The organism is Arthrobacter sp. BPSS-3, from assembly GCF_044628475.1.
In the GTDB taxonomy this organism is placed as follows: domain Bacteria; phylum Actinomycetota; class Actinomycetes; order Actinomycetales; family Micrococcaceae; genus Arthrobacter.
Map to the genome: position 1 here is coordinate 165,393 of NZ_JBIMMV010000006.1, position 44,549 is coordinate 209,941.

The following is a 44,549-nucleotide window of genomic DNA, read 5'->3' on the forward strand; positions in this document are numbered from 1 at the left end:
TGGGCGCTGCGCCTGGGCCGCCCCGCCGCGGAGGCCGCCGTCTCGGTTCTGACCCGGCTCGGCGTGGACCGCGGCGAAATCACCCTGCTCGAGGAACAGGTCCGGCACGTCCTGGCCGAGGCCGGTACCCCGCTGGACCCGCGGCAGCTCAAGGAGGAACTCGGCGACGCGGTCCAAAGCCTGGGTGAGGAAGGGAAGAAGAAGGGTGCCGCCACCACGCTGCCGGCGGCGCTGGGCATCCTGCAGGCGGAGGGCCGCATCCGCAGGGTGCCTGCCGACGGCCGCCTGGACCGGCAGCGCTACGCCTACGAGGCCTGGGACCTGCCCACCAGCGATCTCACCGACGAGGAGGTCCGCGCCCTGCTGATGCGCCGCTACCTCGGCTGGACCGGCGGCGCCACCGCTAAACAGTCCCAGTGGTTCACGGGCTTCACCGTGGCGCAGACCCGCGCGGCACTGGCGGAAGCCGGCGCCGTCGACGTCCCGCTCCCCGGGGACGCGGGCAAGGACAGTGCCGTGCTGTGGATCCTGCCCGACGACGTCGACCGCCTCGCCGCCTTCACCGCCCCCGCGGAGGAACAGATCCAGCTGCTCGCCGGGACCGATTCGCTGGTGCTGCTGCGGCGGAACGCGGCCGAGCTGCTGGACGAGGCGGACCACCGCAAGGCCGGGCTCAGCTCGCTGGCACTGCAGGCAGACCTGCCGGACCACCCGATCCTGGACCGTGGCCGGATCATCGGACTCTGGCAGTACGACCCGGAGACCGGGAAGATCGCCGCCTGGGTGTTCGGCTACCTGACGCCCGCGGTGAGCCGGCGGATCGCGGAGGTGGAGGTTTGGATCCGGGAGGATCTGGGCGACTTCCGGGCCTTCAGCCTCGATTCCCCGGCCTCCCGCCGGAAGCGCATCGACGCGCTGCGGGCGTCGACGACGGCCACCGCCGAACGCTAAGCAGGATCAGGGGAGGGGCCGGGACGAAGAACCGGAATCAGGCGCCGCGGTGCTCGGCGAAGAAGTCCCGCAGCAGGTCCCCGCACTCGTCCTCCCGCACGCCGCCGTAGACCTCCACCCAGTGGTTTAGCCGGCGCTCGCGGAGAATGTCGAAGACGGACCCCGCGGCGCCCGCCTTCTCGTCCCAGGCGCCGAACACCACGCGGGGAATGCGGGCCAGCACCACGGCGCCGGCGCACATCGCACACGGCTCCAGCGTCACCACCAGGGTGCAGTCCGCCAGCCGCCAGCCGTCGTCGCGCGCCCCCTCGTCGGCACGGCGCTCGCGAAGCCGCGCGGCCGCTTCCCGGATGGCGACCATCTCGGCGTGCGCCGTCGGGTCCCCGAGAGCCTCCCGCTCGTTCCGGCCGGTGCCCAGCACCGTGCCGTCCGGGCCGATCACCACGGCCCCGATCGGCACGTCCGCGGTGGCGAGGGCCTGCCGCGCCTCGCTCAGGGCGAGGCCCATCCACTCGGCATGGCGGGGCTCGGGCGATGTCATGGCTCAATGGTAGTTTCGATCCTAAGCAAGCTGTGCACCGTGGGTGCACCGGACGTCGGGAGAACGCAGTGAGCACCAGGACTGAGAGCTGGCTGATGCGGCGCTGGGGCAAATGGGTGGTGCCCTACGCCGCGCTCTGGATCACCATGCTGCTGGGCGGCATCGCGGTGGTGGCGCTGGCCCTGACCAGCGCCGAGGTTTACGACAACGTAGTGGACGACGCCGGCCTGGCCAACCTGGACAAGCCCATGCTCGCCGCCATGGAACGGCTCCGCAGCCCCGGTCTGGATGCGTTCGTTACTGGGTTCACCAACATTGGCGGTGGCATCGGCATGCCGATCCTGGCCAGCATCCTCACCGCGCTGTTGATCTGGCGGACCCGGACCTGGCGCCCGCTGATCCTGATCGGCGGGGCGGCCGCAGTCTCCGTCACCGCTACCTCCCTGGGCAAGAAGCTCATCGGACGCACCCGCCCCGACCACGCCGATGCCGTCCCGCCCTACGAAAACTCGCCGTCGTTCCCCAGCGGCCACACCCTGAACACCACCGTGGTGATCTCACTGGTGGTCTACCTCACCTGCCTGCAGGTCCAGCGCACTATCGCCCGGGTGGGATTGATCACGGCCGGGGCGCTCTTCATCATCGCGATGGGCATGAGCCGGGTGTTCCTGGGCCATCACTGGATGACCGACGTGATCTTCGGCTGGGCGCTGGGCCTGGGCTGGGTGGGGATCGTGATCCTGGCGCATCGGCTGTTCCACGTGATCAGGCACCGGGAACGGACCGGCCCGGCACCCACCTTCGACAACGGCCAGCGCCTGCGCGAGAAGGCGCCGGACGGGCACCACGACGCCGAAACGGCGCATGGTCGCGGGGTGGCCGACGACGCCGGGACCCCCGGCGGGCGGGGTCGGTCCGAAGCGTCCGGATGATAGTTTTGACCCATGCGCACTCTCGTTGTCGACCACCCGCTGGTGGCCCATAAGCTCACCGTTCTGCGGGACAAGAACACCCCGTCACCCGTCTTCCGCCAGCTCACCGAAGAGCTGGTCACGCTGCTGGCGTACGAGGCAACCCGCGACGTCCGTACCGAACCGGTCACCATCGAGACGCCGGTCAGCACCACCATCGGCACGGCCTTCACCAAGCCCACCCCGCTGGTGGTCCCGATCCTCCGCGCCGGCCTTGGCATGCTCGAGGGCATGACCAAGCTGGTCCCCACCGCGGAGGTCGGCTTCCTGGGCATGGCCCGCGACGAGGAAACCCTGGACATCATCACCTACGCCGAGCGGCTCCCCGAGGACCTGACCGACCGTCAGATCTTCGTCCTGGACCCGATGCTGGCCACCGGCGGCACCCTGCGCGAGGCGATCAAGTTCCTCTTCAAGCGCGGCGCCTCCGACGTCACCTGCATCTGCCTGCTGGCCGCCCCCGAGGGCCTGGCCAAGCTGGAGGAAGAGCTCTCCGACGCCAACGTCACGATCGTGCTGGCCTCCATCGACGAGAAGCTGAACGAGAAGTCCTACATCGTCCCCGGCCTGGGCGACGCCGGCGACCGGCTCTACGGCATCGCCGGGTAGCGCGTCCGCTTTCCCTCGGGCCGCTGAACGGGCCGCCCGGGGATACAGCAAAGGCACCGGATCTGAGAAGATCCGGTGCCTTTGTTGTCTCTGCGCGGGGTGGCGTCAGCCTTGGCGGCTTAGTACCAGTTGTTCGCGTAGTGGAAGTTCAGGGCGCCGCAGGGGGAGCCGTACCGCTCCTGCACGTACTGCAGGCCCCAGTTGATCTGGGTGCGGTAGTTGGTCATGTAGTCCGCGCCGGCGCTGGCCATCTTCTCGGCCGGGAGGGACTGGACCACGCCGTAGGCACCGCTGGACGGGTTGGTGGCCGTGGTCTTCCAGTCCGATTCGCGGGTCCAGAGCTTCATCAGGCACTGCATCTCGCTCGGGGCCCAGCCGTGGGCCGGCAGCTGCGAGGCGGCGTAGGCCTGGGCACCGGCGGGATCGTCGACCGCCACCGGCTGCGGGGCCGGGGCGGGTGCCGCCGCGGGAGCCGGAGCAGCCGGTGCGGGGGCCGGGGTGGACGGCGCCGGGGTCTCGGGCATGACCTTGGAGGCCTGGGCTTCGACGCTGGCCGGTGCCGTGGCCGGGGTGTAGCTGCCGAGCCGTTCCAGGTCGGAGAGCTGCAGGGCCGGTGCCTGGGTGGCGGTCGCGGCCGGGGCAGTAGTGCCGGTGGCCTGGCCTGCGGCGCCGGCGCCCAGCAGTACTGCGGCCGCGGTCAGTGCGACGGCGGTGAGCTTGCCCTTGGAGCCAAAGCTGGCGCGGCCTCGGGTGGCCGAGCCCTGGGCCGGGTCGGCGCGGTGGCGCGCGACGTCGGCCGAGGAGGTGCGTTTAGCGCCTTTTAGGCGCACGGGTGCCTTGTGTTCAGTCATGTTCGCCTCTCAACGCCTACGGAGTTAGCTGTCGGGTTCGGATGAGAAATCCGGCCGCTCGGATGATCAACGAGTCGGCTTTACCCCAAGGGGTGCATGGATGCAGGTGCCCGGGAACTCTGGGTTCCCCGTCTCTGCCTCAATCCATGGAATCCGGGAAGCGGCAGAGTTTGGCGTCAGACCCGGATATGCGGCCAGATCGATGGCCGCACCATAAAAACGGTACCGGACTTTCTCCCTCATGTCACATTTAGGTAACGCCGCGGTGTGGCTGGTTGCCGATTCGCGGTGGGCTGGCCCCGCTTTTCGGGCCGTTTCGACGGTTCCCCGCACGCCCGACGCTTGGAGACGTCTATTCGGCAGGGAACCGTCGAAACGGCGGACCGTCCGGAGCGGCTACTTCGCCAGCAGGTACACCGTGGTGCCGCCGACGCTCTGGGCGGGGTAGGTGGCCGCCACCCAGTCGGCGATCCTGGCGGCGTCGTCGGATCCGCTTTCGCCCTGCATGGTGCGGCCGGCGATGAAGTAGTGGATCCGGCCGTCGGCGACGTACTGCTGGAACTGCTCGAGCGTGGGTGCGGGGTCGGTGCCGTTGAACCCGCCCACGGCCATCACGGGCAGCTGCGTGGCGAGCTGGTAACCGGCGGCGTTGTTGGACCCGACGACGGCGGCCGCCCAGGTGTAGCGGCCGGCGTCCGTTTCGAGGGCATCCACCAGGGCAGACGACGGGGTGGTCGCGCCGAGGAGCCCGCCCATACCCCCGCCCATGCCCCCGCCCTGGCTGCGGACGGTGCCGTTGGTCCCGTTGCTGTTGGCCCCGGCGCCGTTGGTCGGGCCGAAGGGATTGCCCTGCGCGGTGCCCATGGTTCCGCCCGTGCCGCCGAACATGGCCGGCAGGCCCGCCCGGCCGCCCACCGCAGGCCCCGCGCTGACGATCGAGCCGGAATGCGCGGTGGCGGCGGTGGACAGCGAGTACGCCAAGGGACCGGCGAGGGCCGCGACGACGGCGAGCCCCGCCGTCGTACGTCCCAACAGCGCCGCCGTCGTACCGCCCGGGGACAGTGGCCCAATGGTCCCGGCGGCTACAGCGCCGGCGGCCCGGGCCCGAATGGCCGGAACCATCACGCCGACGGCCGCGGCCAGCGCCACGGCGAGAACCAGCCAGCGCAGCCACGGAACGAACGCGGGCGTGCGGCCCAGCAGCTCGAAAGCCATGAAACCGGCCGCGGCCACCGCGGCGGCGAGCGTCCCGGCGGCAACGGGTTGATCCCGCCGCTGCCACAGCAGCACCGACCCCAGACCGGCCAGCCCGGCGACCCCCGGGGCCAGCGCCACCATGTAATACGGATGGATGATGCCGGCCATCAGGCTGAACGTCAGCCCGGTGACCAGCACCCAGCCGCCCCAGACCACCACGGAGGCGCGGACGGCGTCGGTCCGTGGTGCCCGCCGGCCCAGCCACAGCAGCCCGGCCGCCAGCAGCAGCACCGACGGCAGCAGCCACGCGATCTGCCCGCCGAACTCGCTGTTGAAAAGCCGGAGCAGGCCGGGGGTGCCCCAGCCGTTGCCGCCGCCGACGCTCCCGGTCTCGTCCCCGCTGAGCCGGCCCAGGCCGTTGTAGCCCAAGGTAAGTTCCAGGATGGAGTTGCCCTGCGAGCCGCCGATGTAGGGCCGGTCCGCCGCAGGGGTGAGCTCGACGGCGGCCAGCCACCAGCCGGCCGCCACCACCATCGCCGCGCCCGTCGCCAGCAGGTGCAGCAGCCGCCGGCCCAGGCCGGCGCGCCCGGCGAGCAGGTAGGCCGCGGCGAAGCCCGGGACCACCAGCAGCACCTGCAGCTGCTTGGTCAGGAACCCGAAGCCCAGCAGCACCCCGGCCAGCAGCAGCCAGCGCAGCCGGCCGTCCTGGATGGCGCGCAGCACCGCGTAGGCTGCAGCCGTCATCAGCAGGACCAGCAGGGCATCCGGGTTGTTGAAGCGGAACATCAGCACGGCCACCGGGGTCAGGGCCATCACGGCACCGGCGATCAGTCCGGCGCGGTGGGCCAGCCGAGCGTCTTCCGTCGCGGGGGCGGCGGCCCGGCGGACGGCCAGGTAGACCAGCCAGACCGTCGCGACGCCCATCAGAGCCTCGGGCACCAGGACGCTCCAGGAGCTCAGCCCGAAAAGCCGCACGGACAGGCCCATCACCCAGAGCGACGCCGGCGGCTTGTCCACCGTGATGGCGTTTGCCGCGTCGGACGAGCCAAAGAACCAGGCCGTCCAGTCCTGCGAGCCGGCCTGCGCCGCCGCGGAGTAGAAGGCGTTCGCCCAGCCGGAGGAACCGAGGTTCCAGAGGTAGAGCATCGCGGTTCCGATCAGCAGGACGGCCAGTTCCGCCCGCTGCGCCATGGCCCGGCGCCGGGGCAGCGCAGTGTGCGGGAGTCCGGACGCCTGCGGCCGGAGGTGCCGACGGCGGCCGCCGCGCCACCCTGGGTGGCGCCGGCCGGAGCCGGCAGCCTCAGTCGCCGGGCTTGCTCCGGGCCCGGGCCCGGCGGGCGAAGTGACGGCGGACCCGGTGCTTGTGAGCTCGGTGGAAGCAGTCATGGCCTAGCCCGCCAGCTTGTAGACGGTGGTGGAGCCGACGGTCTGTGCCTGGTAGTTGGCGGCAACCCAGGCCGCGACCTCGGAGTTTCCGCTCCGGCCGCCGCCCATACCGCCCATGCCGCCGCCGGCGATGAAGTAGCCGATCTCCCCGCGGTCCACCATGGCCTGGAAGTGGGCCAGGGTGGGATAGGGGTCGCCGCCGTTCCAGCCGCCGAGGGCAATCACGTTGGTGCCGGTGGCGAGCTCCAGGTCAGCGGCGGAGGTGGCGCCGGAGACGACTCCCGACCATTTCGCCGTCGAGGTTTTCAACAGTGCGGCGAGCTCAGCTGAGGCGGTGGCGCCTCCCGGGCCGCCAGCGCCTCCCGCGGTGAGGCCAGCCGCGTTCTGTGCCGCCGTGTCCTGGCCGCCGGGGAAGCCGGTGCCGTCGGTGGCTCCCGTCCCGGTGCCGCGCGTCCGGCCGGCCGCCCCGAAGCCGCCCGTCGCGGAGCCCGTGGGCCCGGCGGTCGGGATCGAACCCGAGTGCGGCTGGGCCGCCGTCGCGAACGTCCACGCCGCCGTGCCCAGGCCGCCGGCCAGCAGGGTGAGGATGACGACGCCGGCGGTGGCCGCCTTGCGGAGCGCGGCGGGAATGGCCCGCAGCCGGTCAAGCTGCAACATCAGCGCCGCCGCGGCGAGGACACCGAGGATCACCACGGCCACCCGCAGCCCGGGCAGCCACGACGGATCCCGGCCCAGCAGCACCGCGGACCAGATCGAGGTCGCCAGCACCGTGACCGCCAGGACCAGCCGCGCCGGCCAGAAGGCCCGGCCGCGCCACAGCTGCACGCCGCCCAGGCCCACAAGGGCCGCGACCGCGGGGGCCAGCGCCACCGCGTAATACGGGTGCACGATGCCGCTCATGAAGCTGAAGATGCCCGCGGTGACCACCAGCCAGCCGCCCCAGAGCAGCAGGGCCGCGCGGGTCGCGGAGGTCCGGGCCTCGCGCCGGGTGAACCACAGACCGGCCAGCAGGAGAATCAGCGCCGCGGGCAACAGCCAGGACACCTCGCCGCCGAAACTGGTGCCGAACATCCGGGCGATCCCGGCGGCCCCGCCGAAGCTGGCGTTCCCGCCAAAGCCACCCGCGCCGGCGCCGCCGGCTGCCCCGGCGGCGCCGGCCGCGCTGCCAAGGTCAGATGCCCCGCCAAAGACCGCAGACCCGCCCGGCCTGCCCTCGCCAGACCCGGTGATCCGGCCCAGGCCGTTGTAGCCAAAGGTCAGTTCGAGGAAGCTGTTGGTCGTGGAGCCGGCCATGTACGGACGGGCCGACGCCGGGGTCAACTGGAAGAGCGCCACGTAGCTGCCGGCCACCACCAGGATTCCGGCGGCCGCGCCCAGCAGGTGCAGGAGCCGGCGCCGAAGGCTGACCGGGGCGGCCCAAAGGTAGGCCAGGCCCAGGCCCGGAACGATCAGGAAGCCCTGCAGCATCTTGGTCAGGAACGCCAGGCCGATCACCGCGCCGGCCGCGGCGAGCCAGCCCCAGCCGGCCTTCTCGATCGCCCGGGTGGTGAGGTACGCCGCGAGCACCAGGCAGAGGGTCAGCATGGCGTCGGGGTTGTTGAAGCGGAACATCAGGGCGGCCACCGGCGTGAGCGCCAAGGCCCCGCCGGCCAGCAGGCCCGCGGCCGGACCGGAGACCCGCTTCAGGGTCAGGTACAGGAGTCCGACGGCGGCCACGCCCATGAGGGCCTGCGGCACCAGCATGCTGAGCGGGGAGAAGCCAAAGATTCGTCCGGCCAGGGCCGGGATCCAGAGCGCGGCCGGGGGCTTGTCCACGGTGATGGCGTTGCCGGCGTCAAGGGAGCCGAACAGCAGGGCGGTCCAGTCCTTGGTGCCGGCCTGGATAGCCGCGGCGTAGAAGGTGTTGCCGTAGCCGGTGGCCGCGAGGTTCCACAGGTAGAGCACGGCGGTCCCGATGAGCAGCAGGGCGGCCGAGGGCCGGACCCAGCGCGGCTGGTCACCGAACAGCGGGCGCCGGCGGCGCGAAGCGGAGGAATCGGACGAGGCGGCCGGCATCGGCGAGTCGGTGCGGGGGAGCGGGCCGGAGGGCCGGGTCCCGTCGGCGGGGCTGAGGGTGGCGGTCATTTATCGGGCCGTTTCTGTGGGGAGGGATGCTGTGGCGGCGGACTGCGCCGGGGTGCCATGCGCGGGGACCGGGGTGCCGGGCGCGGGCGGGGCTGCGGTTCCGGGGCGGGCCCGGAACACCACCAGCCGGAAGAGCAGGAATTTCACGGCGGTGGCCGCGAGGTTGGCCGCGGTGACCGTGGCCAGTTCCACCCAGCGGTCGGGGGTACCGCCGGAGGCGCCGTGCACCAGCAGCAGCGCCCCGGACGTCAGGCCGAGCCCCAGCCCGAAGACCAGCAGGCCCTCGAAGTGGTGGCGCGCCGCATAACTGCTGCCTTGGATGCCGAAGGTGAAGCGCCGGTTGGCCGCGGTGTTGGCCACGGCGGTGATCAGCAGCGCCAGGAAGTTCGCCAGCTGCGGGTCCATGACGCCGCGGCAGGCCAGGAAGATCAGCAGGTAGGCCAGCGTGGAGGCGACGCCGATGCTGCCGAACCGGACCAGTTGCCCGAAGAGGCTGCCGCCGGGGCTTTGTTCCGGTCCGCGGGAGGACGCGGGCAGCGGGCCGCGGGCCAGCGCGGCGCGCAGTTCCGGGACGGGGATCTTGCCGGACACCAGGTCGCGGCTGAGGCGGGCCATGCCGCGCAGGTCCGCGGCCGCCGTCTGGACGATGTCGACGCTGGAGTCCGGATCGTCGGTCCAGTCCACCGGGACCTCATGCACCCGGAGCCCGCAGCGTTCGGCGAGCACCAGCAGTTCGGTGTCGAAGAACCAGGCGTTGTCCAGGGTGTGCGGCAGCAGTTCCCGGGCGATGTCGGCCCGGATGGCCTTGAACCCGCACTGGGCATCGCTGAAATGCGCGCCGAGGAGCGAGTGCAGCAGGAAGTTGTAGCTGCGCGAGATGAATTCCCGCTTCGGGCCCCGGATGACGCGGGAGTTGCGGGTCAGGCGCGTGCCGATCGCCAGGTCCGAGTGGCCGGAGATCAGCGGGGCAAGCAGTGGTCCCAGCGCGGCCAGGTCCGTTGAGAGGTCCACGTCCATGTACGCCAGGACGGGCGACGGCGACGCGAGCCAGACCCGGCGCAGCGCATTGCCGCGGCCCTTTTCGGCCATGTGCACGACGGCGACCTCCGGCAATTCGCGGGCCACGCGCTCGGCGGTCTGCAGCGTCGAATCGGTGCTGGCGTTGTCCGCCACGGTGATCCGGAACGTGTGCGGGAAGGAGCCCAGCAGGTAGGCGTGGAGCCGGCGCAGGCAGGCTTCGAGGTCGCGTTCCTCGTTGAAGACGGGGATGGTGACGTCCAGTACCGGCACCGCTGACCGGGTGTCGATCGGCGATCGGCGGCGGCCGACGCCGGTCAGCGCCGCCGGGAGCGGCGCTGCCGTGGCCAAAGCTGCCGGGCCGACGCTGGTGATGGATGCCGGCGCGTCAGACTGGGTGCCGGCGGGGGCGGGCCCGGAACGGGACAGGGTACCTGGTGCCTGGTCTGTGGAAGTCATGCCTCCACTGTCCCGGCCCCCGGTATGAGGGGATTGGGGGAATGCTGTGTGCCTGCTGTGGAAGTCCGCGCGCGGGCGGCCGAGGTGTCAGGCGGACGGTGCCGCCGGCAGCCGGACCGCGAATTCGGTCCGGCCCGGACGCGAGCTGACCTCCACGGTCCCGCCGTGCGCCGCCACGATAGACTGCACGATCGACAGGCCCAGCCCGCTAGTGCCCTGCACCGCCGTCGCGGTCGCGATTGCCCCCGGCGCCGCACCCGCGCCCGCCGAGCCCCGAGCCCCCGCACGTTCGGCGGGGTTGGCGCGGGAGGCATCGGCGCGGGCGAACCGGGCGAAGACCTTGCCCAGGAATTCGGGGGCGATCCCTGCGCCGTCGTCGGTCACGGACACCACGGCGCTGCCGTCGGCGGACCGCATCACCCGGGTGACCACGGTGGTGCCGGGATCAGTGTGTTTGCGGGCGTTGGAGAGCAGGTTCGCGAGGACCTGGTGCAGGGCCGTGGTGTCGCCGCGCACCACCACGGGCTCCTCCGGCAGGTCCAGCTTCCAGCTCCGGTCCGGGGCCATGACCTTCTCGTCGCTGACCGTTTCGACGGCCAGCTGGGTGAGGTCGACGTCGGCCATCTTCAGCGGCTGCCCCTCGTCCAGCCGGGCCAGCAGCAGCAGGTCCTCCACCAGGGCGGTCATCCGCTCCGACTGGCTCTGCACCCGGGCCAGCGACTTCTCGCCGTCGGGGGTGAAGTGCTCGGTCATCCGCATCAGCTCCGTGTAGCCGCGGATGGCGGTCAGCGGGGTGCGCAGCTCGTGCGAGGCATCCGCGACGAACTGGCGCACCTTCATCTCGCTCTCCTGCCGGGCCTGCAGCGCGTTCGAGACGTTGTCCAGCATCTGGTTCAGCGCGTGGCCCACGCTGCCCACCTCGGTACCCGGGTGCGCGGCCGACGCCGGGACGCGCACGCCCAGCGCCACCTCGCCGGCGTCGAGCGGCAGGCGCGAAACCTTCGTTGCCACTTCGGAGAGCTTCTCCAGCGGCTCCATGGTGCGCCGGATCAGCGCGGTGCCAATCAGGCCGATCAGCACCAGGCCGCCGGCGGACACCGCGGCGAGGGTGCCGACGAGGGACCCGAGCGTGTTCTGCTTTTCCTCCAAGGGCAGGCCGGTGACGATGATGTCCCCGTACTGCGTCTGGGTGGCGATCAGCCGGTAGGCTCCGGCGGAGAGCGTGCGGTCGACCGGCGCGGAGTTGGGGGTGAGGCCCAGCAGCACCGCGTTGTCGTCCGCGGAGAGGCTCTTGCGGGTGGCATCGCCGGCGAGGAACCCGGCGCTGGCAATCCTGCCGTTCTGCTCCCGGGCATTCAATGTGCCGATGCCCTGCCCCTTTGCCTCCAGCGGGTCCGGACGCCCGCCCGGGCTGCCGGAGTCCGGGCGGCCGAATTCGTTGGAACGGTGGGCGGCAGCGCCGAGTTGTTCGTCCAGCTGATGGGTCAGGAACGAGTCCATGGACACGTAGCTGAAGACGCCTACCGCGCCGCAGATGGTCACCAGCAGGGCCATGGCCACCAGCACCAAACGGGTGCGCAGGTGCCAGGTGGAGGGGTTGCGCCAGTCACGCCCGGGGGCCGGCGTGACACCGGAGAGAGTGGGCACGGATCAGTCCGCCGGTTTCAGGACGTAGCCCGCGCCGCGGACGGTGTGGATCATCGGGGCGTGGTTGGCGTCGATCTTCTTGCGCAGGTAGGAGATGTAAAGCTCCACGATGTTGGCCTGACCGCCGAAGTCGTAGTCCCAGACGCGGTCCAGGATCTGGGCCTTGCTGATGACCCGCTTCGGGTTCTCCATCAGGTAGCGCAGCAGCTCGAACTGGGTGCCCGTCAGGTGCAGTTCCTCGCCGGCGCGGGTCACGTCCCGGGTGTCCACGTTCAGGACCAGGTCCCCGACGACGAGCTCCGCGGTGTCCATGGCGGCCACGCCGGAGCGCTGGACCAGGCGGTGCAGGCGCAGCAGGACTTCCTCCATGCTGAAGGGCTTGGTGACGTAGTCGTCCCCGCCGGCGGCGAGGCCGGTGATGCGGTCCTGCACGGCGTCTTTGGCGGTGAGGAACAGCGCCGGGACCTCGGGCGCGAAGGTGCGGATCCGGCTCAGGAGTTCGACGCCGTCGAATCCGGGGAGCATGACGTCCAGTACCAGCACGTCGGGCCGGAAGTCCTTGGCCAGCTTGACCGCCTCCGGGCCGTCCGCGGCCACCGCCACGGACCAGCCGGCCATCCGCAGGCCCATGCTCATCAGCTCGGAGAGGCTGGGTTCGTCATCCACCACCAGGGCGCGGATGGGGGAGCCGTCCGGGTGGGTCAGCTGCGGAAGGTTATTGGTCATGGAGTGCGACGAGGCCATGGTTCGACTCTCCGTTCTGCCGGTTAGGTGCGGCTTTGGGGATCCTGTGCGGCACCTGTGAATCCCAGCCTACCCAGCTGGGCGCTGCCGGGGCAGGCCGGGGCTTCGAGCGGATCACAGGCGGGGCTGGAAGACCTCACAGCCCCGGCACAGCCTGCCTGCCCACGCTGGTGGAAACAGCCCCACCTTCCGAGCCAGGAGAACAGCATGAACCACCAGCAGCCCGAAGAGATCCCGCAGCCTGCCGACGGCGCCGGCCACAACCCGGCCACCACCCCGCTGCCGGGGACCACGCCGCGTCCGGTCTCGGCCCCGCAGCCGGTGACGGCGCCGGAGCAGGAATCTGCGCCCCGGCAGTCCGCGCCGCAGCCGGAAGCCGCGCCGGGGTGGGGCGCGCCGTCGTACCCCGACACAGCCGCCCATTCCGGAGCAGCGCATCCCGGCCAACCGGACCAGCCTGCCCAGCCGGGTCCTGCGGGGTACCCGGCCCAGGCGGCTCCGGCCCAGTCGGCCCCCGGCTGGGGCGCGCCTGCCGGCCGGGCCGCGGGCTCGCAGCCGGATAAGCCCTGGACCGTCCGGCGCGGCCTCGCCGCCGGCGGGGTGGCTGCCGTTATCGCCGTCGGCGTCGGCGCCGGTGTCTACGCGCTGACGTCCAGCTCGGCCGCGGCCAGCGGGGACGGCGCAGCGGCGGGCGGCCCGCAGTTCAACGGCCAGGGGATGCCCGGCGGCCAGCAGGGCGGCCAAACCGGGGGCTCGGCGTCGGGCCGCGGCGGCTTCGGCCCGGACGGGTTGGGCGGAATGGCCGGGGGCCTCTCCGCGGCCGTGCACGCCGAATACGTCGTCCTCGACGGCACCACCTACACCACCATGGCCGAACAGCTGGGCACGGTGACCGAGGTCAGCTCGACGTCGGTCACGGTCAAGAGCGCCGACGGCTTCACCCGCAGCTATGTCCTGGGGGACGGGGTGACGGTGAGCAATATGCAGCAGCGCCGCCAGCAGTCCGGCGGTACCGGTTCAACCGGGACCCAGCTCAGTGTGGCGGACATCGTCTCCGGGGCGACCGTGAGGCTGACCGCCACCAAGGACGGGTCCGGCTACTCGGCGAAGTCCGTGATGCTGGTGGCGGCGACGGCCACCGGCACGGGGCAGCCGGGGGACGGCCAAGCAGGCGGCGGCCAGCCGGGAGGCCAGGACGGCGGCCAAGCCGACTCCGGACAGTCGAACTAGGAGGTCCGGCCCGCAGAAGAGCCCCTTCGAGGGTGACCACTCTGTGGACATTTCGACCGGAGGGCCTGCCGTGGGCGGAATTCCATCCGCGGCCATCAACCCGAACGCAATCACTGAATGAGAGCCTGTATTCGAAGAATATTCGAATGCAGGCTCTCATTTAGTTCATCGAGGGCTCAGGAGTCGCGAATTCGTCGCCCCGTAGAATTGTGATATGCGCGACAATGGCCGCATTCGTCTCACTATGCGGACTTTCAGGTCCATTGTTACTTGCTAGTTCGCTTTGTTACGTTGCACACTTCAACTGTGAACAAGAACTCAACAGCACCTGCAGCCGCAGTTTCCGGGATCAGCGCACCAGCTGGTACTGAGATGCGCTGTTGTCGAATGCACGCCTAACTTCTCCACCCCAGAACGTTTATAGGCATTCGCCCCCAGCCCAGAGTCGGGCGCCCTCCCCAGTTTCATTGCGGGGACCCAGCATTCGAGCCGCGATGACGGCCATTCACATTGAGGTAAGCATTCCATGTCAGTTGCATCCGGATACGTCCACATCTCCGTTCGAAACGCCGCCAAGGCCGGCCAGGCCTCCGGTATCCGCCAGGGCTTCGGCGGCCGCCCCAGCTTCGGCCCGGCGGGATCCGGCACCAGCTACCCCGCCCCCGGCTACGCGGCGCAGGGCTACAACCCCACCTCGTACGGACAGCTGCGAGCTGTCCCCGCGGCCGACTCCGCACCCGCCACCGCCCCCACCCCGGTCATCGCCGCCGGTGAGGCCCCCGTCCGCCCGGTGCCCTCCGACAACGTCGCCCGCGGATTCGTCCTCTACATGGGCATCGACGAGGAGACCGCCGCCGCCGCCGGGACCTCCATCGCCAAGCTGGCCCAGGAAATCCGCGCCTACGCCCAGTCCTTGGTGGCCGGCGCGGAGAGCTACGCCGCCGTCGCCGTCGCCCCGGCCTCCGCTCCGGGGTCCGCGCTCGACGTCGTCCGCTCCACTTTCGGTGACCCCACCGCCGGTGCCGCCCGCCAGCGCGCCGAAACCGCCCGCCTGCAGCAGGCCCAGGAACCGCGCCCGTCCGGCGTCCTGATCGACCTGGCCCGCCGCGAGGTGGCGCTCGACGGTGAATCGCTGAACCTGACGTTCAAGGAATTCGAACTGCTGAACTACCTGGTGGAAAACGGCACCCGCACCGTCGGCCGCGACGAACTCCTCGAGGGCCTGTGGCGGAACGCCGAAGAGGTCCCCAACGAGCGCACCATCGACGTGCACATCCGCCGTCTCCGCTCGAAGCTCGGCCGCCTGGCGAACACGGTCCGCACGGTCCGCGGCCAGGGCTACCGCTTCTACGAGCACCCCGAGGTCGTCGTCTGGGCCGCTCCGGAATACTCCATCTAGTGCCCCGGAGGCACCGCCGCGGCGGTGCCTCCGGCTAGGCTTGGCCCATGAGCCAGCACCACCTCCGACGCCTCGTGATCATGCGCCACGCCAAGGCCGACTGGCCGGGCGGCGTGGCGGACCACGACCGGCCGCTGGAAGAGCGCGGCCACCGGGACGCGCCCGTGGCCGGCGCCTGGTTGCTGAAGCACGGCGTCGTCCCCGACTTCATCCTCTGCTCCAGTGCCCTGCGTACCCGGCAGACCTGCACCTGGGTGTGCAGCGAACTGGGCGACAAGGCCCCCACCCCCAAACTCGAACCGGGCCTGTATGGGGCATCCGCTCTGGCCATGCTCTCGGTGATCAACCACGTCCCGGACACCGTTTCCACGCTGATGGTCATCTCCCACATGCCCGGCGTGCAGGACCTGGCCATGCACCTGGCCTCCCGCGACTCGAACCACGACGCCTACATGGACGCGGCCACCCGCTACCCCACCAGCGGCCTGACGGTGCTGGAGACCGAGAAGCCCTGGGCCGAACTGGACGGCCAGGACGCCCGGCTGACCCACTTCACGGTGCCGCGCGCCCGCTGACTGTCGGTGCGCCGTGCCATAGTCAGGCATCAGGTGGTGGTGTTTACTGGGCCTGTCGGGGCAGTCGCACTGCGGCCGGCAGGCAAGGCAACCGAGGAAAGGTGGATCAACGTGGATTCAGGACAGCTCGTGGGGATTATCGTCGGCATTGTTGTCGTGCTGGCGATCATTGCGGTGGCGGTCAGCATCAGCCGGAAGCGCCGGACGGAAGCGGACCGCAACCGTGCGGCAGAGATGCGCGAGAAGGCGGAAGCGGATCAGCTCGCCGCGAAGGAACATGAGGCCATGGCCGCACGCGCGGAGGCGGATGCCAAGGCCGCCGAGGTCGAGGCAGAGCGCCTCCGCCAGCAGGCGCGCGGCACCCAGGAACAGGCCGCGTCCGTGCGTGCCGACGCCGAGGAGCAGCTGCGCAAGGCGGACGAGGTGGACCCCGACGTCGACTCCTCCCGCCGCGGGCACGAGCCTGCCCCGGACACCGGCCAACTCCGCCGGGACCGGAGCCACCGCGGGACCGCCGATGACCGGCACGAAGCCGGTACGCACCCGAACGGCGCGCACGCGGCTGCCGAACGTGCCGCGGGGGAGCGGGCCACGGGGGAGCGCACGGTCGGGGAGCGCCTCGACGGCGACGCCGCCGGGGTCGACGCCGCGCGCGCTCCAGCGCCCGATGTCCGTCACGACGCCGGTCCGGCGCACGGCGAGCGGCCACGCAATCTCTGAGGCCACCCCGGGCGCCACCGTCATCAAGGCGGCCCGATGAGCCCCCGGCACTCGGCCCTTGCCCTGCTGGTGGCCCTTCTCTGGGGAGTCAACTTCGTCGCCATCGACCTCGGGCTGCACCCGCCCGGGGGAACCATGCCGCCGCTGCTCTTCGTCGCGATGCGCTTCGCCCTGGTGGTGTTCCCCTGCATCTTCTTCATCCGGAAACCCGACGTCAGCTGGCGGGTGATCATCGTTGTCGGGCTGCTGATGAGCGCCGGCCAGTTCGGCCTGCTCTACCTGGGGATGGCCCTCGGCATGCCCGCCGGCCTGGCCTCCCTGGTCATCCAGGCACAGGTCCTGATGACCGTTTTGCTGGCCGCCGGCATTCTGTCCGAGCGGCCCACCCGGCGGCAGCTCGCCGGCGTGATCCTGGGCATCGTGGGCCTGGCGGTGGTGGCGGTGGGCCGCAGCCTGGTGGCCCCGCTGCTGCCCCTGCTGATCGTGCTCGCGGCCGCGCTCTCCTGGGCCGGCGGCAACGTGGTGGTGCGGCGGGCGAAGGCCGCCTCCGGCCTGGGCCTGGTGGTCTGGTCCGGGGCGGTGGTGCCGCTGCCGCTGGCCGGCCTTTCGCTCCTCCTGGACGGCCCGGCCGCCGTGTCCGACTCGCTGCTCCAGGTCCAGCCGGTCACCCTGATCACTGCTCTGTACACCGCGGTCTTCGGCTCGCTGATCGGGTACGGCATCTGGAACCGGCTGCTGGGTCTCTATCCCTCCTCCGCGGTGGTGCCCTTCACCCTGCTGGTACCGGTGGTGGGAATGACCGCCGCCTGGCTGGTGCTGTCGGAGCGACCGTCAGCCGCGGAGATCGCCGGCGGGCTGCTGCTGCTGGCCGGGGTGGCGACGGCGGTGCTGCGCGGACGGAACGGTCCGGCTCAGCGCCGGGTGGCGGACCGGCCCGGAGCGGACGCTGACCCCGGGCGCGGGGCTGCCGTGCCGGCGCCTTTCGCCGCGGAGGGCGCCTTGGCCCCGGCCTTGGCTCCCGAAGCCCTGGGTACCGACGCTGGGGAACCGGACGATGTGGAACGTGAGGACGTGGAGCCGGAGGACTTGGACCCGGCAGACTTCTGCGCCGACGGTTTGGCGGCGGGACGGGCAGCGGGCCGGGCGGTCGACTGACGGGAGGACGTCGCCTGGCGTGCGGCGGGCTGCCGGGCCGGTTGCCGTGCGCCGCCTTGTCCCGCCGACGCCGGACGCGCCGTACCCTGGCGGGCGGGTGCCTGCCGCGGAACCGCCGTCGAAGGCCGTGACGGACGCGCCGCGGGCCGGCGCTGGGCCGTTCCCGCACGGCCGCCGGTCCCTGAAGCATTCCGCGCGGCGGGCCGGCCGCCGGCCCGGATTCCCGGAGCCGGGCGCCGCCCGGGCAGCACCGTGCCGGCGATCAGCAGCAGCAGCGTCACCGCTCCGGAGAGGGCCGAGAGGTAGAAATACAGGTCCGGGTGGTCGGCGTCGACCTTCGTGGAGATGGCCTCCGGGTCCGGGTTGAACGCGAGCCCCCATTGGCGCAGGAAGGCGATGCCGAACGCGATGAAGAGTACACTGCCCACGCCGCTGGCCAGCAGAGTCTTGTGCCGGCGCCGGACCAGCACCTCGGTCACGCATGCCACGTAGGCCAGCGCTGCGGCCGCAAGGAACCACAGCGCCACCGTCCCGTTGAGGGTGGATCCGGCCAGCACCAGCAGGGCCAGCGCCGCGAGGGCGGCTCCGATGGCGGTCTTCCCGCTTCTCCCCATGTGGCGCATGGAATCCATCATCCCCGAGCGGGGCTACTTCAGGACGTAGCCACGCATGCTGGCCATGATCGCGGCGACGCTCTGTTCCCGGGTCCGCTCCGGGTTGTAGGTCTGCCGGTCCAGCCCTACGACGAAGCAGGCGCCGAAGATCGCGGTCTCCAGGCTGCCGCGGGAGATGTCCGGATCGACGGGGTAGCGGGCGGCCACGGCCTCGATCGAGGCCCGGATCACGCCCAGGAGGCGGCCGCGGAGCTCGGCGAAGGTGTCCTGCCACTCGCTGGGGGTGCGCCAGTTCTCACTGACCCAGAGGCGGGCGAAGGAGGGGTAATCGGCCATGAAGTCCATCGCCTGGCCGATCATCGCGTCCATCGCCAGCAGCGGGTCGTCGGCCTCGTCCTTGACGCTGAGCAGCCGCGTCATGAGGATGTCCACGCCGTACCGCAGCAGCTGCGCGATCAGGTCCGACTTGCTGCCGAAGTTGTAGTACACCGTGCCCTTGGACACCCCCGCGGCGGCGGCGATCTCATCCACCGTCACGCCGGCCGCTCCGCGTTCGCCGATCAGCTCCATGGAGGCCTCGAACAGCTTCTGCTTGGTGGCCCCGGTGCGACCGGGCCGGAGCTTCTTGTCCCCGGCCTCGGTGGCATTGCTGGTCATACCGCGATCTCCGGTTTCAGGGTCTTGAGCGTCCAGAACTTGTGTTTGTGGACGGCGACGGCGGACATCGCCAGTCCCAGCACAGTGTAGCCAACCAGCCCCAGCATCACGGGCACGATCCCGGCCAGGTCGGCGCCGTAGATCAAGTGGCGCATGCCGCCCACCACGTAGCCCATCGGCAGGACCTGGTGCACCACGTGCAGCGGCTCGGGGGTGGTCTGCCACGGGAACGTGCCGCCGGAGGAGACCAGTTGCAGGACCAGCAGGATCAGGACCACCAGCTTGCCGGGGGTGCCCAGCAGCGCCACGATGCCCTGGATGATGGCGCTGAAGGCCATCGCCGCGGCCAGCATCAGCACCCACATCAGCACCGGGTGGACCGGGTTCAGGCCCAGTCCCACGTCCACCACCAGGGTGAGCAGGCTGGCCTGGACGGCCGCGACCGTCAGGAACGGCAGCCAGCCGCCGGCGGCGATCTTCCACGACGGCGCGTTGGAGGCCAGGGCGCGCTGCGTGATCGGGCGCATGGCCTGGACCAGCATGAAGATGCCGATCCAGAGGGCCAGGGTGAGGAAGAACGGGGCGAGCCCTGCACCGTAGGAGCCGGCCTTGGCCTGGGAGACGTTGCTGACGGCTACGGGATCGGCGATGACCTTGGCCAGGCTGTTCTTCTGGGAGTCGTCCGGGTTCGGGACCTGCCCCGCGCCCTTGGCGATTTCCCCGGCCAGGGTGCCGGCGCCGTCGGCCGCCTGGGCGGAGCCGCTGTCCAGCTGCGCAGCGCCGTCGTCGAGCTGTGCCGCGCCCTCGGAGAGCTTGTCCGCTCCGGCCGCGGCGTTCTGTTCCCCGCTGGCCAGGGCGGCGGAGCCGCTGGCGAGCTGGTCGGCGCCGGCGGATGCCTTCCCGACGGCGCCGGTGAGGGCCGGCGTCGCCCCGGCCAGCTTTGCGGCGCCCGCACTGACGGCGGCCGAACCATCGGCAAGCTGCTGGATCTGCCCGGCGGCGCCCTTCAGGGCGGCGGCCGCGCCGGAAGGGGCCCGGGTGTTATGGGCGTCGTAGTCGGCCATCAGCGCGTCGGCCTGGGGCTGGAGCATCAACCCGGAGGCCACCATGCGGGCCGTCGACTCCGCCACCTTGGCGCGCTCGGCCTGGGCGGCGGCCTGGTCGGCGGCGGCCATCTGCCCGGCCAGGCCCTGGACCTTGGCGTTGAGCGCTGCGTTTCCGGCGGCCACCTGGGCGGCACCGTCGGCCAGTTGCCGCGAGTCCTGCGGCAGGGTGGCGGTCTTGTCTTTGAGCTGCCCCAGCCCGGAGGAGAGCTGCCCGGCGCCGCTGTTGAGGGCGTTCGCACCGTCGAGCAGCTTGTGCTGCCCGGCCGCCAGTTCGGCGGCCCCGCTCCGGAGGGATCCGGTGCCCTCGTGCAGGGAGGCCGCGCCGGTGTGCAGCGAGGAGACACCGTCGGCGAGGCTGTGCGCGCCGTCGGAGGCCTTGAGCATCTGCGAGTGGATGGTGCCGAAACCGGTCAGCAGCTTGTTGGCGGTCTCCTCACCCACCTCCTTGGCGACCGTGCTGTGAACCGCCGTCGTCAGCTTGTCGACGATGGTGCTGAGCAGGTAGTTGTTCGCGTCGTTGGTGGTGACGTTCAGCATGGCCTGGTTCGCCGCGTCGAAGCTGCCGGGGGAAGCCAGATTGGCCGAGAAGTCGCGGGGAATCTTCAGGGCGAACGCGTACTTGCCGCTGCTGACACCCTCGTCCGCGTCCGCCGAGCTGGAGACCTGCTGCCAGTTGAAATTGTGGGCCTCCAGCAGGCTGTCCGCCACCTTGTGCCCGGCGTCCAGGCGGGAGCCGTCGGAGGTGGCGGCGCCGGTGTCCTCGACCACCAGGGCGGCGTCGATCTGGTTCAGCTTCCCGTAGGGGTCCCAGTTTGCGTAGAGGTACACCGCGCCGTAGAGCAGCGGCACCAGGGTGAGGGCCAGGATGGTCAGCTTGGGGAGCAGGCCACCGGTCATGCGCTTGAGTTCGGAGCGGGCCAGCCGCAAGACGGTCATCGGATGTCCTCGGTTTCAACGATGTGTTCGGCGGGGGCCGGCGCTGCGGCGGGGTCCCCGGCGGGGAAAGGTGTCTGGGGGTCTTCGGGTTGTTCGGCACCCTCTGCGGCTTCGACGGCGGGAGCGACGTTGCCGATCGCGCTGACTGGACCGGTCCAGCCGGCGGGGACGGCGGCGACGGTGGCGACGACGGCGAGCGGCCGGCCGGCGTCGTACGCCAGCTCCTCGAGCCGGGGCAGCCAGTCCGCGGGATCGCCGCTGTGGCGGTCGGGGGAGTCCACCACCAGCAGGTCCGTCCGCGGGTTAGCCAGCGCCAGCGCGGTCAGCAGCTCCAGCCGGCGGTCGGCGGCCAGGTCATCGGCCCAGGCGCCGGCGATGTCCTCGAACCGGTTGACCTTGAGCCACGGCGTGCTGAGCAGCGCTCCGCGGTACCGGCGGGGGATCAGGGCAAGGTCCTCGGTCACCAGGTCGCGGACGCTCAGGTGCGGCTCGGGTTCGTTCACGCCCGGGGCGTCGACGACGGCGGCACGCTGCCGCAGCTGCTTGATCCGGCCGTGGCGGTCCCACTCGACGGTGCCCGCTGAGGGCTTCATCCGCCCGGAGAGGGTCAGGGCCAAGGCGGTGCGCTGGTCCTGGCGGTCGCCCGTGACGAGCAGCAGCTCGCCGCGGGAGGCCTGCAGTGAGGTGGGCGGGAGCAGCGGGACGCGCCGGCCCTTGACGGAGAGCTGGTGAACGCTGAGCACGGAAAGGAGCCTTTCGCAGAAGTTGTCTGCTTCAAGGCTAACTAAACTGACCGGTCAGTTCAAATAGATGTGGGGAACGGAACAGGCCCGGTTCCCCAGGCGGCTACAGCCCGTAACTCTCAAGCAGCCGCAGCCACACCTCACTGACGGTCGGGTAGGAGGGGACGGCGTGCCACAGCCGGTCCAGCGGCACCTCGCCCACGACGGCGATCGTGGCGGCGTGCAGCAGCTCCGCCACGTCCGGCCCGGCGAAGGTGGCTCCGAGGAGGACGCGGCGGTCCTCGTCCACCACCAGCTGCGCCCAGCCTTTGTAGTGTTCCGAGTGCAGGGAGGAACCCGCCACCTCGATCGGCAGCTCCACCGAGGTCGCCGTGTAGCCGTCCTTCTTCGCCTGCGCCAGGCTCCGGCCAACGCTGGCCAGTTCCGGGTCGGTGAAGACCACGTTGGGAACGGCATGCTCGTCGGCGGTCTGGGCGTAGCGGCTCCACGGGGCCGGGGCACCGGTCAGGGAGCCGTCGGCGCGGGCGGCGATCGCGTCGCCGGTGGCGCGGGCCTCGTACTTGCCCTGGTGGGTCAGCATCACCTTGCCGGCGGCGTCGCCCACGGCGTAAAGCCAGGGTCCGGCGGCGTTGCCCTGCGCGTCGTGCACCAGGCCGGTTGCGTCGGTGCGCAGTGTCAGGTCCTTGCCGTCTTCGGCGGCCAGGCCCACGCTCTCCAGGCCGAGCCCCTCCAATGCGGGGTGGCGGCCGGTGGCCACGAGGAGCTTGTCCACGGTGACGGTGCCGCCGCCGGTCTCCAGGGTGAGGGAGCCGTCGTCGTTGGTGGCGACGCTCTTGGTAGCTGTGTTGACGTGGATCTCGACGCCGTCGGCCCGTAGGCCGGCCTTGACCAGGTCCGCCGCCTCCTCCGGGTAGGTCCCGAGCAGGGCGCCGCGGGCCACCACGGTCACGGAGGAGCCAAGCCGGGCGAAGGCCTGCGCCAGTTCGGTGCCGGCCACGCCGCCGCCCAGGACGCCCAGGCGGTCGGGGATCTCGTGGGTGGAGGTGGCCTCCCGCGTGGTCCAGAAGTCGACGTCGTCCAGGCCCTCGATCGGCGGAATGCTGGGCCGTGACCCGGTGGCGATGACGACGGCGCGGGTGGCGGACAGGGCGTAGCTGTTGCCGTCGAGGCCGGCCACCTCCACCCGGCGCTCGCCGGTGAGCCAGCCGTGGCCGCGGATCAGCTCGATGCCGGTGTTCTCCACCCACTCGACCTGGCTGTCGTCCTGCCAGTTGGAGGTGAAGTAGTCGCGGCGTTTCAGGACGGCGTCGGTGTCCAGGACCCGGGTGACCGCCTCTTCGGCGCCGGGGACGCTCTGGGCTCCGTGCAGTGCGGTGCCCGGCCGCAGCAGGGCCTTTGACGGCATGCAGGCCCAGTAAGAGCACTCGCCGCCCACCAGTTCCGCCTCGATCAGGACCGCGGTGAGGCCGCCCTTGACCACCCGCTCCGCTACGTTCTCGCCCACGGCGCCAGCGCCGATCACGATGACATCGAATTCCCGTTCAATCTGCGCCGTCATGGCAACAGCCTAGCCCCGCGCCAGCCCCGTGCGGTCCGCGCTACGGTTCCGGACTGGCGCGCCGCGGGCCCGGGGTGCGCCGGTCCGAATCCGCCGCGGATTTCCGGAACCCCGGCGCCCGGTACTGCGCCCGCCCCGTCCGGAACTCTGCGCCCGGCCCTGTGGAGGCCCAGCGGTCCGCGGGCATAAAAAAATCCGCACCGGCGGACCGGTGCGGATTTTTTCTCTGTGCGCCCAAAGGGATTCGAACCCCTGACCTTCTGTTCCGTAGACAGACGCTCTATCCAGCTGAGCTATGGGCGCATCTTCGGCTCTTCGGAGTTTCTCGCTCCCCCGAACCTCGAATTACTTTACGCGAGGTGGGCCGCGAGAACCAAATCGAAGGCGCTGTAATCTCCGCGACTAGACCGGTCTATGTGACCTTGATCACAAATAAACCATCGCTTGGACTTACTATTCCGCGGAATGTCGCGGATTTTGCTTTTGCCCGGCGCCGTCAAGACGCAATAAGTCCCGAATCTGAATCTACGCCGACCCCTAGCATTTAGGACACACCACTGAACCCGAAGAAGGGAACCGTAATGGGCGATCTGGCGAACATGCCGCTGCTTGAGAAAGCACCCACCACGCATGCCGGTCTACTGGCGTGGGTTGAAGAGGTAGCCGAACTGACCCAGCCGGATCGGATCCACTGGGTTGATGGTTCGGAAGAGGAGAACACGCGGCTCACCGACGAGCTCGTTGCCGCCGGCACCCTGACCCGGCTGAACGAAAAGCTGTTCCCCAACTCCTTCGCGGCATTCTCCGATCCCGCCGACGTTGCCCGGGTCGAGGAACAGACCTTCATCTGCTCGGAGAACGAGCGCGACGCCGGCTTCACCAATAACTGGATGGAACCGTCGCAGATGAAGGAGAAGCTGCGCGGCCTGTTCAGCGGCTCCATGCGCGGCCGCACCATGTACGTCATTCCCTTCGTGATGGGACACCTCGACGCCGAGGATCCCAAGTTCGGCGTCGAGATCACCGACAGCGCCTACGTCGTCGCCTCCATGCGGATCATGGCGACCATCGGCACCAAGGTACTGGACAAGATCACCGCCACCAACGCCTTCTACGTCCCCGCCCTGCACTCCCTGGGCGCGCCGCTGGAAGAGGGCGAGGCCGACGTCGCCTGGCCGTGCAACCCGGAAAAGTGGATCGTGCACTTCCCCGAGGAGCGCTCCATCTGGTCCTACGGCTCCGGCTACGGCGGCAACGCCCTGCTGGGCAAGAAGTGCTACGCCCTGCGCATTGCCTCGGTGATGGCCCGGGACGAGGACTGGCTGGCCGAGCACATGCTCATCCTCAAGCTCACCTCCCCGGAGAAGAAGTCGTACTACGTCTCCGCGGCGTTCCCGTCCGCCTGCGGCAAGACCAACCTCGCCCTCCTCGACCCCACCATCGAGGGGTGGGAGGTCGAGACCCTCGGCGACGACATCACCTGGATGCGGATCGGCAAGGAGGGTGAGCTGCGCGCCACCAACCCGGAGGCCGGGCTCTTCGGCGTCGCCCCCGGCACCGGCTGGGGCACCAATCCGAACGCCATGCGCGCCATCGCCAAGGGCCACAGCATCTTCACCAACGTTGCGCTCACCGACGACGGCGGTGTGTGGTGGGAGGGCATGACCGACGAGGTGCCCGCGCACCTGACCGACTGGCAGGGCAACGACTGGACCCCGGACTCGGACAAGCCGGCCGCACACCCGAATTCGCGCTTCTGCACCCCGATCTCCCAGGTCGACATGCTCGCCGAGGAGTACTACAACCCCGAGGGTGTCGAAATCTCCGCGATCCTCTTCGGCGGCCGCCGCAAGACCACGGTGCCGCTGGTGACCGAGGCCCGCGACTGGACCAATGGCATCTTCATGGGGTCAACCCTTTCCTCCGAGACCACGGCGGCCGCCTCCGGCCAGGTGGGCGTGCTGCGCCGCGACCCGATGGCCATGCTGCCGTTCATGGGCTACGACGCCGGTGACTACCTCAAGCACTGGATCAGCGTCTCGGGCAAGGCCAACCCGGAGCGACTGCCGCACATCTTCTTGGTGAACTGGTTCCGCCGCACCGCCGACGGCGGCTTCGCCTGGCCCGGCTTCGGCGACAACGCCCGTGTCCTCAAGTGGGCCATCGAGCGGATCGAGGGCAAGGCCGACGCCGTCGAGACCCCCATCGGCTACGTCCCCACCGGCGATGCCCTGGACCTGACTGGCCTGGACCTGACCCACGCCCACGTCGAAGACGCCGTCCGCGTGGACCGCGAGGAATGGGACACCGAGCTGGCCTCGATCGAGGAATGGTACGCCCGCTTCGGCGACTCGCTGCCGGACGCCCTGCGCGCCGAACTCGAGTCGCTCAAGGCCCGGATGGCTTCGCACTCCTAGCCCTACCGCACCACGACGGCGGCCCGCACCTTTACGGGTGCGGGGCCGCCGTCTGTTTAACGTTGGGCTGCCGGTACGGCCGGGCCCTAATTGGCGAGCCAGATGTCCGGGCCGAAGACCTCGTAGTGGATCTTCGTGGCGGGGATCCCGGCATTGATTGCCTCGTTGCGGATGTTCTTCATGAAGGGAAGCGGACCGCACAGGTACAGGGATGCGTCCGCGGGCAGGTCCACCTCGCGCAGGCTCATGAATCCTTCGCGGGCAGGGGTTCCCGCCGCCGGACGTTCGAGCCAGAGCTGCAGTTCGGCGCCGTCGAGGCGCTCGACGTCGTCGGTCATCTGGGAGCGCAGCGCCCAGCTCTCCAGGGTGCTTTCGGCGTGCAGCACCAGCACCCGGCGGTCCGAGCCGGCGGCGGCGAGCGAGCGCAGGATCGAGGCCGACGGCGTGCAGCCGATGCCGGCCGAGGCCAGCACCACCGGGCCGTCGCCCTCCTTGAGGGTGATCTCGCCGTAAGGGTTCGAGATCTCGAGGATGTCGCCGACCTGGACGTGCCCGTGCAGGACGGGGGAGACCTCACCGCCGTCGTCGATCTTGGTGGTGAAGGTGCGGCTGGTCCCGGCGTCGCCGGAGAGGGAGTACTGCCGGACCTGGCGCAGGCCGTCCGGAAGGGTGACCTTGACGCTGACGTATTGGCCGGGCAGCGCGGCCGTGACCGGGGTGCTGTCCGCGGGTTCCAGGACAAAGGTCATGGAGCCGGTGCCGGCGGGGCGCTTGGCTGCTACCCGCCACGGGGTCCACATCGCGTCGTTGGCCTGCGCGGCGTAGAGGCCCTTCTCCAGCTTGATCAGCGCGTCGGCCATCAGCCAGTACACCTCGGTCCATGCCTCCGCGATCTCGGGGGTGATGACCCCGGCCAGGTCCTCGGCGATGGCGGCGAAGAGGTGCTCGTAGATCACCTGGTATTGCGGTTCGGTGATGCCGAGGGATGCGTGCCGGTGGGCGATGCGGGAGAGGACGGTTTCCGGCAGGGTGCCCGGGTGGGCCACCAAGTGGCTGGCGAAGGCGGCGATGCTCCCGGCGAGGGCCTGCTGCTGGTTGCCGTTGCTCTGGTTGGACCGGCTGAAGAGGCCGTCGAGCAGCTCCGGGTGTGCGCCGAAGAGCCGGGCGTAGAACTTGGGGGTGATCTCTCCGATGCGGGATCCGACCAGCGGCAGGGTGGCCTCGATGACGGGGAAGGACTTGTCCGAGAGCATGTGCTGACTCCTGAAGTAGTGGTCCGGCGTCTTCAGACGGACCCTGTGCGTCGATACTTGCATTTCAAATACAAGTATTTACATGTTCTTTTCTACATCTCGTAGAAGTTCGGTGCAAATCGTGACCGGGCGGCGGGTCATTCGGCGTTTGGGGTGCGGGCGAAGGCCGCCGAGTTCGGGCGGCGGGAGCGCGTGAAAAGAGCGGTGGGCGCGGCGCCGGGCGATGCTCCTCGGTGCTCGGGGGCGCGGGGCTTTGCCGCTTAGAGGTCGGGGCGCAGGCCGATCGAAGCGAAGACGGGGTTCATCTGCCGTTCGGTGGGCAGCGAGGCGATGACGATGTCGTCGAGTTCGCGGTAGAAGGCCTCGCGGGCACGGTGCAGGGCGCCCCGGAGGTGGCATTCGGCGATCAGTGGACAGGTCCCGCCGGGAACCTCGCAGTCGGCGGGGTCCTGACGGGTGTCGAGGGCGCGCAGCAGCTCACCCACGGTGGCGCGGCGGCCGGCGGCGCTGAGCCGGGATCCGCCGTGTCTGCCGCGTTCGACGTCAATCAGCCCCATCACCCGCAGGTTGGCCATGGCCTTGCTGACGTGGTTGTACGGGGTGCCGACGGCATCGGCGACGGCCTGCGTGGTGAGCAGGCCGCCGCCGGGGGCTGCCGCCAGGACCATCATGGCGCGCAGGCTGACGTCGGCGAATGCGTTGATCCTCATGATCTGCTGTTGGTCTAGTCCACCCAGACGGTGGGTTCGTTGGAGTCCGCCGCGAGATCCCCGAAGTGGAGGTCCCCGCTGTCGTCGCCCGAGTAGGGCAGGACGGCGGCGAAGACGCTGCCGTCGCGGTGTTCGGCCGCGACGTGGATGGCGTCGGAGTCTTCCTCCACCAGCGTGATGTCGCAGACGATCGCGGCGGCGCGGAACTCGTCCCGGTGCTGGCGGAGGAGTTCCGTCAGGTCGGCGATCATGGCGTCGGCGTCGAAGTCACCGTCCGTGCCGTCGGCGGCGTCGGCCGGTGTGACCGCCACCAGCCGCACCTCGTCGTCGTTCTGGACCACCAGGGCGAAGGGCAGGAATCCGCCGTTGCGCTCAAGCTGCTCCTGGGCCGCGCCGACGCCGGTGCCCAGCAGGTTTTCCAGGTCGGTGGCGCTGGCCTCGGGCACGGAGCTGCGCCAGGAACCGGTGGCCGGGCTGCTCACCCGGTTAGCCCCGGACCACGGACAGCACCCGGTCGCGGATGCGTTCCATGGTTTCCTGGTCTGTGGCCTCGACGTTCAGGCGGAGGAAGGGCTCGGTGTTGGACGGGCGCAGGTTGAACCAGTAGCTGCCGTCGGCGGCGACGAAGGTGCTGCCGTCCAGGTAGTCGATCTCGACATCCTCGGTGTGGAAGTCCTGCCGGACCCGCTCCACGGCGGCGGCCTTGTCCTCGATCTCGGAGTTGATCTCGCCGGAGGACCGGTACGGCTCGTATTCGCGGCCCAGGTCGGAGAGCGGGCCGTCCTGTTCGCCCAGCGCGGCCAGGACGTGCATGGCGGCCAGCATGCCGGTGTCAGCGTTCCAGAAGTCGCGGAAGTAGAAGTGCGCGGAGTGTTCGCCGCCGAAGATGGCGCCCTCCGCGGCCATCACGGCCTTGATGAAGGAATGGCCCACCCGGGTGCGGACGGCGCGGCCGCCGTCGGTGGCGACGAGTTCCGGAACCGCGCGGGAGGTCAGGAGGTTGTGGATGATCGTCGGGTTGTCCTCGCCGTTGGCCTTGGCGCGGGCGATCTCGCGGCGGGCCACCATGCCCGTGACGGCCGAGGGGGAGACCGGTTCGCCCTTCTCGTCGATCACGAAGCAGCGGTCGGCGTCGCCGTCGAACGCCAGGCCGATGTCGGCGCCGTGCTCCACGACGGCGGCCTGCAGGTCGCGCAGGTTTTCCGGTTCCAGCGGGTTGGCCGGGTGGTTCGGGAACGAGCCGTCCAGTTCGAAGTACAGCGGCACGATCTCCAGCGGCAGCTTGGGAAGCAGCGTGTCGCCGAGGACTGCGGGGGTGGTCATGCCTGCCATGCCGTTGCCGGCGTCGACCACGACCTTCAGCGGGCGGGAGCCGCTGAGGTCCACGAGGCTGCGCAGGTACTCGGAGTAGTCCTTGAGGACATCGCGGACGCTGATCAGGCCCCGGGTGCCCTGGGCGGGGATGGTGCCGGCGTTGAGGTATTCCTCGGCGCGGGCCTGGATCTCCTTGAGTCCGGTCTCGGAGGAGATCGGGACGGCGCCGGCCTTGGCCATTTTGATGCCGTTGTATTCGGCGGGGTTGTGGCTGGCGGTGAAGGTGGCGCCAGCGGCGTTGAGCTTGCCGCAGGCGAAGTAGAGCTCGTCGGTGGAGATGAGATCCAGCAGCTGGACGTTGGCCCCGCGGGTGGCGGCGCCGTTGGCGAAGGCGCGGCTGAACTCGGGGGAGGAGGGGCGCATGTCGCCGCCGACCAGGACCGTTTGTCCGCTCAGTTCGAGGACGTCGACGAAGGCGGCACCAACCGCCTCGACGATCTCGACGGTGATCGAGTCGCCGACGATGCCGCGCACGTCGTAGGCCTTGAAGGAGGCCGAGAGGTCATAGGTCCTGGTCTGTTCGCTAGTCACGGGCACCATCTTACGGTGAAGGGTCCGCCGCGCAGCCGAAACGGGTCCGCTTATGTGGATTTCCCGGGAGACGTTGTCCACATAGGTGCGGGCGGGCTTCGTCGCTGTCGGAGGGGGCTGGGATACTGAAGCAATGGCTACTCCCCAGAACGCACCAGTCATGACCCCTGACCCGATGACCCCTGACTCGACGACCCCTGAATCTACGACGCGGGTCCAGGCGCAGGACGTGCTGCGCGAGCTCGTCGGAAACTCGGGAGCGGACTTCCACGAGGGACAGTTCGAAGCCATCGAGGCGTTGGTCGACGGCGGCCGGCGGGCCCTCGTGGTCCAGCGCACCGGTTGGGGCAAGTCCGCGGTGTACTTCGTCGCCTCCCTGCTGCTGCGCCGCCGCGGTGCCGGCCCCACCCTGATCGTGTCGCCTCTGCTGGCCCTCATGCGGGACCAGGTCGCCGCCGCAGCCCGGGCCGGGGTCCGGGCCGTGGCCATCAACTCGGCCAACCAGCTCGAATGGGACACCGTCCGGGAGCAGCTCGCGGCCGACGAGGTGGACGTCCTCCTCGTGTCCCCGGAACGGCTCACCAACCCCTCTTTCCGCGAGAACCAGCTCCCCGAACTGGTCCGGCGGACCGGGCTCCTGGTCATCGATGAGGCGCACTGCATCTCCGACTGGGGCCACGACTTCCGGCCTGATTACCGCCGCATCGCCGACCTGATCACCCAGCTGCCGGACAGCGTTCCCGTCCTGGCCACCACGGCCACCGCCAATTCCCGCGTGGTCCACGATATTGAGGAACAGCTCGGCGAGGGTGTCCTGACCATCCGCGGTGCCCTGGGCCGGGACTCCCTCCGGCTGGGCGTCCTTCGGCTGCCGGATTCCCGCGAGCGGTTGGGCTGGCTGCTGACCCACCTGCGGGACCTGCCCGGCAGCGGCATCATCTACACCCTGACCGTCTCCGCGGCCGAGGACACCGCCCGGCTGCTGGCCGAGGCCGGGCATAACGTGCTCTCCTACACCGGCAGGACCGACCCGGCGGACCGGGAACGGGCGGAGCAGTTGCTCAAGGACAACGAGGTGAAGGCGCTGGTGGCCACCTCGGCCCTCGGGATGGGCTTCGACAAGCCCGACCTCGGCTTCGTGGTGCACCTGGGCGCCCCGTCCTCGCCCGTGGCGTACTACCAGCAGGTGGGTCGTGCGGGCCGCGGCGCCGCGAACGCTGACGTCCTGCTGCTGCCCGGCTCAGAGGACCGGGACATCTGGCAGTACTTCGCCACGGCGTCCATGCCATCGGAGGAGAAGGCTGCGGCGGTGCTGACCGCCCTGGCCGAGGCCGGAACCGCCGTCTCCACCGTCGCCCTGGAAGCACGCGTGGATCTGCGCCGGACGCCGCTGGAACTGCTCCTCAAGGTCCTGGCCGTCGACGGGGCCGTGGAGCGGGTCGGCGGCGGCTGGCGCTCCACCGGCATGCCCTGGGCCTACGACGCCGAACGGTACCGCCGGATCGCCGAGGCCCGCGTGGACGAGCAGGATTCGATGGTGATCTATCAGGACACCGCCGGGTGCCGGATGGAGTACATCACCTCCGTCCTCGACGACGAGACCGCCCACCCCTGCGGGCGGTGCGACAACTGCGCCGGCCGGTGGTTCCCGGCCGACATCGCCGCCGACGCCACCCAGACCGCCGACGCCACGCTGAGCCGCGCCGGGATCGTCCTGGAACCCCGTCTGCAGTGGCCCAGCGGCATGGACCGCCTGGGCGTGGCCGTCAAGGGCAAGATCAAGCCCGAGGAGAGTGTGGCCAACGGCCGGGCACTCGCACGCCTGACCGACCTCGGCTGGGGCGGCGCGCTGCGCGAGACGTTCGCCGCCGGCGCCCCGGACCGTGCCGTGGACCCGGCGATGCTGCGGGCCTGCGTCCAGGTGCTGCGCGAGTGGGGCCAGGGCGATTCGCGGACCCCCGGCTGGAGCGGGGCAGGCCGGCCGGCGGGAATCGTCAGCGTCCCGTCCCGGAGCAAGCCGGAACTGGTGGACTCGCTGGCCCGCGGCATCTCGGAGATCGGCCGCATTCCATACCTCGGCGCGCTGCAGCTGGCCCACGGCGGACCCACGGGCGGCCGCGGCGGCAACAGCGCGTACCGGCTCGCGGGGGTCTGGGAGCGCCTGGTGGTGGGCCCGGAATTGGAGGCTGCCCTCGCCGGGATTCAGGGCCAGAGCGTGATGCTGATCGATGACCTGGTGGACAGCCGCTGGAGCGTCACTGTGGCGGGCCGGGCCCTGCGCCAGGCCGGCGCGGGAGCCGTGCTGCCCCTGGTGCTGGGCCAGGCCGGCTAGGCACGGGGCACGGCCGGGCCGGCCAGCCCCCGGGTATGCAAAAGGCCCCGGTCCAGGACCGGGGCCAAACGCGGAGACGGGGGGATTTGAACCCCCGGTGGAGTTGTGCCCCACACTTCATTAGCAGTGAAGCCCATTCGGCCGCTCTGGCACGTCTCCATCCGCTATCACTAGCCCACCAAGGATACGCAGAAGCGGCCATGCAGCGCAAAACGGTTGGCGGGCCGCCGGGTCAGGCGCCGCTGCCCGCCAGCGCCCGCCAGAGGAAGTGCTGGCTGCGGCTCTGCAGCGCCGCGGCCTGCCGGTTGTCCGAGGCGCCGGCGTGGCCGCCCTCGAGCGCCTCGTGGAACCACACGTTCGGGATCCCCATCGCCTGCATCCGCGCCGCCATCTTGCGCGCCTGCACCGGCCCCACCCGGTCGTCCGAGGTGGCGGTCCAGATCAGCGTCTCCGGGTACTCAACCCCGTCCCGGAGCAGGTGGTAGGGCGAGAACGTCCGGATGAACTCCCACTGGCCGGCGTCGTCCGGGTCGCCGTACTCGCCGATCCAGGAGTAGCCGGCCGAGAGTTTGCTGTACCGGCGCATGTCCAGCAGCGGCACACCGCAGGAGACGGCGCCGAAAAGCTCCGGGTACTGGGTGAGCATGTTGCCCACCAGCAGGCCGCCGTTGGAGCCGCCCACGCAGCCCAGCCGCTCCCGCGAGGTCACGCCGCGGGAGATCAGGTCCCTGGCCACCGCGGCGAAGTCCTCGTAGGCGCGGTGCCGGTTTTCCTGCAGGGCGGCGCGGTGCCAGGCGGGCCCGTATTCGCCGCCGCCGCGGATGTTGGCCACCACGTAGACGCCGCCGCGGCTGTGCGGGGCGCCGCCGTCGGCCCCGGCCATCTCCTCGGTCCGGCGTTCCAGCCAGGCACGGCCCACCACGCCGCTGTAGGCGGGGGTGCGGGAGACCTCGAATCCGCCGTAGCCGGAAAGCTGGGTGGGGTTCTGGCCGTCGAGAACCAGGCCGCGCGCCGCGATCTGGAAGTAGGGGACGCGGGTCCCGTCCTGCGAGACGGCGAAGTGCTGCTGCACCTCGTACGCGTCCTCCTCGAAGAACGACGGCGCGGTGCGCACCACCTCGTGGTTGCTGACCACCCCGTCGACGCCGGCGCGGGTGAGCGTGCCGCGGGTGAGGGCGGTGGGCGTGGTGAAGCCGGTAGCCACCAGCCAGAAGTCGTTGCCCCCGGCGGCACCGGCGTCCACGGAACCGTCCGCGCCCTCGACGGAGTCCTCGTCGTCGACGGCGTAGGCGTTCACGTCGTGCAGCGGCGGGCAGGCGTCCAGGACCTTGACCGCCCAGGCCGAGTCGGTGCCGGGCCGCTGCGGGTCCAGCACCCGGATCTCGGAGGACACGTCGCGCAGCAGGTTCAGCAGCAGGAAGTCCCGGGTCCAGCTCCAGGACTGCAGCGAGGTGTGCTCATCCGGGGTGAACAGCACGGCCAGGTCGCGGCCGCCGGCCAGGAAGGACTCGAAGTTCACGGCCAGCAGGGAGCCCGCGGGGTAGCTGGTGCCCTCCAGTGTCCAGTCTTTCTGCGGCCGGAACAGCAGCCAGTCCCGGTGCGAGCTGACGTTCACCTCCGCGGGCACATCGATCTCCACCCACTGGCCGTCCACCAGCACCGAGGTGCGGGTCTCGAAGAAGCTGACCCAGTCCACGGCGAAGGTCCGCTCGTAGCCGGGCGTCGAATCGTGCACCACCAGGGCCATCATGTGCTCTTCGGGGATCTCGAACAGCGTCTCGGCGTCGGCCAGGGTCCCGCCGCGGCGCAGCACGACGCCGGTACGGGCGTAGGAGGACGTGGTCCGCGGCAGCCCCCCGGCGGTGCTGGAGACCAGCAGCGTGTCCTCGTCCAGCCAGGACGCGTTGCCCTTGGCGGTGGGCAGGTCGAAGCCGCCCTCGGCCGGGTCAACGAAGGCGCGGCGTTCGACGTCGAACTCGCGGTACCGGTTGGCGTCGCCGCCGTCGGGGGAGAGTGCCAGCAGCGCCCGGCGGTGGTCGCCGCCGTCGGCCGGACGGAGGAAGTTGGCTCCGTGGAAGACCCATTCCTGGCCCTCCTCCGCGGCCAGGGCGTCAACGTCCAGCAGGACCTCCCACGCGGGCGATCCCGCCCGGTAGCTGTCCCAGTCGGTGCGCCGCCACAGGCCCTTGGGGTTGGTGCCGTCCTTCCAGAAGTTGTAGTACCAGCGGCCGTGCTTGCCGACCATGGCGATCCGGTCGGTGGAGTCCAGGACTTCCAGGATGCGCTCCTGCAGTTCCGCGTACTCCGCGTCCTCTAGCAGTTCCTCGGTGCGGGCGTTCTGCTCGCGGACCCAGGCCAGCTGTTCCTCGCCGTAGATCTCCTCCAGCCAGATGTTCTCGTCAACGGGTTCGGGCGCGGATCCCGGGGCGGCACCGGACACGGGGAATTGCTCAGCAGCAGTGGTGGTCATGGGCCCATCCAAGCAACTGCCTCGCCGGGCAGGCAAGTCAAGCCGCCGGGCCCGATGCCGATACTCTGGATGCCGTGGCACTAACGCAAAGCATCCGGACGGCACTGATCGGCGCCGGTCCCCGGGGCACCAGCGTGCTGGAACGGTTGCTCGCCAACTGGGCGCCCGCGGCCCCTGGCGCCACCCTGCAGATCGACGTCATCGACCCCTACCCGGCCGGCCCGGGGCACGTCTGGCGGCCGGAGCAGTCGCGGCTCTACCTGATGAACACCCAGTCGTTCTACCCCACCGTGGTGCCCCAGGACCCCGGTCTCGCGCCTCCGCTGGCCGGCGGGACCTTCGAGCAGTGGCGGCAACGGCAGCGCCAGGACCCGGACGCGGCGCTCAGCGGCGCCGAACGCGAGGAACTCGCCGCCCTGGAGGCCACCGGATTCCCCAGCCGTGCGCTGTACGGCCGCTACCTGCGGCACACCCTCGAGGAACTGGTCGCCGCGGCGCCCGAAGGCGTGACCGTCACCTTCCACCGGACGTCCGCGACGGCGGTCCGCCCCGTCACACGTGAGGACGACGCCGACGGCGGGTTCGACGTTAAGCTCGCCGACGGCACCTCCCTGCGGGCCGGGTCGGTGGTGCTGGCCCTTGGCCACCTGGAATCCCGGCTGAACCCCGAACAGCGCGAGCTGCAGGCGGCCGCCGGCGAACTCGGCCTGACCTACCTTCCGCCGGCCGTCCCGGCCGACGTCGACTGGTCCGCCATCCCGGCCGTGCAGCCGGTGCTGGTGCGCGGCATGGGGCTGAACTTCTTCGACGTGATGGGCCAGCTGACCGAGGGCCGGGGCGGGACGTTCCTGCCCGCGGACGACGGCGCCGGGCTCAGCTACCTGCCCTCGGGCCGGGAACCGTTCATCATCGCCGCGTCCCGCCGGGGCACCCCGTACCGGGCCAAGGCCACCCTCTCCGGCTACTACCCGGCCTCGGTCAGCCTCCGGTACCTCACGGAGGAGGCGGTGGGCCGGTTCGCCGTCGCCGGCGTGGTGCCCGCCTTCGACCACGACCTGTGGCCGCTGCTGCACCGCGACGCAGTCTGGGCCTACTACTCCACCCTGGCGCGCTCGCAGCCGGACGCCGTCGGACCCGGCCCGGAACGCTTCCTGGCCCTGCTGGAGGAGGCGCTGCACCCGCACGCGCACTCCACCGCCAAGTGGGAGGATGCCGTCACCGAAGTCATCGAGGCGCACGTGGACCCCGCCTGCCGGCTGGACCTGCTGGGCCTGGCCGCGCCACTGGCCGGGCGCAGCTTCGCCTCCCGGGCGGAGCTGGACGCGGCGGTGACGGACTACCTGCTGGACGACGCCCGGCGCTCCGCCCTGGGCGAGGACGACCCGGTGAAAATGACCATTGGCGCACTGCACCATGGACGCGCCGTGTTGAAGTCCGTGGTGGCCGACGGCGGCATCACCGACGAGTCCTGGGTGGCCGGGCTGCGCGGCTGGTTCGAGGCCTTCGTGGAGGGCCTGGCCAGCGGGCCGCCCGCCCTGCGCGCCGAGCAACTCGCGGCGCTGGTCCGCGCCGGTGTGGTCAGCTTTGTCGGCCCCGACCCGAAGTTCGGGGTGGACCGCAAGGCCGGCGTGTTCACGGCCGCCTCCCCGTGGGTGGGCGGCCCGGGAGAGACTCCGGGCTCAGCCACGGGCATCGCGCCGGCGGAAACCCCGGCCCGGGTCGAGGCATCCGTCCTGGTGGAGGCCCTGGCCCCGGCGAACCGGGTGGGCGTCAACGCCTCGCCCCTCCTCGAACAGCTGCTGGCCGACGGCCTGGTCCGGCCGCGCCTGACAATGACCGCCGAGGGCATCCCGCTGCAGAGCACCGGCCTGGACGTCGTCCCGCACCCGTACCGCCCGGTGGCCGCGAACGGTGCCGTGACGGAGGGGATCTACGTCCTCGGGCTGCAGCTCTCCGCCGCGCAGTGGGGCACCGCAATCGCCGCGGAGGCCCGGCAGGCGCAGGGCCCGGTCTACCGCAGCGGGCAACGGACCCTGCGCGACGCGGACGAGATCGCCAGGGACATCCTCGGCGGCTGAGCCCGGGTCAACCAGAACAGGCCCCCCAACGAGAACAGGCACGCCCCGACCCCGGACCGGCCGGCGGACCCACCGCACTGGTGGTCCTCCGTTCCGGCCGGGGCGGGGCGTGCCCGTTCCCGCCTGTCAGGGCATCAGCCCCGCAGGCACTTCTGGTACTTCACCCAGGCGATGCCGTACTTGACCCAGCCGGCCAGGTCGTACCACTTGGTCGGCGGCACCGGGGCGGTGCAGACCGGTGCCGGCGGGGCGCTGGCCGCCACCTGCACCGCGGTCTTCACCACGGTGCCGGACTCGACGGCGGTGAGCACCAGGGTGCCGGTGCCCGCTGCCGCGGCCGCGGGCACGGCGAGGTTGACCGAGGCTGAGCCGGCCGAAACCGGGACGGTGCCCAGCGCGGTGACCTTCCCGGCGGCGTCGGTGAACTCGGCCCGCAGCGAGGTATTGGCCGGGCTGCCGAGCGAGGTGAGGTCCAGCTTCGAGACCGCCAGGGTGATGGCCCCGCCGCCCTTGACCTCGGCCGCGGTGGTGTTGACCAGGGCCACGGAACGGCGTGCGAAGTCCGGCGAGACGGGGTTGTGGGCCTTCAGGTAGGCGATCCACGCGTCCCGGTCAACCAGCCCGGAGTCCTTCGTGCCGGCGCCGGACGTGAAGATCCGGAAGTTGTCGCCGCCGGTTGCCAGGAAGCTGAAGGTGCCGATCCGGTACGACTTCGCCGGGTCGATCAGCGCACCGTTGACCCGGATCGCGGTGATCCGGTCACCCGCGGCGCGGGCGGCGTCGTAGGTGTAGTTGACGTTCTTGGACAGGCCCAGCTGCTGGTAGGCGCGGCTGGGGACCGTGCCGTCCGGGTTGGTCTGCCACTGCTGCTCCAGCAGCGTCTTGAACTGCGCGCCCGTCAGGGTCGTGGTCCAGAGGTTGTTCACGAACGGCAGGACCGCGTTGGCCTCGGCGTAGGTGATGGTGCCGTCCGGGGCGTAGTACAGCTCGTTGCGCAGGCCGCCCGGGTTCACGACGCCGATCTCGGCGCCGCCCAGCTCGGGGGCCTTCAGTGCGTCCACCAGCGAGTCGGCCACGAGGTTGCCCAGGGTGGACTCGCTGCTGCGGTCATCGCGGACGGCGGGGGAGCCGCCGAATGCCGTGGTGATATCCGCGGTGACCTTGCCGACCGGCTGGTTGCCGATCACGGCGGCGTCCGCGACGGCCTTGTCCACGATGGCCTTGACCGCGGCGACGCGCGGGTAGGCGGCGATCAGGTCAGCCGCCGGATCCGTGCTGCGCTTGACGTTGGCCGCCTTGTAACCGGTGACGGACATGGTCTTGGTGTCGATGGTGAGCTGGATCTGGCCGATGAACTCGCCGTAGTTGCCGGTCTGGACGATCGGGCGGGTCTTGCCGGTTGGCTGTCCCGCTCCGTCCAGGACCGGTGCGTCCCAGGCGTACTGCTTGTGGGTGTGGCCGTTGAAGATCGCGGCCACGTCGGGGCTGACCTCCTGGACCATCGCCGCGAAGGGGCCGCCGGCGGCGACTTCCTGCTCCAGGGTGGCGCCTTCGGGCGCTCCGGACCCGGCGCCGTCGTGGTTTTCGACCACGATCACGTCGGCCAGCTTGTCCGCCTTGATCTTCGCGGCGGCCCGGTTGATCGCCTCGACCGGATCGCCGAACTCGAGGTCCGCGATGCCGGCGGGGGTGACCAGCGCCGGGACTTCCTGCGTGACGGTGCCGATCACGGCCACCTTGATGCCGTTCAGCTCCAGCACGGTGTACTCGGGCAGCACCGGCTCGGTGGTGCCCTTCGTGTAGACGTTGGCACCCAGGTACGGGAATTTGGCGTTCGCGCCGCCGGCGATCACGCGGTCACGCAGGTCGGCCCAGCCGCCGTCGAACTCGTGGTTGCCCACGGCCGAGGTACGCAGTTCCAGGGTGTTGAGCACGTCGATGGTCGGCTGGTCCTTTGCCACCGCGGAGGCGAACAGGGAGGCGCCGATGTTGTCGCCCGCGGAGAGGAACGCGGTGGCGCCCGGGGCGGCGGCAGCGCGGAGCTTCTCGATGGTGCCGGCGAACTGCACGGTGTTGGAGTCGATCCGGCCGTGGAAGTCGTTGATTCCCAGCAGGTTGAGGTCGACGCTGGCCGGAAGGGGAGGGCCGACCTTCAGGTCCAGGCCCACCACCACGGGGTCGTGGTCGCTGGCGCGGAACTGGTCCGGGGCGTAGTAGTCGGTGACGTTGTTGTTGTAGCGGCTGTACTCCAGCGCCACGGATTCCACCGAGTTGATGTTCCAGATGTCCGCGCCGGTGACGGCCGCGTTGGCCGCCGGGGAGGCGAGGATGTGGTCCAGGGAGCCCACCAGGCCGCCGAAGAGGTAGGAGTGCTTGGCGGAGCCGTTGGCGTTCCGGGCCTTCTCGTCCTGGTTGACGTACCCGGCGCCGGTGAGGACGTTGATCGGGTCCTCCTTGGCGTAGGAGTTGAAGTCGCCGATCAGGAAGACCTTGTCCGTGCCCTTGGACTTCTGCAGCTCGTCGGCGAAAGCCAGCAGGGACTGCGCCTGGGCGGTGCGGGCGAGGTTGGAGTTGCCCTGGCCCTTGTCCGTGTCGTCCGGGGTCGCGGCGGAGCCCTTGGACTTGAAGTGGTTGGCGATCGCGATGAACTTCTTGTCATCGGAGGCACCGGCCGGCTTGAAGACCTGGGCCAGCGGCTTGCGGGCGCTGGCGAAGGCCACGGTGTCGTTGAGGATGATGGACTCGCCCACCGGTTCGGCGGCGGCCTTCTTGAAGATGAACGCGGTGCGGATCATGTCCTCATCGGACAGCGGGGGCGCGTTGGCGGGGGTGCGGACGTAGTCCCAGATGCCGGGGGTGGCAACGTTCAGGGCGTCCACCAGGGTGGACAGGGCGGCGTCGCGGCTCTTGCCGAACTGGGCCGAGTTCTCGACCTCCATGAGGGTGACGACGTCGGCGCCGGACTTGGTGATCGCGGCAACGATCTTGTCCTGCTGGCGCTTGAAGTTCTCCGCGTTCGCGGCGCCGCGGACGTTGCAGCCGCCCTGGACGGTGATCGGGTTGCCGGCGCGGTCCTTGTAGAACGTGCAGCCGGACAGCTGGTCCCCGGTGGTGGGGAAGTAGTTCAGCACGTTGAAGGAGGCGAGCTTGAGGCTGCCGCCCACGGCCGCGGGGGCATCGGCGCGGGTGGCGCCGAAGCGGGCCGGCTGGACAGTGGCGGCGTTCGCCGGGGTCAGCTGGGTCAGCGGCTGGAACTTCCAGGCGTTGTTGGCGTAGCCCAGGACCACGTTGGTCGTGAACGTCACGGGGGAGCCGACGCGGACCGGGTCTGTGCCGGTCAGGTAGGGCAGCGGCTGCGCCTTGGCGGCGGCGTCCTTGAGGAAGTTGGTGGTGGCGCCGTCGTCGAGCTTGATGCCGCGTTCCGCGTTGGCCGCCACCGTGGCGGTGTACTCGGCGGAGCCGTAGGGTGCGACGGCGGTGGGCTGTTCAAGCGGGGTGGTGCCCCCGGCTAGGCCGATCTCGCCGTACTGGTTCAGCGAGAAGTTGTCCGCCACCGTGACGGGGCCCTGCGGGGTCAGGAGCATGCCCTCGAGGGATTCGCGGAACGCCTCGCTGGCAGGAAGGCTGAAGCCGGTGGCCTTGACCTCCGGGGCGGCCTCGGCCAGCGCGGCGATCCCGGTGGTGCCGGTGACGTTGAGCTGGGTCATGCCGTAGTACTCGGCGACCTCGCCGGTCACCTCGAGGTAGTCGCCGATCTTCACGGAGGCGACGGCGGCGGGTGCATAGACGAAGATGCCGTCGGAGGCGGTGTGGTTGGCCGGGGTCAGGTCGCCGCCGGTACCGGGGGTCTGAAGGTAAAAGCCGGAGATCCCGCCGGTGGGGTAGGCGGCGGTGACCTTGCCCCGGGTGGTGGCGGTGGTGCCGGTGAACGGGCTGGCGGCGCCGGTGCCCTGGATCTCGGCGATGGTGCGGTTCACCGGGGGAGTGCCGGGGGCCGGGTCGACGGGAGCGGCGGTGCCGTTGGCCGCGCCGGGGGTGATGACGGTGTTGAGGCCGAAGTCCATCGCGTTGTTGTTGCTGTCCACACCGTTGGCGCGGTTGAGGCTGCGGACGTCGCCGGTGCCCGACGGGGCGGCCGCGGCCTGGGTCTCGAAGGTGTTCGAGCTGCCGTAGCCGAGGATGTCCGCGACGTTAGCGGGCTCGATAACCGAGCCGGTGCCCAGCGGATTCAGGGCCGCCGGCTGCTTGGCAAGGATGATGGTGCCGCCGCCGACGGCCGGGTTGAACCCGGTGGCCGTGGCGTCCGCCGCGGGCAGGTCCTGGCCGGTGGCGCCGTTGCTTCCGGCCTTGAGCAGGTAGAACCCCTTGGCCGCGATGGTGCCGGTGAGCGGCGCCGTCGAGCTGGGCGCCCCGGTGCCGGTCGCGGAGCGGTACTGGATGGACCAGCCCTCCAGGGATACGGGTGCGTCAGAGGAGTTGTACAGCTCCACGAACTTGTTCTTGAAGGCGGCTCCGGCGCTGCCGCCGCTGAGGTACGCCTCGTTGATGGTCACCGGCGATGTTCCGGCGGCTGCCGGCGAGACCTCCAGTGCTGCGGCCGGAACGGCTGTCAGCGGGGCGGCGATGAGCCCCGCTGACAGCGCGGCGCCCAGCGCTGTCTTCCATGGTGTGATTTTCATTCGCTCTGACTCTCATGAAGGTGCCCGGGTAAGGGCTGGGTGCGATGTCCGGGGTTGTGGCCCCGCGGACGGGCCGGGCTGCTCCTGGTCAAGCAGGTCCCGGCACAGCAAAACAGGGGTGAATGAACACGGAGTGAATGACGTGAACACTCGGCGGGGCGTTCCCCAGCGAAACGCCCAGCAGCCGGCGCGGAAACCCCACCAAAGGGTGCCTCCGGCGACGGGTGGTGGTTGGTACTACGGTGCGTCCCGGCCTTTCCCCTGGCCCGAACACCCCAAAAGAGTACCGACCAAATTCCGCCGAATCAGCGGGTGGCCGGTGCTGGTTAACGCAATTTTTCCAAAAGATTTACTTAGGGTTGGGGTGCCGGGGCGCGCCGAGGGACCGGCGCTCGCGGTGTGGCGGTCCGGGTTCGGGGGTGTGGTGTAGCTGGGGAAGGGTCAGTGCCGGCCGGGGTTCAGGCGGGCGATCGCGGCGGACAGGACCGTGGCGAAGCCGCACCAGAGCGGGTAAGGGACCAGGGCGACGCCGGCGGTGCGGTTGAGCGCGTAAGTGCGTCGGGCGAGGTCCGCGCTGCTGAGCGCCAGTACCCCGGCCTCGGCCGCGGCCAGCCAAGGCTTCCGGGAGCGCCAGAAGAGCCAGCTCCACCCGGCGTTCAGTGCGAGGTTGGCGGCCAGGGCGGCGCGGTAGGCGCGGATTGCCTTCTGCCGCTCCACGGCTGTGGGGGCGCCGGACGTCCGGGCCGCGCCCGCCGTGGCCTCGTTGCCGTGCGCGCCGGCCGGGCCGTCGCTGTCGAGGGCGACGGCGGAGGTCACCGCGATGTCGGCGTAGAGCGCGGTCCAGACGATCGGGAACGCCAGGGTGGGAGGCTGCCACTCGGGCTTCCGGAGCGTCGTGTACCAGCGGCTTTCCGGGTCCGTGGCCAGCCCGCCCAGGGCGGCAGTTGCGGCGGTGGCGGCGGCGGTCCACACCAGGGTGAGCGCTTTCATTGCGGTTCCTCGATCCGTTGCTGGCGGCGTGGGACCAGACTAACGCCGCCGCGACGACGGTCAAAGGGAGGGCGCGGGACGACCGGCGTGGCCCCGGCCGGCTCTCCCGCAGCTCCGGGCGGTACCGCCGTCGGGAGCTCAAAGATCCGTTTTAAACCCTTGGGCTGGGCGGTCCATTTTGTTATGGTGTGAGAGGTCATGCAGGCGGCCGCTACCCAATGACGGGAGGGTCTGCCTGATGAGCCTAAACTCGCCGCGGGCCGCCGTCGTCCGCCCCTCTTTCGCCAGCGTCAGGTGCCGTCACGGCCCCTGACCCCTCACTGGAATTCCCCGGACCTGCCGCGCCGTCCGCCCGGCGTCGGGCGTGTTTCGGATATGGGTGCGCCCCGATGCTATTGGGGGATGCATCGGGGCGCTGGTCGAAAGCATATCCCGGGGCGCATTGCAAGTCAAATGACCCGCCGAAGGCCGGTGGAGGAGAGCGGAGTGTGGCCCGCAGTTATTGGGGGCGGGCCACACACCCTCCCCGGGCAGGCTGTCGCGCCGGCTGCGCATTGCGGATTCGCGGCATGCGACGAGAAGGAGGAAGGCTATGACCGAAACTCCCGGCCCCGCCTATGCCAGCGGGGTGAACGCCTCGATTCTGCCGGCCGGAACCTTTGTGATGGACGGGGCCACCCGGTGCATGGCCTGGTCCGATGAGCTGTACGCCATCCACGGCTACAAGCGCGGCGAGGTTGTGCCCACCTTGGCCCTGACCTTGGCACACAAGCACCCGGGGGACCTGCCCCGGATCGAGGCGATCAGCGCCGAACTCTTCGCGCACGGCGGCCACGTGGCCATCTACCACCGCATCATCGACGCCCGATCCCACGAACACCGGGTCCTGACGGCCGGGGAGGCCGTGCTCGACGACGCCGGACGGCTGGCCAGCGTCTCGGGCGTCATGCTGGACCTCACGTCCACCATCCAGTGGGAGACCGAACTTACCGCGCGCGACGCCGTGCGCCGCGCCATGGCGACCAGGGGGACCATCGCCAAGGCCGAGGGGCTCCTGATGGGCCGGCTGGGCATCGGTTCCGACGAGGCCTTCAGGCTGCTGACCTCCTTCAGTAACAACCGCAACGTCAAGCTCGCCGGGGTGGCGCAGGCGCTGGTGGCCCTGGCGGACAATCCGGCCGAGGCGCCCGCGCTGGGGGCGATGATCGACGAGCTCAGGCGGCAGGAGCCGGTTCCTGCGGCGAAAGCCGGGCGCCCAGACCGGACAAAAGGATCGTGAGCCCCTCGTCTAGTTCCGCCTTGCCGTCGTAGTCTACGAGGACGTCGGCCAGGTTCCGGATGTGCGGGAATTCCCGGGCAGGGAGCTGGTGGAGACCCAGCCGCAGCAAAGCCTCGCTCTCTTCGGGGTCCACCACGAACTCTTGCAACTCGTTGAGGATGTGGCCATAAAGGTAGCCGTAGTAGGCCCGGTACACGTGCAGGGCGTCGCTTGGCGCAAACCCCGCCCCGATCAGCAGGGACAGGATCAGCTCCAGCGGCCGGAGCGTTCCCCGCGGCCGCAGGCCCAGCGGCGTGGACAGCGGCCGGGTCACCAGCAGGGGGACCACATTGGGGTGGCGCAGCGCCACCTCGCGGAGGCTGTGGGCGATGCGCCTGAGGTGGAGTTGCCAGTCCGCGGTATCGGGGAACACGTCCAGCTCCTCGAACACCAGCTCCGTCACGCCGTCCAGCAGTGCCGCGCGGTTCTCCGCGTAGCGGTAGAGGCCCATGGGATCGCGGCCCAGCGCCTGGCCCAGGCGCCGCATGGTGAGCGCGTCCAGCCCCTCCTCGTCGACCAGCCGGAGGGCCGCGGTCAGGACCAGTTCCCGGCTCAGCCTCGGCTTGGCGGCGGAGGTCGACGGCGGGGCGGTATGTTCCGCGGGGGTCATGGCGATCCGATCGAGAGGAGCGGGAAGCCGGGGGCCACATCGGTCCCCGGTGCTGTACCGGCAGGCTTGCTTCGACTCCAGTCTACGCGTACCGTCTACAGTGTAGAGAGGTTGACGCCTTTCACCCGGGCGCCCCGTGCACGGCGGCCCGGTTCAGCCGCTGCAGCCCTCGGCGGCACCACAGCACCCCAGCGGAAATGAGCCAACAATGGCAGATTCGCAGTTTGACCAGTTCCTCCTCGAAGCAACCACTTCTGACAACGCCGCAACGGTCGGCATTGGCCGCGACTGCCTTTACGGCGTCTACACCAGCTGGTGCTTCCTGACCCAGTCCGTTCCGAAGCCCGAAGACGCCTTCTGGGCCGCGATGAAACAAAAACGCATCCGTCCCGGCCGAACGCCGCTCCGCATCAAGGGCCCGGCAGCCGCGGATTACATCATGTCCACCTATCCCGGGATGATCTAGACGCCAGCCGATCGATCACAGCGGTAAAGACAGAGCATCAGAAGAAGAGGGCCGGGGGGGGGGGGGGGGGGGGGGGGGGGGGGGGGGGGGGGGGGGGGGGGGGGGGGGGGGGGGGGGGGGGGGGGGGGGTC

The 44,549-nt window shown here is 70.6% G+C and carries 32 protein-coding genes, 2 tRNA genes and 1 riboswitch (1 of these 35 only partly in view); of the genes, 13 read left to right on the plus strand and 21 right to left on the minus strand.

Annotated features, from left to right (window positions below):
• On the plus strand, positions 1–951 hold the 3' portion of the coding sequence (locus ACFVY3_RS11295) for a DNA glycosylase AlkZ-like family protein (protein WP_400159773.1). Its footprint begins 300 nt before the window's first position; the window shows 951 of its 1,251 coding nt (coding positions 301–1,251); its start codon lies beyond the left edge, outside the window; it ends in the stop codon at positions 949–951.
• A gap of 37 nt (positions 952–988) precedes the next feature.
• Here ACFVY3_RS11295 and ACFVY3_RS11300 read toward each other — a convergent pair whose 3' ends face one another.
• Complete coding sequence (locus tag ACFVY3_RS11300; protein WP_400159774.1) at positions 989–1,492, minus strand: nucleoside deaminase; 504 nt, start codon at positions 1,490–1,492, stop codon at positions 989–991.
• 68 nt (positions 1,493–1,560) lie between these two features.
• On the opposite strand from ACFVY3_RS11300, the gene ACFVY3_RS11305 reads away from it, so the two are divergent.
• The gene (locus tag ACFVY3_RS11305) at positions 1,561–2,424 is read left to right on the plus strand and encodes a phosphatase PAP2 family protein (RefSeq protein ID WP_400159775.1); all 864 of its coding nucleotides are present in this window, start codon (positions 1,561–1,563) and stop codon (positions 2,422–2,424) included.
• 12 nt (positions 2,425–2,436) lie between these two features.
• Positions 2,437–3,072 carry a uracil phosphoribosyltransferase gene (gene upp / locus ACFVY3_RS11310; RefSeq protein ID WP_043478170.1) on the plus strand — a complete coding sequence of 212 codons (636 nt, stop codon included), beginning with the start codon at positions 2,437–2,439 and terminating at the stop codon, positions 3,070–3,072.
• Between the two features lie 119 nt (positions 3,073–3,191).
• Here upp and ACFVY3_RS11315 read toward each other — a convergent pair whose 3' ends face one another.
• The 6 genes from ACFVY3_RS11315 to ACFVY3_RS11340 all read right to left on the minus strand — a co-directional run bounded on the left by ACFVY3_RS11315 (position 3,192) and on the right by ACFVY3_RS11340 (position 12,497).
• Positions 3,192–3,923, minus strand: coding sequence for a hypothetical protein (locus tag ACFVY3_RS11315; RefSeq protein ID WP_400159776.1), 732 nt, complete (start codon positions 3,921–3,923; stop codon positions 3,192–3,194).
• Positions 3,922–4,109, minus strand: a riboswitch (cyclic di-AMP (ydaO/yuaA leader). It overlaps the preceding gene by 2 nt.
• 210 nt (positions 4,110–4,319) lie before the next feature.
• Positions 4,320–6,506, minus strand: a complete 2,187-nt coding sequence (locus ACFVY3_RS11320) for an ArnT family glycosyltransferase (RefSeq protein WP_400159777.1) — start codon at positions 6,504–6,506, stop codon at positions 4,320–4,322.
• Between the two features lie 3 nt (positions 6,507–6,509).
• Positions 6,510–8,630: an ArnT family glycosyltransferase gene (locus tag ACFVY3_RS11325; RefSeq protein WP_400159778.1), complete on the minus strand. Its 2,121-nt coding sequence runs from the start codon at positions 8,628–8,630 to the stop codon at positions 6,510–6,512.
• Complete coding sequence (locus ACFVY3_RS11330) at positions 8,631–10,106, minus strand: glycosyltransferase (protein WP_400159779.1); 1,476 nt, start codon at positions 10,104–10,106, stop codon at positions 8,631–8,633.
• Positions 10,107–10,193: 87 nt separating this feature from the next.
• Positions 10,194–11,753 carry an ATP-binding protein gene (locus ACFVY3_RS11335; protein ID WP_400159780.1) on the minus strand — a complete coding sequence of 520 codons (1,560 nt, stop codon included), beginning with the start codon at positions 11,751–11,753 and terminating at the stop codon, positions 10,194–10,196.
• 3 nt (positions 11,754–11,756) lie between these two features.
• Positions 11,757–12,497: a response regulator transcription factor gene (locus tag ACFVY3_RS11340; protein WP_400159781.1), complete on the minus strand. Its 741-nt coding sequence runs from the start codon at positions 12,495–12,497 to the stop codon at positions 11,757–11,759.
• A gap of 207 nt (positions 12,498–12,704) precedes the next feature.
• On the opposite strand from ACFVY3_RS11340, the gene ACFVY3_RS11345 reads away from it, so the two are divergent.
• The 5 genes from ACFVY3_RS11345 to ACFVY3_RS11365 all read left to right on the plus strand — a co-directional run bounded on the left by ACFVY3_RS11345 (position 12,705) and on the right by ACFVY3_RS11365 (position 17,576).
• A complete protein-coding gene (locus tag ACFVY3_RS11345; RefSeq protein ID WP_400159782.1) occupies positions 12,705–13,727 on the plus strand; it encodes a hypothetical protein in 1,023 nt (340 codons plus the stop codon).
• 526 nt (positions 13,728–14,253) lie between these two features.
• The gene (locus tag ACFVY3_RS11350; RefSeq protein WP_290256541.1) at positions 14,254–15,126 is read left to right on the plus strand and encodes a winged helix-turn-helix domain-containing protein; all 873 of its coding nucleotides are present in this window, start codon (positions 14,254–14,256) and stop codon (positions 15,124–15,126) included.
• Between the two features lie 47 nt (positions 15,127–15,173).
• On the plus strand, positions 15,174–15,701 hold the full coding sequence (locus ACFVY3_RS11355; RefSeq protein ID WP_290256540.1) for a histidine phosphatase family protein: 528 nt from the start codon (positions 15,174–15,176) through the stop codon (positions 15,699–15,701).
• Positions 15,702–15,812: 111 nt separating this feature from the next.
• Positions 15,813–16,421 carry a hypothetical protein gene (locus ACFVY3_RS11360; protein WP_400159783.1) on the plus strand — a complete coding sequence of 203 codons (609 nt, stop codon included), beginning with the start codon at positions 15,813–15,815 and terminating at the stop codon, positions 16,419–16,421.
• A gap of 36 nt (positions 16,422–16,457) precedes the next feature.
• Entirely contained in the window at positions 16,458–17,576 is a 1,119-nt protein-coding gene (locus tag ACFVY3_RS11365) for an EamA family transporter (protein ID WP_400159784.1), read from the plus strand.
• Between the two features lie 647 nt (positions 17,577–18,223).
• Here ACFVY3_RS11365 and ACFVY3_RS11370 read toward each other — a convergent pair.
• The 5 genes from ACFVY3_RS11370 to ACFVY3_RS11390 all read right to left on the minus strand — a co-directional run bounded on the left by ACFVY3_RS11370 (position 18,224) and on the right by ACFVY3_RS11390 (position 23,493).
• Complete coding sequence (locus tag ACFVY3_RS11370; RefSeq protein WP_377972808.1) at positions 18,224–18,847, minus strand: TetR/AcrR family transcriptional regulator; 624 nt, start codon at positions 18,845–18,847, stop codon at positions 18,224–18,226.
• Entirely contained in the window at positions 18,844–20,889 is a 2,046-nt protein-coding gene (locus ACFVY3_RS11375) for a YhgE/Pip family protein (protein WP_400159785.1), read from the minus strand. Before ACFVY3_RS11375 ends, ACFVY3_RS11370 begins: the two co-directional genes overlap by 4 nt.
• A complete protein-coding gene (locus ACFVY3_RS11380; protein WP_400159786.1) occupies positions 20,886–21,632 on the minus strand; it encodes an ABC transporter ATP-binding protein in 747 nt (248 codons plus the stop codon). Before ACFVY3_RS11380 ends, ACFVY3_RS11375 begins: the two co-directional genes overlap by 4 nt.
• Before the next feature lie 103 nt (positions 21,633–21,735).
• Positions 21,736–23,190 carry a dihydrolipoyl dehydrogenase family protein gene (locus ACFVY3_RS11385; RefSeq protein WP_400159787.1) on the minus strand — a complete coding sequence of 485 codons (1,455 nt, stop codon included), beginning with the start codon at positions 23,188–23,190 and terminating at the stop codon, positions 21,736–21,738.
• Positions 23,191–23,419: 229 nt separating this feature from the next.
• A tRNA-Arg gene (locus ACFVY3_RS11390) sits at positions 23,420–23,493 on the minus strand.
• Between the two features lie 278 nt (positions 23,494–23,771).
• Between ACFVY3_RS11390 and ACFVY3_RS11395 the strand changes: the two genes are divergently transcribed.
• The gene (locus tag ACFVY3_RS11395) at positions 23,772–25,607 is read left to right on the plus strand and encodes a phosphoenolpyruvate carboxykinase (GTP) (RefSeq protein ID WP_400159788.1); all 1,836 of its coding nucleotides are present in this window, start codon (positions 23,772–23,774) and stop codon (positions 25,605–25,607) included.
• A gap of 86 nt (positions 25,608–25,693) precedes the next feature.
• Here the strand turns inward: ACFVY3_RS11395 and ACFVY3_RS11400 are convergent, their stop codons facing one another.
• The 4 genes from ACFVY3_RS11400 to ACFVY3_RS11415 form a co-directional block, all read right to left on the minus strand.
• Positions 25,694–26,860 carry a globin domain-containing protein gene (locus ACFVY3_RS11400; protein WP_400159789.1) on the minus strand — a complete coding sequence of 389 codons (1,167 nt, stop codon included), beginning with the start codon at positions 26,858–26,860 and terminating at the stop codon, positions 25,694–25,696.
• Between the two features lie 260 nt (positions 26,861–27,120).
• Positions 27,121–27,570: an Rrf2 family transcriptional regulator gene (locus tag ACFVY3_RS11405; protein ID WP_364136588.1), complete on the minus strand. Its 450-nt coding sequence runs from the start codon at positions 27,568–27,570 to the stop codon at positions 27,121–27,123.
• Positions 27,571–27,584: 14 nt separating this feature from the next.
• The gene (locus ACFVY3_RS11410; RefSeq protein WP_400159790.1) at positions 27,585–28,052 is read right to left on the minus strand and encodes a hypothetical protein; all 468 of its coding nucleotides are present in this window, start codon (positions 28,050–28,052) and stop codon (positions 27,585–27,587) included.
• Between the two features lie 4 nt (positions 28,053–28,056).
• A complete protein-coding gene (locus tag ACFVY3_RS11415; protein WP_400159791.1) occupies positions 28,057–29,475 on the minus strand; it encodes a phosphomannomutase/phosphoglucomutase in 1,419 nt (472 codons plus the stop codon).
• Positions 29,476–29,650: 175 nt separating this feature from the next.
• On the opposite strand from ACFVY3_RS11415, the gene ACFVY3_RS11420 reads away from it, so the two are divergent.
• On the plus strand, positions 29,651–31,807 hold the full coding sequence (locus tag ACFVY3_RS11420; RefSeq protein ID WP_400159832.1) for a RecQ family ATP-dependent DNA helicase: 2,157 nt from the start codon (positions 29,651–29,653) through the stop codon (positions 31,805–31,807).
• Between the two features lie 71 nt (positions 31,808–31,878).
• On the opposite strand, the gene ACFVY3_RS11425 is transcribed toward ACFVY3_RS11420, so the two are convergent.
• Both ACFVY3_RS11425 and ACFVY3_RS11430 read right to left on the minus strand, forming a co-directional pair.
• Positions 31,879–31,966 (minus strand) — tRNA-Ser (locus ACFVY3_RS11425).
• 73 nt (positions 31,967–32,039) lie between these two features.
• Positions 32,040–34,277, minus strand: coding sequence for a prolyl oligopeptidase family protein (locus tag ACFVY3_RS11430; RefSeq protein ID WP_400159792.1), 2,238 nt, complete (start codon positions 34,275–34,277; stop codon positions 32,040–32,042).
• Between the two features lie 74 nt (positions 34,278–34,351).
• Between ACFVY3_RS11430 and ACFVY3_RS11435 the strand changes: the two genes are divergently transcribed.
• Positions 34,352–36,355, plus strand: a complete 2,004-nt coding sequence (locus ACFVY3_RS11435; RefSeq protein ID WP_400159793.1) for an FAD/NAD(P)-binding protein — start codon at positions 34,352–34,354, stop codon at positions 36,353–36,355.
• Positions 36,356–36,489: 134 nt separating this feature from the next.
• Here the strand turns inward: ACFVY3_RS11435 and ACFVY3_RS11440 are convergent, their stop codons facing one another.
• Both ACFVY3_RS11440 and ACFVY3_RS11445 read right to left on the minus strand, forming a co-directional pair.
• Complete coding sequence (locus tag ACFVY3_RS11440; RefSeq protein WP_400159794.1) at positions 36,490–41,034, minus strand: ExeM/NucH family extracellular endonuclease; 4,545 nt, start codon at positions 41,032–41,034, stop codon at positions 36,490–36,492.
• Between the two features lie 441 nt (positions 41,035–41,475).
• Positions 41,476–42,024 carry a TspO/MBR family protein gene (locus ACFVY3_RS11445; RefSeq protein ID WP_377972822.1) on the minus strand — a complete coding sequence of 183 codons (549 nt, stop codon included), beginning with the start codon at positions 42,022–42,024 and terminating at the stop codon, positions 41,476–41,478.
• 592 nt (positions 42,025–42,616) lie between these two features.
• Between ACFVY3_RS11445 and ACFVY3_RS11450 the strand changes: the two genes are divergently transcribed.
• Entirely contained in the window at positions 42,617–43,303 is a 687-nt protein-coding gene (locus ACFVY3_RS11450; RefSeq protein WP_400159795.1) for a PAS and ANTAR domain-containing protein, read from the plus strand.
• On the opposite strand, the gene ACFVY3_RS11455 is transcribed toward ACFVY3_RS11450, so the two are convergent.
• Positions 43,239–43,952 carry a TetR/AcrR family transcriptional regulator C-terminal domain-containing protein gene (locus tag ACFVY3_RS11455; RefSeq protein ID WP_400159796.1) on the minus strand — a complete coding sequence of 238 codons (714 nt, stop codon included), beginning with the start codon at positions 43,950–43,952 and terminating at the stop codon, positions 43,239–43,241. The two genes, ACFVY3_RS11450 and ACFVY3_RS11455, sit on opposite strands and share 65 nt — an antisense overlap.
• 208 nt (positions 43,953–44,160) lie before the next feature.
• Between ACFVY3_RS11455 and ACFVY3_RS11460 the strand changes: the two genes are divergently transcribed.
• The gene (locus ACFVY3_RS11460; protein ID WP_364136604.1) at positions 44,161–44,418 is read left to right on the plus strand and encodes a hypothetical protein; all 258 of its coding nucleotides are present in this window, start codon (positions 44,161–44,163) and stop codon (positions 44,416–44,418) included.
• Positions 44,419–44,549 lie beyond the last annotated feature (131 nt).

Bases quoted from the DNA above. Each gene is read 5' to 3' on its own strand.
- ACFVY3_RS11300 (WP_400159774.1), bottom strand. From the start codon at position 1,492: ATGACATCGCCCGAGCCCCGCCATGCCGAGTGGATGGGCCTCGCCCTG.
- upp (WP_043478170.1), top strand. From the start codon at position 2,437: ATGCGCACTCTCGTTGTCGACCACCCGCTGGTGGCCCATAAGCTCACC.
- ACFVY3_RS11315 (WP_400159776.1), bottom strand. From the start codon at position 3,923: ATGACTGAACACAAGGCACCCGTGCGCCTAAAAGGCGCTAAACGCACC.
- ACFVY3_RS11320 (WP_400159777.1), bottom strand. From the start codon at position 6,506: ATGACTGCTTCCACCGAGCTCACAAGCACCGGGTCCGCCGTCACTTCG.
- ACFVY3_RS11325 (WP_400159778.1), bottom strand. From the start codon at position 8,630: ATGACCGCCACCCTCAGCCCCGCCGACGGGACCCGGCCCTCCGGCCCG.
- ACFVY3_RS11330 (WP_400159779.1), bottom strand. From the start codon at position 10,106: ATGACTTCCACAGACCAGGCACCAGGTACCCTGTCCCGTTCCGGGCCC.
- ACFVY3_RS11340 (WP_400159781.1), bottom strand. From the start codon at position 12,497: ATGGCCTCGTCGCACTCCATGACCAATAACCTTCCGCAGCTGACCCAC.
- ACFVY3_RS11345 (WP_400159782.1), top strand. From the start codon at position 12,705: ATGAACCACCAGCAGCCCGAAGAGATCCCGCAGCCTGCCGACGGCGCC.
- ACFVY3_RS11350 (WP_290256541.1), top strand. From the start codon at position 14,254: ATGTCAGTTGCATCCGGATACGTCCACATCTCCGTTCGAAACGCCGCC.
- ACFVY3_RS11355 (WP_290256540.1), top strand. From the start codon at position 15,174: ATGAGCCAGCACCACCTCCGACGCCTCGTGATCATGCGCCACGCCAAG.
- ACFVY3_RS11365 (WP_400159784.1), top strand. From the start codon at position 16,458: ATGAGCCCCCGGCACTCGGCCCTTGCCCTGCTGGTGGCCCTTCTCTGG.
- ACFVY3_RS11370 (WP_377972808.1), bottom strand. From the start codon at position 18,847: ATGACCAGCAATGCCACCGAGGCCGGGGACAAGAAGCTCCGGCCCGGT.
- ACFVY3_RS11375 (WP_400159785.1), bottom strand. From the start codon at position 20,889: ATGACCGTCTTGCGGCTGGCCCGCTCCGAACTCAAGCGCATGACCGGT.
- ACFVY3_RS11385 (WP_400159787.1), bottom strand. From the start codon at position 23,190: ATGACGGCGCAGATTGAACGGGAATTCGATGTCATCGTGATCGGCGCT.
- ACFVY3_RS11395 (WP_400159788.1), top strand. From the start codon at position 23,772: ATGGGCGATCTGGCGAACATGCCGCTGCTTGAGAAAGCACCCACCACG.
- ACFVY3_RS11400 (WP_400159789.1), bottom strand. From the start codon at position 26,860: ATGCTCTCGGACAAGTCCTTCCCCGTCATCGAGGCCACCCTGCCGCTG.
- ACFVY3_RS11405 (WP_364136588.1), bottom strand. From the start codon at position 27,570: ATGAGGATCAACGCATTCGCCGACGTCAGCCTGCGCGCCATGATGGTC.
- ACFVY3_RS11420 (WP_400159832.1), top strand. From the start codon at position 29,651: ATGACCCCTGACTCGACGACCCCTGAATCTACGACGCGGGTCCAGGCG.
- ACFVY3_RS11430 (WP_400159792.1), bottom strand. From the start codon at position 34,277: ATGACCACCACTGCTGCTGAGCAATTCCCCGTGTCCGGTGCCGCCCCG.
- ACFVY3_RS11440 (WP_400159794.1), bottom strand. From the start codon at position 41,034: ATGAAAATCACACCATGGAAGACAGCGCTGGGCGCCGCGCTGTCAGCG.
- ACFVY3_RS11445 (WP_377972822.1), bottom strand. From the start codon at position 42,024: ATGAAAGCGCTCACCCTGGTGTGGACCGCCGCCGCCACCGCCGCAACT.
- ACFVY3_RS11450 (WP_400159795.1), top strand. From the start codon at position 42,617: ATGACCGAAACTCCCGGCCCCGCCTATGCCAGCGGGGTGAACGCCTCG.
- ACFVY3_RS11455 (WP_400159796.1), bottom strand. From the start codon at position 43,952: ATGACCCCCGCGGAACATACCGCCCCGCCGTCGACCTCCGCCGCCAAG.
- ACFVY3_RS11460 (WP_364136604.1), top strand. From the start codon at position 44,161: ATGGCAGATTCGCAGTTTGACCAGTTCCTCCTCGAAGCAACCACTTCT.